Genomic DNA, 45,170 nt, shown 5'->3' on the forward strand with positions numbered 1-45,170 from the left:
CCCGAAAAGACCCGAACCCCAAGCGCCTCCCAGTGGGTACTTCTCCCCTCGTGACCGCGCCGGCGCAGCCGTCATGCTGTCCCCGACACCACCGGAATCGCGCGAGGAGACGCAGTGGCCGACACAGGCGCTTTCAACATCGACCTGCCGCTCTTCGGCACGGTCACGACGGATCTGGAGAGCCTGTTCGGCACGGGGAAAGACGCGCTGAGCGAGCTCGGGTCGCTGACGCTGGGCGGTGAGGCGTTCGGGGAGATCGGCTCGTTGGTGGGTTCGGTCAACGGGGAGTTGCACGACAACCTGCTCAGTTCCCTGACCTCGGGTATGGGGTTGTTCGGGACGCTGAACGGGGCGTTGCAGTGCTGCGCCAGCGACTACGCGTCGTTGGACACGATGGTCTCGGACAGCTTCGGCGCGCTGGGGATCGGCGGGTCGCTGCCCGCGACGCCGGCCGCCGGGACCAGTCCGGCGGACGTCAACAAGTGGTGGAACGGGCTCAGCGGGGATCAGCAGGCGAATCTGCTGAGCAGCGACGCCACCCAGATCGGTGCCATGGACGGTGTCCCGGCCGACGTGCGGGACGCCGCCAACCGGTCGGTGCTGTCGAACCTTCAGACCCAGACCCAGCAGCAGATCACGGATCTGAAGAACACGCCGACCTCGCCCTATGATCCCGAGGGCTACGCGGCGATGGACCAGCAGAAGCAGATCGATGCGCTGCAGGGCAAGCTCGACGGGATGAACGAGCTGCAGAAGGTGATCGGCAACGGCGGGACCGGCGCGACGCAGAAGTACCTGTTGGGCGTCGACACCAACGGCATCGGGCACGCGATCGTCGCCAGCGGGGACCCAGACACGGCCAGCAACGTGGTGACCGTGGTGCCGGGGGTGAGCACCGACCTGTCGGCCGGGCACGTGGACCAGTACACCACCGCCGCCGACACCATCGTGAACTCCGCGCACAACGCCGACCCGACGCAGTCCACCTCGGCGGTGGCCTGGATGAACTACAACGCCCCCTCGTCGGTCCCGGGCGCGCTGTTCTCCGGACCCGCGCAGGCCGGCGGGCCGGTCCTGGACAACTTCCAGCAGGGCCTGTACGCCACCCACGACCCGGGCGACCCGCTGCACACCACGGTGATCGGCCACAGCTACGGCACCACGGTGGTCGGCGAGGCCACCCAGGCGCCCGGCGGCCTGCACGCCGACGACGTGGTGCTGGCCGCGAGCCCGGGCACCAACGTGGACAACGCGGCGGCGATGAACGTGCCCGGCGGCGCCTCGCACGTGTGGGCCACCCGCGACGACAACGACCCGATCGTCTGGGCCGAGGGCTTCCACGACACCGACCCGGTGACCCCGGCCTTCGGCGCGCACGTCTTCAACGGCGGCGTGGGCCCCTCGGGACTGGTCGCCGCGCACGACTACTACTTCGACCCGTCCTCCCCAGCCATGGCGAACTTCGGGCAGATCGCCACCGGACACTACAACCAGGTGACCTCGCCGCCGCCGGTTCAGGCCGACCCGTCGTGGTCGTTCCCGATCGAGTGAGCACCTGGCGATAAGGCTTCGGGGAGAGAGGGCCTCCCCGACGAAGCGAGGTCCCGGTTCGGCTTAGGCCGTGCCGGGACCACGCTTTTGTACGCGGAGCCGCTGTTGTGCGCCAGGACACCGGCCACCGCGAACGCGATCGCGCTGGCGGCGAGGAGCCAGGCGGCGCGGTGGACGAAGCCCGACCCGCCCGCGTCGCCGGCCAGCGCGCTGAACACCGCGACACCGAGGGCGGCGCCGGTCTGGCGCACGGTGTTGCTGGCTCCGGAGGCGACGCCGGGGGCGGCCGGGAGCGTGCGGAGCGCGGCGGCGACGACCGCCGGTGTCAGGATACTGAGGCCGGTACCCCAGACCGCGAGCGACGGAAGCAGCAGGAGCAGGTCGGGCCCGTTCATGGCGGCGGCCATACCGGCGAAGCCGAGTGCGGCCGCGAACAGGCCGAGCGTGGCGACCCGCCAGGGCCCATAGCCGGTGGTGAGGCGGCCGGCGGTGGTGCCGAGCAGGGGCAGGGGGAGCATTCCGGGCAGGAGGGTGACGCCGGCTCGCAGGGGGCTGAGATGGTCGACGTCCTGGAGGACTTGGGTCATCAGGAACAGGGAGCCCAGGACGCAGAAGTTCATGAGGCCGGCGACGGAACACGCCGCGGCCAACGGTCGGCGGGCTGCGGGCTCGACGCGCAGGAGGGGGCGCGCTGCTCGGCGTTCCAGGGAGCGGAAGGCCACGGCGGCGGCGATGGTCACCGCGAGCATGATCGCGCTCAGGGCCGGCTCATCGCGCACCTGGACCACGGCGGTCACAGCGCACGCCAGCATCACCACGAGGGCAGCCGCTCCCAACCAGGGCACCTCGCGCGCCGCCGAAGGACTCACCGCGGAAGGCTCGCTCGCCCCGGGTCCGAAAGCAGATGCCCGCGCCGCGCCCAAGCCCAAGCCCGAAGGCGAAGGCGAAGGCGAAGGCGAAGGCGAAGGCGAAGGCGAAGGCGAAGGCGAAGGCGAAGGCGAAGGCGAATCAGCCATCGAGCTCTGCGCCGCACCGCCCCTCGCAGTTCGCGCCACTCCCACTGGCGCCCGCACCACCGCCACCAGCGCAGCCACGATCACCGGCACGTTGACCCAGAACACCGCGCGCCACTGGCCCGTCTCCACCAACAGCCCGCCCAGCAACGGCCCGGCCGGCAGCGCCGCTCCGCCGACCGCCGCCCACAACCCGACCGCCCGCGCCCGCGCCGTCTCGCTCGGCGCGCTGTCCGCCAGCAGCGCCAGCGTCCCCGGCAGCATCAGCGCCGCACAGACCCCCTGCGCCGCACGCCCCGCGACCAGGAACCCCAGCCCCGGGGCCACCGCGCACACCACCGACGCCGCGCCGAAGCCCGCGAAGCCTGCGAGCACCACCGGCCGGTGGCCGAGCAGGTCGCCGATGGCGCCGCAGGCCAGCAGCAGTGCGGCCAGGGGCACCGTGTAGGCATCGACCACCCATGCCAGGCCCGAGGCGCCGGCATGTAGACCGGCGCCGATCTGCGGGAGCGCCGTGTTCACGATGGTGACGTCCAGCAACACCAGGAAGTACCCGCCGCACAGGCCCAAGGTCAGCGCCCGGCTCACGCGTTCTGGTCCCATGCCCCGATCTCCCATGCCTCGATCCTCGGCCCGGGACACTTCAGCGGGCGTCGAAGCGATTCCTGCGTACGATCGAGATATGGCTCAGGCCGCCGGCGGAGATCCCCAGATCGCGCAGGTCGCGACGGCGTTCGCGGACCCGCGGCGGGTCCGGGTGCTCATGGCCCTCGCCGACGGACGTGCGCTCCCGGCGGGGCGGCTGGCCGAGGAGGCGGGGGTCGCGGCCTCGACGGTGAGCAACCATCTGGCGATCCTGCTCGGCCACGGGCTGGTGACCGCGCAGCAGCAGGGGCGGTACCGCTACTACCGGCTGGCGAACGGCGACGTCGAAGGCGTGCTGGAAGCGCTGGCCCGACTCGCGCCCCGGACGCCGGTGACCTCGCTGCGCGCCCACACCCGCGCCGCGGCCCTGCGCGCGGCCCGCACCTGCTACCGCCATCTGGCCGGTGAACTCGGCGTGAAGCTTTTCGGCGGGATGCTGGAGCGCGGGTGGGTCGTCGGCGGCGACGGCGCCCATCGTGGCGAGGACCCGGTCGATCGGCTGTCGGCGCCGGGCCGCAAGGACCTGTACCGGCTCACGGATGCCGGTGACGAAGCCCTCGCCGAGTGGGGCGTGGACCGCTCGCTGCTCCGCAACGACGTGTCACTACGTTACTGCGTCGACTGGACCGAGCAGGCGCATCACCTCGCCGGGCCGCTCGGCACCGCGGTCACCGACCGGCTCTTCGAACTCGGCTGCATCGCCCGCGGCACCGTCCCGCGCAGCGTCGTCCTCACCCCGCGCGGCAAGGACAGGCTGGCCTGGTTGCACCCGTGACGTCCTGATCCGGCGGGTTTGCGTCTCAGTCCACGGACACCGGCGGCACCGGAATGCCTCGGAATCGCAGAATGTTGTTTCCGTCACGAAACACCCTGATGCGAAGCTGGCGGCTGTTCCATCGACTCTGTCCCCATACACAGTCATCCGACCGATACCTCCGCGCCCCGCCGGCGGCTAGCGTCACCATCCGTGAACCTCGATAGGAAGGTTTATAAAGGCATGCCTGGGACTTATCCGGCTTTGGAGACCCGTCTGGCGCTCGTCTCGACCTACACGCCGCGCCGCTGCGGCATCGCGACGTTCTCCCAGGATCTGACCACCGCGCTGGCCGAGGCCGCACCCGACCTGGCCGTCGAGATCTGCGCCCTGGACCGGGACGGCCTGGACTACCCCGCCGAGGTGTCCACCGTCATCGGCCAGGACTCCTACCCCGACTACCGCCGGGCCGCGGCGCGGCTGGCCGACTCCGGCGTCGAGGTGGTCGTCATCGAGCACGAATACGGGATTTTCGGCGGCGCCGACGGGGCCTGGATAACCGGGTTCGCCACCGAACTGACCCGGCGCGGCGTGCCGTATCTGGTGACGTTGCACACAGTCTTGTCCGAGCCGAGCTGGACCCAGGCCGGAACGCTGCACCGGCTGTGCCGGGACGCCGCCGCGGTCACCGTCTTCACCGAGATGGCGCGCACGCTGGCCATCCGCACCGGCATCGCGCCCCCGGACCGGATCGTCCACCTGCCGCACGGCGCGCCGGCCCCGGTGGCCGACAACGACACCACCGGCGAGATCAGCCCGGAGGTCCGGCGAACCCTGGCCGCACTGGCCGGCCGGCGGCTGCTGTCCACCTTCGGACTGATCTCCCCCGGCAAGGGCCTGGAGACGGCGATCGAAGCCCTGGGCCGGATCGCCGAGGAGCACCCGGACGCCGCGTATCTGATCGCTGGATCGACGCACCCTGAGATCGTCCGGCAGAGCGGCGAGGACTACCGCGACAGCCTGATGCTGGCCGCCAAGCAGGCCGGTGTCGCCGACCGGGTGGCCTTCCTGGACAGCTTCCTGACCGAGACCGAGATCGCCGCGATCCTGACGCAGACCGAGATCTTCCTGACGCCGTACCGCTCCCGCGAGCAGATCTCCTCCGGGGCGCTGACTTTCGCCATCGCCGCCGGACGGCCCGTGGTGTCCACGGCGTATCACTATGCCGAGGACATGCTCGGCGACGGTGCCGGTATCACCGTCCCGCCGGAGGACGCCGAGGCCTTCGCCGGGGCGCTGAACGCGCTGCTCGGCGATGACGCCCGACTGGCCGGGGCCCGGCAGGCGGCGCGCAGGCGCGGGGCCGGGCTGCGCTGGGACGCCGTGGCGCAGCGGTTCGCCGAGATCGTCCGGGCCTGTGCCGCCCAGCGCCGGCGCTCCCCGGTCCCGGCTTCGGCTACCGCTACAGCTACAGACGCGGTGCAGCTTCCGCGCCTGCAACTCAAGCAGCTGAACCGGCTCACCGACTCCGGCGGGATCATGCAGTTCGGCCAGGGCGCGCGGCCGGACCCGGCATCCGGGCACTGCGTCGATGACGTGGCGCGGCTGGCGATCGTGGCGGCCGGGCTGTGCGCGGAGCAGCCGCAGGCGTTGCGCGGTGCGGCTCCGCACACCTGGCTGGAAACCAGCCTGGAATTCCTGCGGGAGGCTTACGATCCGACCGCTCGGGCGGCCCGGAACATGCGCGCCGTCGACGGCCGCTGGCTGGACGAGCCGCATTCCGGGGACCACGTCGGGCGGCTGATCTGGGCGCTCGGGGAGGTCGCCTCGGCACCGGCGGTACCGGACAAGTTCCGGGAGCTGGCCACCGACCAGCTCATGGACGTGCTGCCTGCCGTGCGGAACCTGACCGACCTGCGGAGCACGGCTTACGCGCTGCTCGGGCTGGTGCAGATTCCGGAACCGACGCCGGAGTTCCGCACTTGCCTGGAGCGACTCGACACGGCCTGGCAGAACGCGACCACCGAGGAATGGCCCTGGTTCGAGGACCAGCTCTCCTACGACAACGCGCGCCTGGCGCAGGCCCTGGTCGCCGGCGGTGCCCGGATCGGGGACGCGGCGCTGGTCGGCCGGGGGCTGAAAGCGCTGGACTGGTATCTGGGGCAGGTAGGACTCGGCCCGGTGGACTCCTCACAAGACCGTTTGCGGCTCGTCGGGAATCTGTGGCGGCGCAAGGGATCTCCGCGTCCCGACTACGAGGGCGATGAGCAGCCACTGGACGCCGCGGCGGTGGTCGAGGCGTGCGCCCAGGCGTGGCGCGTGACGGCGGACGACCGGTACGCCAGCGGCGCGCGACGTTCTTTCGCGTGGTTCCTGGGAAACAACCGGCTTGGACTGCCGTTGTACGACGCCGGTTCCGGCGGGTGCCGGGACGGGTCGCGGTTCGCGGACGTGAACCCGAACCAGGGGGCGGAGTCGACGCTGGCCTATTACCAGGCGCGCCTGGGACTGACTCGGGCGGGGTTGGTGCAATGATGGACAACGCCTCTCCAGAAAACAGGGGGAAACGGCTTTGCCGACCAAAGACGACGCCATGCGGGATTTGTTCCGCCGTGACCCGGCCAACCCGATCCTCACCGCGGAGGACTGGCCCTATCGTGTGAACACGGTGTTCAACCCCGGTGCGGCGATACACAATGCCGAGACCGTTCTGCTGTGCCGGGTCGAGGACCCGCGCGGGATCTCCCATCTGACGGTCGCGCGCTCGCCCGACGGCGTGCACGGCTGGCGGGTGGAGGCCAAACCGCTGCTCGCCGAGGACCCGGGCGACCACACCTCGATGTGGGGCGTGGAGGACTGCCGCGTCACGTGGGTCGAGGAGCTGGAGCGGTACGTGATCGCGTACACGGCTTACGGCCCGTCAGGACCCTGCGTCGCGCTGGCCACCACCGAGGACTTCGAGTCGGTGGAGAAGCTGGGCGCGGTCATGCCGCCCGACGACAAGGACGCGGCGCTGCTGCCGCGCCGCGTCAACGGCGAATTCGTCCTCTACCACCGCCCGGTCAGCTCCCGCTACGGCAACCGCGGCAACATCTGGCTGTCCCGCTCGGCCGACCTCACGCACTGGAGCGCGCCGGAGCCGGTGATGGCCAGCCGCGAGGGGCCGTGGTGGGACGCCGCGCGCATCGGCCTGGGGCCGGCCCCGATCCAGACCGAGCACGGCTGGCTGGGCATCTACCACGGGGTGAAACAGATGCCGGCCGGCCCGATCTACCGCGCCGGACTGGTGCTGTTCGACCTGGACAATCCCGCGCGGGTCCTGCGCCGCTCCCCGGCTTGGGTGATGGGGCCCGCAGCTGACTACGAGACGCGGGGCGACGTGCCGAACGTCGTGTTCCCGACCGGAATGGTGCACGACCCGCAGACCGACGAGCTGCGGCTCTATTACGGGGCCGGGGATTCGGTCGTCGCGCTGGCGACCGCGAATCTCAGTGAATTGATGGAATTCCTCTGGCAGAACAGCTGATGAGGTGAGACCGGCCGCTGCCTCACGAAGGATGTGGGGCGGCGGCTGAGTCTTTTTCCACTTGGGCTCAGTGGTCGTCCCAGTGCCCGCCGTGGGCGGCGTGCCGGTGGCCGTCGTGCAGGTAGTCCACGTGGTCCTCGTGCGGGACGCCGACGTGGCCGCAGTCCGGGCCGTGCTCGTGCGTGTGGTTCAGGTGCTGGATGTGGCTCGCGGTCTCGCACTCGTCGGTGTGGCCCTGGTGCACCCGGTGCAGGTGGCCGTCGTGGGCGTAGTCGACGTGGTCTTCATGCGGCACGGCGACGTGGCCGCAGCCCTCGCCGTGGACGTGGGTGTGGTCGGCGAGCGGATGGTGTTCCATCAAGGTGGCCATGCGGGGGTCCCTTCGCGGTGCCGGGGATGCCTTGGCATCATTATATAGCGAATTGTGCATATATCGAAGGTATGGTTTATTCAGCCCGCATCGGGCCGCGCTCAGTCCGTCTCGTCAATCTGGAACCCGACCTTCAGCCCGACCTGGTAGTGCGCGATCTCGCCGTCCTTCAGGTGGCCGCGGATCTGCGTGACCTCGAACCAGTCCAGCTTGTGCAGGGTCGCGCCGGCCCGCTTGATGCCGTTGCGGATCGCGGCGTCGACGCTGTCGTGCGAGGTGCCGACGATCTCGGTGACGCGGTACGTGTGCTCGCTCATGGCTGCTCTCCCGGTTTTCCCGCGGTCCGGTGTCCCCCGGTCCAGGCTCGGCCAGGTATCGGCGCCACGCATCCGGTGAGCGGTCCGAACGGGTGAGACGCGGCCGGGAACCGCGGCCGGGCGACGATCTCCTTATTCTTGAAGATCTCCTTATTCTTGACGATCTCTTTATGACAGTGCGGGTAATTCTGCCGGTGTGCCCGGCCCGCAGACCGGGTTAGTGTCCCGTGTCCAGTACCGCTCCAACCTGCCCGAACGATCGTTCCGGGCGGGCCGGGCCGGATACCCGATATCTGCAAGGAGAACGTCGGTGGGCATTTTGGGCAAGTTGAAGAGCATCGTGGACTTCGGCTTCAAAGTGCTGCCCGACGCCCCGCCGCTGACCGAGCGGCAGGAGCGCGGGCTGGCGCTCGGTGCCGTCTACGCCGCCGGCGACTACCTGCCGATCAATGCCCTGACCACGGCGGGCGACCCGCACACCGCGGCCAAGATCCTGGACCAGTCCTGGGACGTGAACGACGCGCAGTCGGCCCGCAACACCTACCGCTACCTGCTGGACGGCGGCCACCGCGACCTCTACACCTGTGTGCGCGGCTATCTGAACGCCGGCTGGGACCTGAGCCGCGCCGACGAGCGGGCCCGGATCGAGCAGGCGACGCGGGAGATCCCGGCGCTCGCGATGCAGCGCGGCCAGCGGCCGGACGTGGCGCTGAACTACTTCCAGTCGGGGTGGCAGTACCGGGCCTCGATGCAGTGGTACTACCCGCGCCGGATCATCGAGAGCATCGCCGCCTGGGACGCCGCCCGGGTGGTGCACGTGAGCCGGTTCATCGTGGACGCCGGGTTCCTGGACCCGGCCGAGGCGTGGGCGGCGATCGACGCGGCCGTGCAGATGGCGCGGCCGCAGTACCCGTCGTGGGCGGAGTTCCAGCTCGGGTTCCTGGCCGGCCGGGTGTTCTGGGCGGCCAACGCCGGGTTCGACGGACAGGAGATCGACGCCGACTACCGCCGCTACACCAGCGCCGGGAAGTCGTTGCTGAGCAAACCGGACAGCCCCTGGCTGCGCCTGGCCTGGTAGCGCGGGCCCCAAAATCGCTGGCCCGGGCGCTGTTCCCCCGGTGCGCTTCCCGGCGCCCGGGCCAGCTCACTACCTTGCACGTCCCGCTCAGGTACGGACCACCCGGACTCCGGCGTCCGTGAACTCCCCCGCGGTCTCCTCGTCCAGTCCGGTGTCGGTGATGAACAGATCGAGGTCAGCCAGAGCGCCGAAGCCCGCCATGCAGTCGTTGCCGACCTTGCTGTGGTCGGCGAGCAGCACGGTACGCCGGGCGGCGCCGATCATCGCGCGCTTGACCGCGGCCTCGGTGAGGTCGGGGGTGGTCAGGCCGCGCGCCACCGAGACCCCGTTGGTGGCGATGAACGCGACGTCCGCACACAGCTGGGACAACGGGTGCAGGGCCCAGTCGTCGACCGCGGCCATGGTGCGGCCCCGGATCCGGCCGCCGAGCATCAGGACCGTGAGATTGGACCGGGTGGCCAGCTGGGCCGCGAAGGCCGGCGCGTTGACCACGACGGTCAGTTCCCGGTCCACCGGCAGGATCTCGATCAGCCGCCCGGTCGTGGTCCCGGCGTCGATGATGACGGAGCCCTCGGCCGGGAGCTCCGCCAGCGCCGCCTTCGCGATCCGTTCCTTCTCCCCGGTCATCACCGCGTCCCGGGCGGCCACCCCGGGCTCGAATCCCAGTCGTTCGACCGGGATCGCGCCGCCGTGCACCCGCCGCACCACCCCGGCGCGTTCCAGCACGGTCAGGTCGCGCCGGATGGTCTCGGTGGTGACCGCCAGCTCCGCGGCCAGCCGCACCACGTCGACCCGGCCGGCGGCCCGTGCCTTCGCCAGGATCGCCTGCTGGCGCTCTTCCGCGTACATAGCCGCATTGTAAGAGGGTGCGGTGAACCGGAGATGTTCGTCAGCGCACGCAGGACATGGCGGCGGAGTCGCTCAGCGCCATCGCCCCGCCGCCCCGCGAGAGCCGCCGGAAGAAGCCGAGGATCCCGGTGACGCCGTAGGCCCAGGAGGCGCTGTACTCCCCCGGGTCGTCGCGCACGAACACCGGGTGCTCAGCCGGTCCCGCGCTGCGCACGAGCAGCTGGGCCACGACGGCGCGAGCCGCCTGCCAGTACCGCTCGTCGCCTTCCCGCCCGGCGACGTCGATCAGCATGTTGCCGATCCCGGCCAGCCCACAGCACTGTGTCGGCTTGTCCATGCGCGGGATGAGGGCGGCGCAGGCGTCGGCGGCGCGGCGGGCGGCGGCGCCGTATACGGGCTCGTTCAGCCGCTCCGCGGCGGTCAGCAGGCTGGTCGCGATCCCGGCCAGGCCCTGGCACCAGGACGCGGCCAGCGGCGCGGTGGTGGGCCGGGACGACCAGGCGACGAGCCGGTCGGTGCGGCGCACGAGTTCGCGGGCCCGCTCGTCGGCGCCGGTCAGCATGGTGTCCTCGCCGAGCCGGTCGCCGATGACGGCGAGCGCGTCGACGGTTCCGGCCAGGCCGTGGCCCCGGGCCGCCGACGGTTCGACGCCGGTCGACTCGCCGAGCAGGCCGGGCTGGGATTCGGGGTCGGGCATGGCGTTGGCCAGCACGTGTTCGGCGCACAGCCGGGCGATGTCCAGGTGTGCGGGGCGGCCGTCGAGGTCGTGCAGCATCAGGTGTCCCAGGCCGATGCCGGACGCGCCGCTGATCAGGTCGGAGTATTCGGGTTTCCAGTCCTGGCCGGGGGTCTGGACGCCGAGGGTTTCGACGGCGCCCAGGACGGCGTCCGGCACGGCCTCGGCCGCGAGCCGTTGCGCGGCGCTGAGCTGGAAGACGTCCAGGCCGGTGCGTCCGGTCCACAGTCCCGGGCCCAGCCGGACGACGTCGGCGCCCCGGCGGCTGAACGGGACCAGCTGCGCGACGAGTGCCGGGACGCCGGGCTCTTCCAGGTGTTCCAGCAGTTCCAGTCCGATGCCGGCGCCGCCCCGATAGACGCAGCCGTCCACGCCGGCCTGTTCGGTGCGCGGAACCTCTGTCAGGACCCTGCGAGTCTGCCGGGTGAGGTCGTCCAGCAGGTTCGCGGCGATCTGCTCGATCAGGTCGTCGGTGACCGGCGCGGATTTCGGCAGCGCGGTGCGGGTCCGGCGGACCGGGGAGAAGTCGCCGGCGGCCATCCGCCGGGCGGCCTTGTGCACCCGCACGTCGTCCGTGCCGAGCAGATCGCATATCAGCCCCATGACACCGCCGGGGGCGTTGCCGCAGCGCGCCCGGATCATCCGTAACGCGATGCGCCGCGGCTCGTCCAGGTCCTGGCTCAGCACCACCGCGGGCAACGCCGACCAGGCGTAGCAAAGCGTGGTGCCCAGGGCCATCAGGTCATCGCCGGTCGTCGGTTCCTGGTGTTGGAACTGCCGGGCCGAGGAGTAGCCGGAGGTGCCGCCCGGCAGATACAGGCCGTTGTGCCCGGCCAGCCCCAGATCGATCAGCTGCGCGGCGCCGTCCGGGGCGATGACGACGTTGCGCGGGTTGAGGTCGCGGATCAGGACCCCGCGCTCGTGGACGGCCAAGATCACCGTGGCCAACTGCTGGGCCAGGCGTTCCAGCGTGCGGCCGCAGACCGCGCCCGCGGAGTCGGCGGTGGCGTAGCGGCCGTGTCGGACCACGTCGTCGGCGAGGTTGTACCGGCCCACGTCCCGGGTCACCAGGAACTCATCGGTGCCGGCCCGGAAGTGGTCCACGTACCCCGCCACGCCCGGCACGCCGTCCAACACGGCCAGCACCCGGCGCTCGTTGCGCACCCGCAGCCGGGTGTCCACGCCGTCCTCGCCCTCGTCCACCAGGGCCCGCGACTGCTTGACGATGACCCGGGCGCCGTCGCGCACGTCCACCGCGCGCATCACGTCGCCGCGGCCGGCGTGCACGATGCCGCCGTCGATCTCGTAGTGGTCGCCGAGCCGGGTCGGGGCGTTCGGCGGGCGCTCCCAGTCACGCGCGCCCGGGGCGCCGGTGAACGGGTCCACGGCCCAGGTCGGCTGCCGGTAGCGCAGGGTCGCCAGCGCCGGGAACTCCTCGCCGTCCGGGCCGGTCAGCGTCATCACCAGCTTGCCCTGGGCGTCGGCGCCCCAGCGCTTGTCGATCGGTCCGTAGCGGTAGTAGACCGGGGCGTCGGCGGCCACGCGGCGATCGCTGAGCACGCGCGGCGCCGCCCGGCCGCGTAAGAGACGCGCGAGCATCAGCCCCACGTCCCGCACGCGTTCCTGCTCGGGGTAGACGGTGAACGCCTTGCCGATCGAGGCCGGAACGGTGGTGCCGTCGTTGAGCCGGGCCAGGTCCCCGGTGGACCGGGCGACCTTGAAGGCGCAGCCCTCGGCCAGCAGCGCCGGCACGATCACGTCCGCGGTCTCGGCCAGCGCGCCGGTGCGGCTGGAGACGTGGAGCTTCCAGCCCTGTTCCACGACGTGCGCGCCCGGCGGCCGCACACCCAGCCACGTGGTGCCCGTCTTGAGCCCGATCTCGACGCCGGCCCGGGCGGCGTGCGTCCGGATCAGCCGCTCCACATCTTCAGGCGACAGCCCGCCGTTCATTCGAACGTCCCTCTTTCGTGGTGCTGTAATGCCGTGTCGCCGTGTAACAAGCAGTCAGCCAACAAGCAGTCAGCCCTGACCCGGTCCGCCCCCAGCGCGCCGTCGGTCGGGGACTACCAGGGGAAGCTCGTGGCGAAGAACCAGTGGCTCACCTGGTCACCGCAGCAGTGCAGGCACTGGCTGTGGTCCAGCGCGGCGTCGGCGATCCCGCTGAAGGCGGTGTCCACGTCGAGTTCGTCGGCATCGGTCTCGCGTGGCTCCAACTCGAGCAGTTCGTTCATCTTCGCACTCCTAGGGAAGGCATCCGATGCTCGGACTCTGCCCTGTCTAACCGCCCTCGGGGCGGGCGTCAATGGGTGATCGACTCTCCGTGTGAAAGGGCTCGGCGGACCTGACGGCGCCGCGCGTTCTCCTCCGCCACCAGCATCAGGACCATGACAACCGTCAGGCCGAGAAGTTGGACCGCCGCCGAGGCGCGGGCCAGCGGAATCGTGGCGAGCACGGCCACCGCGCCGAGGGCCCGGAAGAACATGGGAGAAATCCGCAGGCTCAACCGGAAACAAAGATCACCGGCCAGGAACACCGCGACGCCGGCGGCCAGCACCACCGCCGCGGGCGTCGGCAGCGCGGCGCCGAGGTGCCCGATCGCCTTTTTCAGCCCGGCAGCAAGGAACGCGATGCCCAGCAGCATCGGGATGAAGCTGTAGTAGTAGGCGCGCATCCCCAGCCGGAAGCGCTGGATGCCGGTGACGTTCCCGAGCGCGTGTTCGGCGGCGGACTCGTCGTGCCCGAAGTAGGTCCACCACAGCGTCGCGGTCAGCGCCAGGGCCAGCGCGATCCCGGCGGCCAGCGGCCAGTCCAGGCGGGTGCCGTTGGCGCCGGCGCCGATCGCCACCACCGACTCGCCGAAGGCGATGATGAGCAGCAGGCCGTGCCGCTCGACGAAGTGTGCGGGGTCCAGTTCGCCGACGTGCTCGGTCACCAGCTCCCGGCCCTCGCCGTAGTCGCCGCTGACCCGCCCGGAGATGATCGGCGCGAACTGCTGGAGCAGTACGGCGGCCAACCAGAGCAGATCGGTGGCGGTCGCGCCCCGCACGGCGCCCGCGGCGGTGACGCAGCCGGCGGCGGCCAGGTTCGGCAGGGCGAAGCTGAGCACGTATTTACGGTGGATCAGCGCGTACAGGGCGCTGTGGACGGCGGTCACCAGGATGTAGGCCAGGCCGAAGGCGACGCCGTCCACGGTGAAGACCTTCGGGATCGCCAGCGCGCACAACAGGAACCCGAACATGCCGACCACCAGGACCACCCGGCGTGCCAGGTTCTCCGGCGGCACCTGGTTGGTCAGGTACGCGTACGCGCCGTACATCCAGTACAGCACCGCGAAGATCAGCAGCGTTCGACCCGCTTGCGCGAACGACAGGTCGCCGACCAGCAACACGGTCAGCTGCGTGATGGTGAACACGAAGACCAGATCGAAGAACAGCTCCAGGGTGGTCACCCGGCGCGGTGCGCTCTGCGAGTCCGCGGTGGCCTCGTGCTCGGCGGGGGCCGGCGTCGCGGTCATGCTCTCCCCTGGTTCGGTACTCGTCTGGTTCGGTACGCGTCTGGTTCGGTACTCGCCGATGCCGGCATCACCCTAGCCGCGGACCCCGGGACTGATCATCGCCCGTCTGGCCGATCGGGGGTGTAGGCGCGACGCAGGGAACGAATAGGCCGTATCGGAAGGCCATCATCAATCTTGGAGGAATCGAAGGATGACTTTGCGCAGAACGCTCGCGCTGCTCGCCGCCCCGGCGGTGCTGGTCCTGGGCGTGGCCGGAACCGCGTCGGCAGACGGGCACGGGTACCGGCACGGGGGCACGGTGCGAGCGGACGGCACCCGCGTCACCCCGTCGGCCGCCCGCCACACGCTGCCGGCGGCCGTGTCCCCGCGGGGGAACAACAGCGCGTGGGTGGTCGGCGTCGGGCAGTGCGACATCGCCTCGAACTCCGACTGCTGGTCGTACATCGACCCGAACAACGGCACGCCGTGCCCGTCGGGTCACTTCTGCGTCTACACCAGCCCGGACGCGGGCCCGGGCGTCAAGGTGTTCTCGTTCTACCACTGCACCAACGGCGGCTCCGAGTGGGCGCTGAAGGACTGGCAGGGCACGGGTCTGGCCGACAACAACAACTCCGGCGGCGGCCACGGCTACCTGAAGGGCGTCAACCACAACGTGCTGGTGGACTTGGCGCCGGGCGGGTCCGGGGACTACGACTTCACTCCGGTCTGGTACGTCCGAGCCTGCTGATCACCCGCTGATCACCCGGTGATCGGCGAACAACAGAGCGGTCCGTCACCCCCCGTGGATGACGGACCGCTGTTTCGCGCCCGCTGGCCGCCCGCTAACCGCGCGCCAGCCGCTCGGTCAGCCGCTCCTTGGCCGCCGGCCACTCATCCTTGAGCATCGAGAAGTAGACGCTGTCCCGGAACGTCCCGTCGGGCCGCTGCCGGTGCCGCCGGAGCACGCCTTCGCGCTGCGCGCCGAGCCGGGCGATGGCGTTCTGCGACCGCTGGTTCAGGTGGTCGGTCTTCCACTGCACGCGCCCCATTCCCAGGTCCTCGAAAGCGTGGGTGAGAAGCAGGAGCTTGGCTTCGGTGTTGACCGGGCTGCGCCAGTAGGCGCTGCCGTACCAGGTCCAGCCGATCTCCAGCCGCTCGTCGACCGGGCTGATGTCCAGGAAGGTGGTCCAGCCGACGGCACGGCCGGTGGACAGCACGATGACGGCGAAGGCGACGAAGGAGTCGTCGGCGAGCAGCACGTCCAGCTTCGCGCCGAGCTCTTCCTCGGTCCGCGGGGTCGGGCCGCCCTGCCACTGCCATACCGCGTCGTCGTTGCCGCCGGCCGCGAACAGATCGGAGAGGTGGCCGCGGGTCAGGGGCTCCAGCCGGATGTGGGAGCCGGTGAGGGTGATAGGCGCGGGCGTCTTCGCTGTCATGATCCGGAGCCTAGCCGACCATTGAACTAGTGACAACCATGTTTGTACTAGTTCGATTATCCGGTGCGCCAGACCTCGGCGTTCTCCGCGGCGTACTGCGCCAGAGTGCGCGGGGCCCGGCCGGTGAGTCGTTCCACGACGTCCGTCACTGGGGCGTTGCCGCCGTCCCGCATAACCTGGAACAGACCGATTGGGGTGCAGGATCGTCCACTCCTTGCCCGAGGCCCGGACCGAACGCTCCCAGTGCGCCATCATCGCCTCGTCCGGCAGCAGCTCGGCGCCGATCACCGACAGCAGCACCACCCGGCGGGTCTCGTGGGCCTCGGCCAGGAAGTCGCCGCTACTGGCGGAGCTGCCGGATCTGTTGCTGCTGCGCGCCGACGAGACGCCCGGGCTGGCGGCGACCGTCGCGCTGCTCGGCGCGGAACTGGAGGAGGCCCGCGCGGGCCAGGACGGCGTGGTCCCGGCGCTCGTCGACGCGATGCTGCTGCTGATCCTGCGGGCGTGGATCGAGCGCTGCGCCCGCGGCGCCGCCGACATCGGCTGGCCCGGCGCGCTGACGGACGACGCGATCAGCGTGGCGTTGGCGGCGCTGCACGACGAGCCCGGCCGCGCCTGGACCGTCGCCGAACTCGGCGACCGCGCCGGACTGAGCCGGTCGGCGTTCGCGCAGCGGTTCACGACGATGGTCGGCGAGCCGCCGCTGACGTACCTGACATGGTGGCGCATGACGATCGCGGGCCGGCTGCTGCGCGAGTCGGACGCGCCGCTGAGCGCGGTGGCGGAGCGAGTGGGATACGCCTCGGAGTTCGCGTTCGCGAAGGCGTTCAAGCGGGAGTTCGTGATCGCGTCGGGGCGGTGTCGGCGCGAGGCGGCGCCGGCTGCTTAGCGGCCGGCCGACCGAGCGCAACCTGCGCGCCGGGCAGGGCGGCGACAGCGACCTGCGGCAGGGCGAACCGGCGGCGGATCAGCCTCGGAGCGATCCGGGTTCCGTGGTCTTGCCGGACTGCTTGTTCGCCGCCGCGACCAGGGAGTCCAGCAGGCCGGGGAAGACCGCGTCCAGATCCTCCCGGCGCAGCTCATTGATCTTCGCGGTGCCCCGGTAGTGCTGGGTGATCACGCCGGCTTCGCGCAGCACACGGAAGTGATGAGTGGCGGTGGACTTGCTACAAGCCAGGCCGATCTCCCCGCAGGCGGTGGACGGGTCGGCGGCCAGCGCCTGGATGATGAGCAGCCGCATCGGGTCCGCACAGGCGTGCAGCACCGCCTCAAGCCGGATGTCGGCCCGCTCGGGATGGTCGAGCAGTCGATCCGGATTGGCCGCGCCGGTGCCGTGAGGAGCCATGCCCGCAGCTTACTACGACGATCCTCGTAGTTCGACATGTCTCGTAGTTCGATAGGTCTCGTAGTTCGATGGATCTCGTAGTACGGTAACCCTCATACTACGATGAATCTCGTACTTTGCTGTGTCCGGGCCGCTCCGGGCCCGAGGCCGTCGCCCTGAGGAGGCATCCAGGTGAGCACGTTGTTCGAGCCCTACCAGTTGCGATCGCTGACCATCCCCAATCGCATGTGGATGGCGCCGATGGACCAGTACAGCGCCGCACCGGAGGGGCCGACCACGGGCCTCCCCGCCGACTGGCACCTGGCGCACCAGGGCGCGCGGGCCGCCGGCGGCGCCGGCCTGATCCTGACCGAGGGCACGGGAGTGAGCCCGGCCGGCCGGACCACTCCTTTCGATCTGGGGATCTGGACCGATGAGCAGATTCCCGGGTTCCAGCGGATCACCGGTTTGCTGACCTCGCTGGGCACCGTGCCCGGCATCCAGCTGTCGCATTCCGGCCGCAAGGGGTCGACCGACCGCCAGTGGCTCGGCGGCGAGCCGCTGGGTCCGGAACGAGGTGGTTGGCAGGTGGTCGGTCCGAGCGCGATCGCGGCCGGCGAAGGTCACCCGGTACCCGCCGCGCTGACCCACACCGACATCGACCAGATCGTCGGCCAGTTCGCCGCAGCCGCACGGCGCGTGGCCGCGGCGGGGTACAAAGTGGTGGAGCTCCTCGCCGGGCACGGTTACCTGATCCACCAGTTCCTGTCCCCGCACAGCAACCACCGCACGGATGACTACGGCGGCTCGTTCGAGAACCGGACCCGGTTCGCCCTGCGCGTGGTCGACGCCGTGCGCGCCGTCTGGCCCGACGGCCTCCCGCTCTTCGTCCGCGTCTCCGCGACGGACTGGCTGACCGAGAACCCCGAGGACGTCCGCGAAGGCTGGACAGTGGACGACACCGTACGTCTGGCGAGAGTGTTGAAGGAGCACGGCGTGGACCTGCTGAACGTGTCCAGCGGCGGCCTGGTCCCGGACGCGAAGATCGCGGTAGGCCCCGGCTACCAGGTTCCCTTCGCCGCGCGTCTGAGAGCGGAGGCCGGCATACCGGTTGCCGCCGTCGGCATGATCACCGAACCGGAACAGGCCGCCAAGATCCTTGCCGACTCCGAGGCCGACGCGATCCTGATGGGCCGCGAACTCCTGCGTCGCCCGTCCTGGCCCCTGGACGCCGCCAAGGCGCTGGGCGGCGAAGTGCGAGTACCGCCGCAGTACCGCCGCGCCTACCCGCGTTGAGGGCTGCCCCCCGCACACCGCCCGGCGGCGAAAAACAAGCGCCGCCCCGGCTCAGGAATGCGGGGCGGCGCTGTGTTGGCCGCCGCCCCGGCTCAGGAATGCGGGACGGCACCAGTTGGTGTCGCCCCGGCTCAGGAATTCGGGGCGGCACCGTTGGCGTCGCCCCGGCTCAGGAATGCGGGACGGCACCGTCTAGGGCGGCGGGCTCATGGCCAACCGCGGTCGGTGGGGGGTTCCTGACTAGGCGGCGTTATCACCGACCTCGTCAGCCCCCGCGGGCATGGTGATCACCACGCCCAGCTCTTGCCGGATGGCATGCGCGGCGGCGCCGAACACCAGGCTGTGCGTCCCCAATGTCGTGGCGCGCAGCACCAGCTGCTCGAACCCCGACATCACGCGCACCGCGAGCAGTTCGTTGACCTCCCGCATCAGCGGCGGGCCGAGCGGGTCGCCGGCCATCGGGCCGCCGAGGATGAACTCGGCGACGTCCAGCGTGCCGGCCAGGGTGGACAGCAGCCGCGCCACCTCGCGGGCGGCGCGCGTCACGCGCTCGCCGAGGGCGCGGGCCTGCTGGCCGTCGCCGCCGGCCAGGTAGCTGGCCACCGTCTGTTCGGAGGCGTCGCCGAGGATGACGGGCTGCACCGCGACCGTCTCCAGACAGCCGACCAGGCCGCAGTGGCAGCGCAGCGAGGTGCCGATGTCGATGTGGCCGATCTCGCCGCTGCGGAAGTTGCCGCCGTGGTAGAGCCGGCCGTCCAGGACGATGCCGGCGCCGATGCCGGTGCCGATCCACAGCACCGCCACCGTCTTGTCCCGGTCGGTGCAGATCGCGACCTCGGACAGCGCGACGGCGTTGGCGTCGTTGACCACGTGGACCGGCAGGCCGTCGCAGAGTGCTGACAGCTCGTGGCCCAGCGAGACCATGTGCCAGCCGTAGTTCACGGCCTCGCGGATGACGCCGTCGTCGCCGACGATGCCCGGGACGGCCACGCCGACGCCGGTGATGCGGCCCGGGGTCGGCGCCCCCATCCGGTGCACCAGGTCCGACACGGCGGTCAGCGCCGGTGCGGCCAGGGGCCGGGAGACGGTCTCGGTCGCCTCCATGTGCCCGTTGAGCGTGAAGCGGCTGGCGGTGATGCGCTCGTTGGCCACCTGGACGCCGATGAAGCGGTGGTGCGCGTCGTCCAGGTCGAGCAGCACTCGCGGCTTGCCCACCGGCTGCGCCTCGCGGCCGGTCTCGCGGACCAGCCGGCGCTCGATGAGGTCGCCGACGATCTCGGACACGGTGGCGGTCGGCAGCCCGGTCTCCCGGATCACGTCGGTGCGTGAGAACCGGCCCTCACCCGCGGCGACGCACTGGAGGACCAGCACATCGTTACGCGCCCGAAGGGAACTCTTGGTCCCCTTCTGGGTGAACCGGAGCTGGGTCACGATCGCCGCCGTCCTTGCATCGTTCATCGATGTAACATCGCGGGAACTGTAGGGCGGACCAGCTGTAGCGGTCAAGGGGACGCGCTGAGCGACCCCCTCTGAGCTGGCCGGACAGTCGGCGATTCAGAATCCTGGAAGCGGCGGGCCGGGAAAAGCCGCGCCGAACCCCGAGAACTATCGGAGACCGAACAAGCAGATGGCGCGGCGATGGCCCCCTCGGAGGGGTCCGAGGGGGCCATCGCCGCGTGCATTGGCGTGCATTGCCGTGCGTTGCCGTGCATTGCCGTGCACTACCGGGCCAGCGCCGGCTTCGGCGCCGTCACGGTGTTCGCCTTGCGCAGGGCCAGCGTCCCGGTCCGGCCCAGCAGCATCGCGATCGCCATCAGCACCAGCGCGTCGGTGAGCGCGTCGGCGGTCACAGAGTGCTGATACATCCAGCGGCCCAGCGAGTCGGCGAACCAGTGCTGCGCGCCGTAGGAGAAGGCCAGGCGCGCGCCGACCACGGTGGTCCACAGGGCGGCGTATCCGGCACCGCCCTGGGTGAAGACCTTGCCGGTGCCCGGCTCGCGCCGGGTGGGCAGCAGCCCCGCGGCGGCGAGCCCGAGCAGCAGGCCGACCGCGGCCAGGGCCATCTCCAGGACCAGTCCGGACCCGGAGGTCGCGGGGTGCTTCAGGTACATCGGGACGATCACCGCGGCCACGATCGCCGGCCGCAGCAGCCGGCCCTTGTTGACTTCCCGGCGGCCCAGGTCGGTGCCCAGCACCGAAGCCAGGACGACGAGGTTGACGATCCAGACGCTGGCGCTCATGGCGAGGTCTCCTGACCTGATCGCGGTTCCGCCGGGGTTTTCCCGACACCTCGAGAATCGCCGATCAGGCCAGGTCAGAGCTTCAACCCAAGGGTGGAAGCGGGGCGGAAACCGGGTGGAGCGCGGGTGCGGCGGCACCGGCGGGAACGTCAGTACGGGCACTGACACCGGCACCGACGGCGACCACCCCGGAGGCCGCGTCCGCGCGGAACGACAGGCTTCGGGCCCAGGCCGTGACCACCTTGTCCAGCACGTCCACCGACGCGGCGCTGGAGGCGTGGCCGCGGATCACGAACCGCACCCCGGCGCAGCGGGCCACCCCGCACAGCGTCAGCCGCGGCAGGAACAGGAAGGAGGAGTCCTCCGGGTCGCGGTGCACGGTGGTCTGGAACAACCGCGCAGCGGGCCCGTCCGGGAGCTCGACTTCCTTTATCCGCTCGGACACGACCTCGTGCTTGGCCGGGTCCAGCACCTCGTCGGCCAGCGCCTCGGTCGGGGTCAGCGGCTCCTCGGTGTTGTCGTAGACCGAGAACCCGACCCACACGTGCTCCGAGGTCCGGCCCGGCTCGGGGTAGAGGACGGCGGCGTAGGCGCACTCCAGGTCCTCGGCCGCGAACAGCATGTCGCGTATGTCGTCGCGGATGTCCGCGAGCACGGCGGCCCGCGGCCGGGGACCGAGGTCCAGGAGCTTCATGGCGCCGGCTACCGCGGCGTCGTAGTGGACCGGTGGGAAGTCCAGGGCGGTCAGGTCGACCGCCCGTCCGGGATAGGCCGTCTGCCAACTGGTGTACGTGTAACGGACGTCTGCGGTGTTCCGCATCCCGATGCACTCTCCTCGCGCTGTCGCGCATTTCTAGCGGCTTTCGGGATCACCTTACCCAGGGGATGACATAGCGGGATCTTCGCAAACGAACCTCAAATGCCTCCGGGGCGAATGCACACGTCGCCCCCGCGGCGTGGTCACCGACCGTATTTGAGTGTGTACAGCGGTCACCGGTACTCGCCCAGCCTCGGCCGCACCCCGGTCATCGCCAGCCCCACCGCCACCAGGCACGCCACGATCGGCAGCCACTCCCACAGCCCCAGTTCGTCCGCCCCGGCGTTCACGTTCGAGGTGAAGGCGGCGGCGTTGATGTCGATGGTCTTCTGCACCGCCGCCGCATATGCGACGAACGCGCCGTCGGAGTCGGAGGCGGCGGGACTGGTGTCGAAGAGGATGGCGCCGGACAGGTCGGTCGCGAGCTTCTGCCGGAACACGCGGTCGTCGAGTTCGTAGGTCTGGTACGTGCGCAGCATCTGCTCCGCGGCGGCGCGCTCCCCGGAGAAGGTGATGTTCTTCATCTCGGTCCCGAGGTAGCCGCCGAAGTTCACCGGGTGCGACGGCTCGTTGAAGTACGCGTCCAGATCGGTGCGCACCGCGGCGTCGTAGGTGTCGAGCGTGACGTTCGGGCCCGGGTCCAGCAGTGCGCGGCTCTTGGCGAGGTACGAGGCCTGATACTGCGCGGCGCGCGAAGGGTCGACGACGATGCGGCTCTCGTCGGCGTTGGCGTCGGTGCCCTCGGCCTTCGCGGCGGACAGGGCGGCGACGGAGTCGTAGGCGTCCTTCTTCGCGGCGCGCAGGTGCTCCGAGGCCGAGCTCATCGACACCGCGCCCCACCCCATGACGACCGCCGTGAGCACCGTCGCCCCGACCAACGCCGGGTTCAGCGTGCGGCGGGTGCGGCGGGTCAGCCACAGTTCGAACCCGACGAACGCGCCGAGGGCCAGCACCCCGGTGACCACGATCCACCAGACCGCTTGCTGCGCCAGGCCGCGCCGGTTCTGGTAGGAGGACTCCAGCGCGGCGCCGTTGGTGTCGGCGACGGCGTGCGCGGCCGGCAGGACGGAGCCGCGCATCAGGTCGGTGGCCTTGGCGTACTGCGCCGACTCGGACTGCGGGAGCTCCCCGGCGGCGCGGTCCGCGGCGGTGGTGTCGACGTAGATGACTTGCCCGGCAGCCGCCTCGTAGCTGCCCAGTGCGTCCAGGGCCTGACCCACCTGCTGCGCACCGGCGCCCGCGGGGCCCGCGTGCAGGGCCGCCATCTGCAGATCGTGGTCGGCCTCGCTGCGATCGGCTTCGAAGAGCTTGGTGAACGCGGCGCGGTCCACACCCGGGCCGAGGTTCTTGTCCCCGACCATGAGGATGTTGGCGAGGTTCGCGTCCATGTCGTTGAGCGCGTAGATGAGGTCGTTGCCCGCGGAGACCTGCGGCTCTTCGGTGGCGCCGATGGTGGTGAAGCCGGAACGGACGTCGGCGGCCGACAGCGCGGCCACGATGGCGAACAGGACTGAGACGGCGATCGCGGTCGCGGTGAAGGCTTTCAGGAGCCAGGGAGTGGTGCGGCGCTTCCAAAAGGGGCGGCGCGGCTCGGGGGCGGACAACTGCCGAGACGCGTCCGGGGAGGTCGGCGGGGGCGCAACTACGGTCATGCCCCTCAGCAAACGGCCTCCCCGGCGGTCCGATGGTCGTGCTCACGCGATACGCGCGCCGTGCGGCACAACGCAAACGCGGCGCGCATAAGTCGCCTGATCAGGTGCGGTGACGCCGACGTTCAGGCGGCGAGGCCGACCAGGCGTGCGCTCAGCTTCCAGAGCCGGTCCACAGAGCTCTTGTCGTCCATCAAGGTGTTGGGAGCGGATTCGGCGACGCCCTCGTAGTACGCGCCGTCCTCGACCCTCCCGGTGGCCAGCGCCAGGATCGCCGCCGCCCCCTCCGCCGCCGGACGCCCCGTGTCCCGGGTGTAGTTGCGCACCATGTCGGTGGCCAGCACCCCGGGATGCACGCCGACGGCGATCAGGTCGGCACCACCGCGCACGGCCACGGCGCGGGTGAAGAGGTTCAGCGCGAGCTTCGACTGCGCGTACGCGGCGACGGCCGAGTAGCGCTTGGTGGACTCGACGTCACCCCAGTGCACGCGCCCGCCACGGTGCAGAGCCGAGGACACGTTGATGACCCGGCTCCCGGGCTTGGCGGTGAGCGCCGGCCACAGCAGCCGGGTGAGCAGGTAGGGCGCGAGGTAGTTCACCTGGAACGTGACCTCGTGGCTGTCGCCGGTCACCGCCCGCGAGGGCGAGCCGAACACCCCGGCGTTGTTGACCAGCAGATCAACCCGCGGGTACTCCCGCAGGACACGCTGCGCGAGCACCGCCACCTGCCCCAGATCGGTGAAGTCCGCCCCCACCGGCACGACCCGGTCCACGGCGCACCCCTCCCCGGCCAGCCGCTGTCGAGCCTGCTCCGCCGCCTCGGGCGTTCGCGCGTGCAGCAGGACCGTGCCGCGCTCGGCGGCCAGCAGCCGCACGATCTCACGACCGAGGCCGGCGTCGGCGCCGGTGACCAGGGCGGTTCGGGGGGAGGCGGACAGAGGCATGGTGTTGCTCAGCTGCTTTCTGGGACTTGGGTCGGTTGACTGTGGATTTCAGCCAGGGTGGATTTCAGCCAGGCGAGTCAAGCAGAGTTCGGACATACCGGGCAATGGTGCATATGGGGATCAAGCGGTGCGCTTACGAGTGGCTTACGGGTGGGTGCCGCACTAATGAGGTCCTACACCGACTCTGGACGGCGGGCGCAGCATCGCGTCTAAGGCCGCGGTCTACAGCAATGGCCGTGTTCATCGCGAAGTTCTCGATGTGGTGAGGACAGCGCAAAACGGTCGCTGATCCACATCAGAGCCCTCATGCCGTCGCCCGATCGCCTCGCGTTGCTTACCGGTGGAGTCGAGCCCGATCTCTTGACGTCCGCATTGGTCTAGTCCACGCTCCACCGTGCGGGGTCACTCAGTAGCCGCAGCAATGAGGAGACCTGATGAACAAGGAGCCCACCACAGCACCAGCAACAGGCAGAACCGACGCCCCGGCACCATCGCGCCGCCTGGCCGGCGTCATAGGTGCCGTGGCAGCCGGCGCCCTGGCCGCGGCCGGCGTCGCGGTGGCCGCCGGCGGGGCCAGTGCCGCCGACGCGAACCTGCTGACGAACGCCGGGTTCGAGGCGGGCACGCTCGCCGGGTGGTCGTGTAGTGCGAACAGCGGGTCGGTGGTGACCAGCCCCGTGCACTCGGGCTCGCACGCGCTCAGCGCCACGCCCGCCGGTTCCGACGACGCGCAGTGCACGCAGACGGTCAGCGTGCAGCCGAACTCGTCCTACACCCTGTCCGCGTGGGTGCAGGGCAGCTACGTGTACCTGAGCGCCACCGGCACCGGCGGGACGGATCCCAGTACCTGGGGCAGCAGCACGGCGTGGAATCAGCTCAGCACGTCCTTCACCACCGGCGCGTCGACCACCAGCGTCACCGTCTACCTGCACGGCTGGTACGGCCAGGGCACGTACTACGGCGACGACGTCAGCCTGCTGGGACCGGGCGGGACCGGCTCGACGAGCAGCCCGCCGACCACGCCGAGCTCGCCCACCACGCCGTCCACCTCCCCGACCTCGTCGGCGCCCCCGCCGCCGCCGGACACCGGCTTCAACCACCCGGCGTACTTCATGCCGCTGGACAACAGTCCGCAGGCGATCTCGGACGTCGTCAACGCCGGCGAGAAGGAGCTGAACCTGGCCTTCGTCCTGGACTCCGGCGGCTGCACCCCGGCCTGGGGCGGCAACGCCTCGACACCGGTCTCGTCGGACACCACGGTGGCGGCCGATATCAGTGCACTGCGAGCGGCCGGGGGCGACGCGGCGGTCTCGTTCGGCGGCTACAACGGCACCGAGCTCGGCTCCAGCTGCGGCAGCGCGAACGCGTTGGCCGCCGCCTACCAGCAGGTGATCGCCAAGTACCAGTTGAAGCACGTCGACTTCGACTACGAGAACACCGCTCTGGACAGCAACACCGCGGTCCGGTTCGGCGCCATCAAGATCCTGGAGCAGAACAACCCGGGCCTGGTGGTCTCCCTGACGATCCCGATGACCACCGTGGGCTTCCCCGGCTCCGGGGTCGACGAGATCAAGCAGGCGGTGGCGGCCGGGGCCCGGCTGGACGTCGTCAACATCATGGACTTCGACACCGGCCTGACCTCCGGCACCGAGGTCGGCCAGACCGAGGCGATCGCGAACGACGCGATCACGCAGTTGCAGTCCATTTACGGCTGGACCGCCGCGCAGGCCTGGTCTCACCTGGGCCTGCAAATCATGAACGGCCACACCGACCAGCCCTCGGAGCTGTTCCAGCTCAGCGACTTCTCGGCGCTGCTCGGCTTCGCGCAGGCGAACCACCCGGCGTGGTTCTCCTACTGGTCGGCGAACCGGGACCGGGCGTGTGACCCGAGCGTTCCGCACAACTGGGCCGACGGCGCGTGTTCCAGCGTGACGCAGAACCCGTGGGACTTCACCAAGATCCTGGTGCAGTACACAGGGTGATCGTAGGGAGCGACCCGGAAGCATAGAAACGGGGGTGCCACTGACAGAAGGTGTCAGTGGCACCCTCTTATGGTCGGGTCATGAGCTATCCGACCCCCATCGTCTGGCACGCCGGGACCGACGTCATCGGCGACCACCCGGTCAAGCGCTACCACATCGCCCGCGACGCGACCCCGATCCGCCCGGATTGGGAGCAGGCCGCGCTGGCACTGATCCCCGACATGCTCGCACCCCGGGACGAGACCCCGCCGGCGGCCTTCACCGTCTTGTTCCGCAGCGGCGCGGGGCTGCACCTGAACGTCTACAGCTGGTACTGGGACAACGTGATCCACGGCAAGTTCGCGACCGGCGGCGTGCCGTTCCTGGGCAGTCCGGACGAGGACCCCGGGCATCTGGCGCCGGTGATCCCGCCGGTGCTGGGCTGCGTGTATGAGCTCGGGGTGCTGGTGCACGAGCGGTCGGCGTGGATCCGGCACATGCTGATGAATGAGAAGCCTGATATGGATGCGTATCTGGCCGACGTGTTGCCGACCGGGCCGGCGGGGCTGCCGGATGTGCCGTCGGCGCTGCCGGATGTGCGGTCGGAGCTGCCGCAGCTAGCCTGACTCGGTGACTGACGCTAAAGCCGAGACCGGAACTGGAACCAGATCTGGAACTGGAACTGGAACTGGAACTGGAACTGCCGCGTGGGTATCGCCGATCGCGCTGGAGGAGACGACGCGGCCGGTGCTGCGTCCGCTGCCATCGCGAGCGGTAGCAGTCCTGTGGGAAGTCGAGGCGCCGCCGCGGCATCAGCGCACGAACCAGCGGGCCGCGATCTGTTGCTGAGCCACGGGATCCCGCCGGAACTGGCGAAGTCGGCGGCGCTCGGTGGACGCGAGGCGTGGGAGGAGTTCCTGGAGCTGGACACGCTGCTCACGGCCATCGGCGACGGTGCCGACGAGCGGTTGGCGTACCAGATGGGGTATCCGGTGGCGGCCCAGAAGACTCAGAACGCTCAGAAGTAGGTGCGCGCGCCGCCGATGACGTCGTAGTCCTCGTTCACCAGGAGGAACAGGCGCCAGCGATCGAGCGTCATGCAGGGATGCGAGACGCCGAGCGCGACCAGATCGCCGACGGCCAGCGGGCTTTCGGGGTCGATACGCAGGAACGCGTGCTGGTCGCTCAGGCTGCTGATACGCGTGTCCGCATCGAGCGGGATCGCCGTGTCAGTGCTGTCGCGCCAAGCAGCCAGCGGGACCGGAAGGCCCGCGTCATGCGAGACGTCGCGGCGTCCGGCGTTGAGGAGCACCAGGCCGGGCTCGGGACGGGACACGACGCGGGTCCAGACCTCCAACGCCGGCTGGAACGGCGGGAGCGTCCACTCGGGGCGGGCGCTGGGGGTGAGCGTGGCGTACTGGCCGTGGTCGTGGGTCAGGTAGCAGCCGCTGCGCAGGACGACGCGGATGCCGTCGGCGCTGAGCGGGCCGAGGAGGGCCGCGACGCGTTCGAAGAAGCTGCTGCCGCCGGCGGTCGCGATCGGTTCGCGGCCGGCGGCGAACAGGCCGCGTTCGGCGAGGGTGCGGGCGAGATCGCGGATGGCGGTGAGGAAGGCGTCGACGCGCGCGACCGTTTCCGGGGTGCGGTCGTGGCCGATGGTGCCTTCATAGCCGGCGACGCCCGCGACGGCCAGGTGTGCGGCGGCGGCCGCGGCTTCGGCGACCGCCAGGGCGGTGACGAGGTCGCGCGCGCCGGTGCGGCCGGATTCGTGGCCGAGCTCGATGAGGACCGGCAGACGGAGTTCTCGCGCGGGCTCGTCGGGGGCGGGTGCCGGCAGCGTGGCCGCGACCTCGGCGAAGGCCTGCTCGGCGAGGCGGACGCCGTCGAGGGAGTCCACGTAACACAGCAGCTCGCGCTCCGGATGCGCGGCGAGTTCGCGGGCCAGCCAACGCAGGGCGGCGGGGTCGGTCAGCTCGTTGGCCATCAGGACCCGGCGCGCGCCGAACGACCACAGCATCCGCACCTGGGCCGGCAGCGCGGCGGTCAGACCCCAGACGCCGGCCGCGAGTTGGCGCGCGATGAGCTGCGGCGACATGGTGGTCTTGGCGTGCGGGGCGATGCTGACCCCGGCCGATTCGCAGAAGCGGCGCATGACGTCGAGGTTGGCGTCCAGCGCCGCGTCGCGCAGGACCGCGACCGGGGTGGAGGTGTCGCCGCGGCGGATGTTCCAGCCCTGCGACGGCAGCTCGCCGAGGGTGACGGCGGCGTGCAGCGGCAGGCCTTTGAAGGCCGCGTCGAGGAGCTCGGGCTGGGTCATTACTGGCGGCCTCGCAGGTAGTCGACGATGTGCACGGCCTTGGTGCGGCTCTTGGCTTTGCGCAACCCGGTCTGGAGCTGGCGCAGGCAGCCGGGGTTGACGGCGATCACCAGGTCGAGGTCGGCGGCCTCGATCTCGGCGATCTTCTTGGCCAGGATGGCTTTGCTCTCCTTCTTGCGGACCAGCGCGTAGGTGCCGGCGGCGCCGCAGCAGGAGCCCGCGGAGGGGAGTTCGACGTAGGTGGCGGTGCGGCCGAGGAGCTCGCGGGGTTCTTTCCAGACGCCGAGGCCGTTGCGCAGGTGGCAGCTGTCTTGGAGGCCGACGCGCAGCGGGCGCTCGGTATCCGCGGTATCGGTGTTCTGCTTAAGCAGCCACTCGGAGGCCTCGACGACGCGGTCCCGGCCGATCACGTCGGCCAGGTGCGCCGCGCAGCCGCCGCTGGTGGTGACGATCGTGCCGGGGAGGCGTTCGCCGAGTTCGCGGGCCAGCTCGCGCCCCTTCTCCAGGTCGCCGTTGTGGGCGTGCAGGGCACCGCAGCAGCCTTGGTTCGGGTCGACCGAGATCGTCGGGTCCAAGGCGGTGAGGCTGCGGCTGACCGTGGGGAACAACGCACGCTCGAAGCAGCCGAGCATCAGGGTGGGCCGGTCGACCGCAGCCGGCTCGGATCCCGGGCGTTTGCGAGCACTGCGGCGGACCAGCCCGAGCAGGCGCAGCACCCACTTGCGGTTCGCGACCAGCAGCAGCGGCCGGACGATCCACGGCCGCTTCGAGCCGCTCCACTGCTCGTCGCGCCACTCTTCGAGGAGGTGGCCGTATTGGACGCCGGCCGGGCAGACGGTCTCGCAGGCGCGGCAGCCGAGGCAGAGCGAGGATTCCTCGGCGAGGGTGGCGTCATCGGCGGGCAGCTCGCCGGTTTCGAGCATGCGCATCAGGGTGATGCGGCCGCGCGGGGAGGATTGCTCTTGGCCGGTCAGTGCGTAGGTCGGGCAGGCCGGGAGGCAGAAACCGCAGGAGATGCAGGCGTCCAGCAGGTCTTTGCTGAAGACGTTCTTGGAGATGGCGGAAGTGGTGTCCTCGCTCACGATCCCAGCTTCCCGGGGTTGAGCAGACCGAGCGGGTCGAACGCGCCCTTGATCCGCCGCAGCAGCGCCATCTGCTCGGGCCCCAATCGGTGTTCCAGGTAGGGGAGCTTCGCCGCCCCCACGCCGTGCTCGCCGGTGATCGTACCGCCGAGATCCACCGCGTGCCGGAAGATGTCGTCGAAGGCGGCGACGGCCGCGGCGGTGGCCGCCGGGTCGTCGGCGTCGACGACCGCGGTGGGGTGCAGGTTGCCGTCGCCGGCGTGGCCGAAGGTGCCGATGCGGACGCCGTGCTTCTCGGCGGTGGCGGCGACGAAGGCGACCATCTCGGCCAGCTTGGGCCGGGGCACCGTGACGTCCTCCAGGATGGTCATGCTGCCGCTGCGCGCCAGCGCCGGGAGGTTGCAGCGGCGGGCGGCGAGCAGGTCCTCGGCGGCGGCCACGGACGCGGCGAGTTCGATGTGGGTGGCGCGCTCACCGCAGACCGAGGCCATACGGGCCAGCGAGCGGTCCACCGCGTCGGGTTCGCCGTCGTCGCCGAACAGCAGCAGGGCTCCGGCGTCCAGGCGCAGGCCGAGGTGGGCGAAGTCCTCGACGGCGGCGATGCAGACCGCGTCCATGAACTCCAGCGTGGCCGGCGCCGGTCCGGAGGCGACGATGTCGCGGACCGCGACGGATGCGTCCGTCATCGACTCGAAGTAGGCCACGCCGTAGCGGGCGGCGGCCGGTTTCGGGACCAGGGCCATGGTGATCTCGGTGATCACCGCGAGCGTGCCCTCGGAGCCGACCAGCAGCCGGGTGAGGTCGTAGCCGGCGACGTCCTTCACCAGCCGGCCGCCGGTGCGGATGACCTCACCGTCGGGCAGGACCGCCTCCAGGCCGAGTACGTACTGCCGGGTGACGCCGTATTTCAGGCCCCGCAGTCCCCCGGCGCAGGTGGCGACGTTGCCACCGACCGTGGAGGCCTCCTTGCTGCCCGGGTCCGGGACGTAGATCAGGCCCTCGGTACCGGCCGCGAGGTTGAGCGCCCCGGCGGTCACCCCGGGCTGGCACACCGTCAGCATCTCGTCCCGGCTGACCTCCAGCAGCGCGGTCATGCGCGTGGTGGACAGCACGATCCCGCCGGACAGCGGCACGGTGGCCGCGCACAGGTTCGTCCCGGCGCCGCGGGTGGTGACCGGCACCCGGTACCGCGTCGCGATCCGCATCACCCCGGCGACCTCCTCGGTCGTCAGCGGCTGCACCACCACGTCCGGCGCGTGCCGGAACAGCGGCGTGGCGTCGCGGCCGTAGGCGGCCAGCGCGCCGGGTTCGGTGAGCACGCGGTCGCCGAGCAGGGCCCGCAGATCGGAGACCGCCGCGGGCGGGATCTTGTCCATGGGCCTAGCCTGGCAGGATGATCGGCATGAGACCAGAGGCCGGAAAAGCGGTCGCGGCGGACGGGACGGCGATCGCGTTCCAGAGCGCCGGGAGCGGGATCCCGGTGGTCCTGCTGGCCGGGCAGTCCAACACGCACCGCTGGTGGGACTCGGCGCGCGCCGACTTCGAGGCCGCCGGTCACCGGACGATCACCCTGGACTGGCGTGGCACCGGAGCCAGTGACAAGCCCGACGAGCCTTACAGCACAAGGGGTTTCGCCGCGGACGTCGTCGCCGTGCTGGACGAGGCCGGTATCGCGCGGGCGCACGTCTACGGCACGTCGATGGGTGGCCGGGTCGCCCAGTGGCTGGCGGCCGACTTCGCCGAGCGGGTCCAGGCGTTGGTGCTGGGCTGCACGTCACCGGGCGGCGCGCACGCGATCGAGCGGGACCGCTCGGTACGGCAGGCGTTGGTCCAGGCTGATCGGGCGGCGGCGGACCGGTATCTGCTGGAGCTGATGTACACGCCGGAGTGGCTGGCCACGAATCAGGGCCCTTATTACGTGGTCGGCGATCCGGACATGCCCGCGTACGCGAAGGGCCGCCACCTGACGGCGAGCGGGAAACACGACGCCTGGGAGGTGCTGCCGACGATCGCGGCGCCGACGTTGGTGGTGCACGGCACCGACGACGTCTTCAACCCGACGGCGAACGCGCCGCTGATCGCCGAGCGGATTCCGGACGCGCGGATGGAACTGATCGAGGGGGCGCGGCATGCGTACTTCGACGAGTTCCGCGCCATCGCGAGCCCCTTGGTTCTGGCCTTCCTGAACGAACACCGCTTTTCCTGAACGAACACCGCCTCGCCACCGAGCACTGATCGGCGCGAAGGCCCGGCCGGTCATCCGGCCGGGCCTTCGGTACTCCGCGGTGTCCGGTCAGGAGGCCGGGACCACGCTGATCGCGTTGACCATGGCCTGGTTGGCACTGCCGCGGGTGAAGGCGATGGAGATGGCGCCGGTGGCGCCGGCGGTCGCCGTGAAGTCCTCTTCGATGCCCTGGTGGGTGCCGTCGGCACCGAGGTCGCCGGCGGCCTTCACGATGTCGAAGTCGCTCAGCACCGGGGTGCCGTTGACGGCGACGTTGAAGACGCGCTGGCCGACCTGGGTGAAGTACCAGTCCAGGAAGTACAGCCGGACTTGGTAGGCGGCTCCGGGCGTGAGTGCGGGGATCTGGTAGGTGTTGTCGAGGTACCGATAGGTGTTCCAGTCGCTCACCGGAATCGGGTGGGCCACCCCGCCGGGCCAGTTGGGGTTGCCGGCCTGGCCTTGGTTGTCCGCCGTGAGACCGCCGCTGTAGTACTCGTCCGGCTGGAACGTCGCGTCACCGGCACCGCCGGCGTCGATGTTCACTCCGCCGGCGTTGACGGCGCTCGCGGGCGCGGACGCGGTCGCGGCGTGGGCGGTGCCGCTGGCGCCGAACGGGACCACCCCGAGCAGACAGACGGCGAAGGCGATCAACCACACCGGCGCCAGGCTTCGCGATCTGGCGGTCCGGGACGTGCTGGCTTGCATGGAGTCTCCTCTTGCTGGAGGGAGGAAGGGTGCGCCAGAGCGCGCTCAATGCTCGAACCCTGCGATAGTCGTGCGGGCCGTCGCACACTGTCAACGTTCGATCTCGCAGAGTTCGGGCCCGGAGTCGAACACTCGGCCGGGACCTGTGCCGATGCCTCCGGCAGCCATCGGGGTGCGTTGAGGTCGGCAGACCCGGGCAGCGGACCGCCGCCCTTACCGCTGGGCGTCCAGCCCTTCCAGAACCGCCTGTATCCGCTCAGCCGGCACCGGCCGCGAGAAGTAGAACCCCTGCCCGTAGTCCACCCCGAGCGCCGTCAGCCGGCGTGCCTGGTCCGCGGTCTCGATGCCCTCGGCGGTGACCGTCATCCCGGCGGCGTGCGCCAGCACCACCAGGCTGGTGATCACCGATTCGGCGAACTGGTCGGCCTCGGGGTTGCCCAGGTCGGCGATGAAGGAGGCGTCGATCTTCAGCGAGGTGGCCGGCAGGTGACGGAGCCGGGCCAGGTTGGAGTAGCCGGTGCCGAAGTCGTCGACGGCGATGCCGATGCCCAGGTCGGCGATGGTGCGCAGGGTGCCGGGGCCGGGCAGTCCGTCGTCCTCGGTGTCCATCAGCGCGGTCTCGGTGATCTCCAGGACCAGCCGGTGCGCCGGCAGGCCGGAGGCCGCCAGCGCGGTGTCGACCTCGCGGACCAGGGCGTAGTCGCGGACCTGGCGCACCGCCACGTTCACCGACACCGCCGGGCCGTCCGGCCAGGACGCCGCGTCGTGGACGGCGCGGTCCAGGACCCAGCGGCCGAGTTCCACGATGGCGCCGGTCTCCTCGGCGACCGGGATGAACTCCTCGGGCTTGAGCAGGCCGCGCTCCGGGTGGCGCCAGCGGACCAGCGCCTCGACCATCGGCGGGCGGCCGCCGGCCAGGTCCACGATCGGCTGGTACTCCAGGAACATCTCGCCGGATTCCAACGCCGCCGGCAGCGCCTGGGCCAGGGCGTAGCGGTGCACCTCGCGGGCATTGCGCTCCTCGTCGAACAGGGCGAAGTCGGCCTTGCCAGCGGACTTGGCCCAGTAGAGCGTGATGTCGGCGGCGCGCAGCAGTTCGGTGGCCGAGGCGGCCGCGGCCGGGCGCTCGACCAGGCCGGCGCTGGCGGTGACGGTCACCGTGTGGCCGTCGAGCAGGACCGGCTGCCGGACGGCGTCCAGGACCTGCTCGATCACCGGGAACAGCGACTCCGGGCCCTGGGTGCGGCGGAACAGGATCACGAACTCGTCGCCCCCCATGCGGGCCACGACGTGCCGGCGCGGGTCGGTGGCCGCCGAGAGCCGGTGCGCGATCTGCGTCAGCAGTTCGTCGCCGGCCTGGTGGCCCAGGGTGTCGTTGACGCCCTTGAAGCCGTCCAGGTCCAGGAAGCACAGGCCGAGCCGGTCCTCCGGTCCGGCGCTGCGCAGCAGTTCCTCGACCGCGTCCAGCAGCCGGACCCGGTTCGGCAGGCCGGTCAGGGCGTCGTGGGTGGCCTGGTGCCGGAGCTGGTCGGTGGCCCGGCGGCGCTCGGTGACGTCCTCGTGCAGGGCGACCACCAGGGCGACGTCGCCGGCGTCGTCGCGCACGGCGGTGGTGCGCACGTGGGTCCAGACCATGCCGCCGTCGACCCGCTTGATCCGGGTGTCGGCCTCGGCCTCGGTCTGCTCCCCGGCCAGCAGGGCGTTGTAGCCGCGCCAGTACTCCCCCGGCTCGGTCGGGTCGATCAGGTTCCTGATCGTGCGGCCGCGGGCGGCGTAGGCGTCCACGCCCAGCATCTCGGCCAGCGCCGGGTTCACCTCCAACACCTGGCCGTTCTTGTCGGTGATGACGATGCCCAGGGCGGCGTTGCGGAAGACGGTGCGGAACCGCGCCTCGCCGACCCGGTAGGCGGTGAGCACGGCCTCGTGGATGGCGGACTGCTCGGCGCGGGTGCGCTCGCGCAGGCCCTCGGCGAAGGCCGAGGCCAGGCCGGCGCGCAACGCGGAGCGGGTCTCCGGGCGCAGGTAGGGCGGCAGGTGGCGGTCCAGCACCTCGACGGTGGCGGCGACGCAGGCGCCCTGGAAGCAGTGCGCGTCGATCAGGGCGCCGGCCGCCTGGACCCCGATCTTGCGGGCCAGGTCCGGGTCGTCAGGAGCGGCGACGACCTGCTCGGCCAGCGGGGCCACGACGCGCAGCGCGTGGTCGAAGCCGAGCGGGGTGGCCGCGGCGGCGGACAACGCGGCGGCCCAGGCCCGGGCGAAGGCCTCGGTGGGGTCGGGGTCGGGGGCGTCGGTCGCCGGGGCCGTCGGCGGGACGAGGCCCGGGCCGATGCCGGAGCCGGACAAGTCGGCGCTCTCGCGGGCGGCCGGGTCGGTGGTGGTGGCGAAGCTGACGTCGACCAGACCGGGGATCGGCGGCGGGCCGGGGAACGACTGGGACAGCCCCTTACCGGAGCTGCTGGAGGTGCTGGAGGTGCTGGAGGTGCTGGAGGTGCTGGAGGTGCCAGGAGCGCTGGATTTACTGGAGTTACTACTGGGGTTGCTGGACGCCCCGGAAGTGCTGGAGTTGTCGGGGGCGCCGGAGGCGGCCAGCCCGGAGCCGGGGTCGGAACCACCGACCCCGAACTCCGCATAGCGTGCCACGATCGTCCGCCGCCTCAACCGGTCGCGGAGCGGCCGCCGGTGGCCGGCGCCTGTTCCGGTCTGCTGTCGGTCATAGCCTGGCGAACCTTCCAGAGTGTCACGTCAAGACGCTGATCTACATGTTAATCATATGTCCGGCAAGCCCGTGGATCGCCTCCTTGACGGCCTCGCCGAGCGTCGGGTGGGCGTGGATGTTCCGGGCCACTTCGTGCACCGTCAGGTCCCACTTCTGGGCCAGCGTGAGCTCGGGCAGGAGCTCGGTGACCTCAGGGCCGATGAGGTGGGCGCCGAGCAGCTCGCCGTACTTCGCGTCGCTGATCACCTTGACGAAGCCGACCGCATCGCCCAGCCCGGCGGCCTTGCCGTTGGCGCTGAACGGGAACTTGGCCGTCTTGACCTCGAAGCCCTCCAGCCGGGCCTGCTCCTCGGTCCAGCCGAAGCTGGCGATCTGCGGCTGGCAGTAGGTGGCCCGCGGCACCATGACGAAGTCGATCTCCATCGTCTCGGCCCCGGCGATGGTCTCGGCGGCGATCACGCCCTGGGTCTCGGCCACGTGCGCGAGCATCACCTTGGCGGTGACGTCGCCGATGGCGAAGATGTGCGGGACGTTGGTCCGGCCCCGGCCGTCCACCGCGATCGCCCCGCGTTCGGTGAGCGCCACCCCGGTCTTGTCCAGGCCGTAGCCGTCGACGTTGGGCGCGAAGCCGATGGCCTGGAGCACCTTTTCCGTCTCCAGCACCTGCTGCGCGCCGTCCTTGCCGGTGACGGTGACCCGCACCTTGGGGCCGGAGTCGTCGATGCCGTCGACCCGGGTGCCGGTGAGCACGTCGATGCCGAGCTTGCGGTACTGCCGGGCCAGCTCCTTGGAGACCTCGACGTCCTCCAGCGGGACCATGCGGTCCAGGAACTCCACGATGGTGACCTTGACGCCGTAGCTGTTGAGCACGTAGCCGAACTCGACGCCGATCGCCCCGGCCCCGGCGATGACGATGCTCTCCGGCAGGGCGGCGGACAGGATCTGCTCTTCGAAGGTGACCACGCGCTGGGACAGCTGGGTGCCGGGCAGCAGCCGGGTGTGCGCGCCGGTGGCGATGACGCAGTGGTCGAAGGTCAGCGTCTCGGCGGTCCCGTCGGACTTCGCCACGCTGAGGGTGTGCTGGTCCAGGAACGTGCCCCGGCCGTCGTACTCGGGGATCTTGTTCTTGCGCATCAGGTAGTGGACGCCCTTGACCCGGCCGTCGGCGACCTGCCGGCTGCGCTCGAAGGCGGCGCCGTAGTCGAAGGTGATCGGCCCGTTCGAGGAGATCCCGAAGGTCTGGGCCTCGTGCTGGACGGTGTGCGCCAGCTCCGCGTTGCGCAGCAGCGCCTTGGAGGGGATGCACCCGACGTTGAGGCAGATACCGCCCCAGTAGCGCTCCTCCACGACGGCCACACTCTTGCCCAGCTGCGTCGCGCGGATCGCCGCTGTGTACCCGCCCGGCCCGGCGCCCAGGACGACGACATCGAAATGCGTGCTCATGGCTCCGACTCTAACCGCCGGGACGGATGGCACGCCTGGTGACAAGTGGACTCTTAGCCGATACGTGCGGGTCGTGAGGTGAGGGTGTGACTGGTGTCTCACGCTGAGGGTGCCGGACGCGCCGCGCGTCGCGCCGGCCGCGCCGCCGAGCGCGCACTACCCTCGACCCGTGCAGGAACTGATCACCACCCCGGTCGGCGACGCCCGCCTCACCCGCTTCCCGGCCCCGGCCGGCACCAGGCGCCGCGCGGTCCTCGCGCTCGGGCACGGCGCGGGCGGCGGCGTGGCGGCCGCGGATCTCCAGGCGCTGGCCGCGGCGCTGCCGGCGGACGGCGTCGAGGCGGTGCTGGTCGAGCAGCCGTGGCGGGTCGCGGGCAGGAAGATCGCGCCGGCGCCGAAGACGCTCGACGCGGGGTGGATCCCGGTCGCCGAGGCGCTGCGCAAGCGGGCCCGTAAGACGCCGTTCCTGGTCGGCGGACGAAGTGCCGGGGCCCGGGTGGCCTGCCGGACCGGGCTCGACACTGGCGCGGCCGGCGTGGTCGCGCTCGCCTTCCCGCTGCATCCGCCGGGCAAGCCCGAGAAGTCGCGCGCCGAGGAACTGCTCGACACGGGCCTGCCGACGCTGGTCGTCCAAGGCGCCGGCGACACCTTCGGAACCGCGTCCGAGTTCCCGCGGTTGCCGCCGACGCATCAGCTCGTCGGTCTGCCGGCCGGCAACCACGCCTTCACCGTCAAGAAGGCTGATCCCCCGGTCCTGGACGCGCTGGTGGCGGCGGTCGGCGAGTGGATCGACGCGCTGCTGCGGTAAGGAGTCCTCTACAGTCTTGGGTATGAGCCACCCCCAAGCGATGCTCTTCGACTTCTCCGGCACCCTGATGCGCTTCGAGTCGGCGGAGAGCTGGGTCCGCGCCATCACCGACGGGGCCGGGCTCGCCTTGGACGACGGCGAGGTGGCGCACTGGGCCGACCGCCTCACCGAGGCCGGAGCCTGGTACGGCGCCTATCCCCAGCACGTCCCGGACCATCTCGCGGAGCTGTATGAGGCCCGCGACCTGGACGAGCCGCACCACCGCGCCTGCTACACCGGCCTGATCCGCGAGTCCGGGTGGCCGTGGGAGGAACTGGTCGAGCCGCTCTACGAGCGCAGCAACGCCGCCGAGGCGTGGGAGCCGTATCCGGACGCGTTGGAGACGGTGCGCGAGGCCAAGGACCGGGGCCTGGCGACCGCGGTGATCAGCAACATCTCCTTCGACATCCGCCCGCATCTCAAGCACGCCGGGCTGCTGGACCTGCTGGACGCGGTCGTGCTGAGCTACGAGGTCGCCATGGTGAAGCCGGACCCGAGGATCTTCCAGCTGGCCTGCGACGCCCTCGGCGTGGACCCGGCGTCGGCCGTCATGGTCGGGGACCATGCGGCCGACGGCGGCGGGTCGGTCCTGGGCGTGCGGACCTACTTCGTGGAGCTGTCGCCGGTGCGGGAGCGGCCGGACGCGTTGATCAGCGTGCTGCGAGAGGTCACGGCTTCGTAGCCGCCTCGCCGCCGGGCTCGCGCGCCGTCGTCTCCCCGTCGGGCTCGCGCGCCGCCTCCGCGCCGGGTTTGCGCACCGATCGCAGCAGCACCTCCGAGACGTCCGCGACCCGCACCGCGTCGTCGGCCTTCCCCTGCTGTTTACGGGTGGCCACGCCGTCGGTGAGCATCACGATGCAGTACGGGCACGCCGCGGTCACCAGATCCGGCGAGGTCCCCAGCGCCTCGTCGGTCCGGGTCTCGTTGATCCGCGAGCCGATCGTCTCCTCCATCCACATCCGTGCGCCCCCGGCCCCGCAGCAGAACGACTTCTCGCGGTTGCGCGGCATCTCGTTCAGCTTCACGCCGGGCACCGCGCCGAGGATGTCCCGCGGGGCGTCGAAGACCCGGTTGTGTCGGCCGAGGTAGCAGGGGTCGTGGTAGGTGACGTTGACGTCCACCTCGCCGACCGGCTTGATCCGGCCGTCCTTGATCAGCTTGGCGAGCAGCTCGGTGTGGTGCACGACCTCGTAGTCGCCGCCGAGTTGCGGGTATTCGTTGGCCAGGGTGTTGAAGCAGTGCGCGCAGGTCACGACGATCTTCTTGGCCCCGGCGCTGTTGAGCGTCTCCACGTTCTGCGTCGCCAGTTCGTGGAACAGGAACTCCTGGCCCAGGCGGCGGGCGGCGTCGCCGGTGCAGGTCTCGCCCGAGCCCAGGATCATGAACTCGACGCCGGCCTCGTGCAGGAGCTCTGCCACGTTGCGGGAGGTCTTCTTCGCATTGTCGTCGAGCGAGCCCGCGCAGCCGACCCAGAAGAGGTATTCGACGTCGTCGGGGATGCGCTCCTCGCCTCCCGCGCCGAGGACGCGGACTTCGAAGGGCAGGCCCTGCGTCCATTCCAGGCGGGCCTTCGCGCCGCGGCCCCACGGGTCGCCGTTCTTCTCCAGGTTGCGGAGCATCGTGCCGGCCTCGCGCGGGAACTCGGCCTCGATGAGGACCTGGTAGCGGCGCATGTCGACGATGTGGTCCACGTGCTCGATGTCCACCGGGCACTGCTCGACGCAGGCGCCGCAGGTGACGCAGGACCACAGGATGTCGGGATCGATGACGCCGTTGACGTCCTCGCCGCCGACCAGCGGGCGCTGCGCCTCCTTGAAGACGTCGACGGCGCTGGTCTCCAGGGCGGCCTTGGCCTCGTCGCCCTCGGCCAGCAGATACGGTGCCTTGGCCAGCGCGTGGTCGCGCAGGGCCATGATGAGCAGCTTCGGGCTCAGCGGCTTCTCGGTGTTCCAGGCCGGGCACTGGGACTGGCAGCGTCCGCACTCGGTGCAGGTGGCGAGGTCCAGCAGGCCCTTCCAGGTGAAGTCCTCGATCGCGCCGCGGCCGATCTTGTCGTCCTCGCCCGGGTCCTCGAAGTCCACGGCCTTGCCGTCGGAGTAGACCGGGAGCAGCGGGCCGAGCGCGCGGGGGCGGCGGGACAGGGCGATGTTGAACGGGGCCAGGAAGATGTGCAGGTGCTTGGAATGCACGACCAGGACCAGGAAGCTCAGCACCACGCCGAGCGAGGCGAGCAGGCCGACGGTCTCCAAGACGTCGTTGCCGGTTTTGCCGGCGCCGTGCAGCAGGTGGCCGGCGGCCTGGCTGGCGAACGCGCCGTGCGGGAACGGGAAGTTGCCGGTGTTGATCTGCGCGCCCCGGTAGAGCAGCAGGGTCCACATGACGTTGAAGATCATGAAGAGCACGACCCACGCGGCGGTGGTGTGGGAGCCGAAGAAGCGGGACTTGCGGCCGCGCTTCTCAGGGTCCTGTCTCAGCCGGATGACCGTGAAGCCCAGCAGTCCGGCCAGGACCGCGACGATGAAGAAGTCCTCGCCGAAGCCCAGCCAGGCGTCGGTGCCGATCAGCGGGATGTGGAAGTCCCGGTCGAACAGCGCCCCGAAGCCCTCGACGATGGTGGCGCCGAGGATGACGAAGCCCCAGAAGACGGCGAAGTGCGCGGCGCCGGGGGCGGACCACTTCAGCAGCTTGCGCTGGCCGAAGACCTCGGTCACGACCGCCCACAGCCGGACGCCCGGCTCGTCAACGCGCCCCGGCTCGGCCGGCTGCATCGTGCGGCCCAGGCGATAGAGCATCAGCACCCGGCGTCCGGCCAACGCGAGCGCCGTGAGCGTGATCGCCAAGCCGATGATGAGTCGTACAGCCACAGGGGCCTCCGTTCAGTGCGAGGGGAAGGTGGTGCCACTAGCGAGGATCGGGATCGGGATCAGGATCGTGCGGTCGTCTTCGAGCTCTTATCTCGGCCAGCAGCGCCGGGAGAATCGTCTGGGCGTCGCCGACCACCCCGAGCTCGGCGAGCTTGAAGATCGGGGCGGCCGGATCGTCGCCGATCGCGATGACCGTCTTGGCCCCCTGCATCCCGGCCCGGTGCCGCACCGAGCCGGAGACCCCGCAGGCGAGGTAGAGGCGCGGGTGCACGGTCTTGCCGTTCAGGCCGACGCGCGCCTCCGACGGCACCCAACCGAGCTCGGCGGCGGTGTGGGACCCGGCGACGGCCGCACCGAGGGCTTCGGCGACATCGGCGAGGACGGCGAAGGCCGCCCGGGAGCCGACACCCCGCCCGCCGGCCACGACGATGTCGGCGTGATCGAGGGTGGGGCACGCGGCGCGGGGCTCGGGGATGGCGACTACGCGGGGCGCGCGATGCGGCGAGGGCTCCACGGCGATGGTGTGGAGCGCGGCTTCGGCCGGATGCGGTTCGGGCAGCGCGGCCTCGGGGCGGACGGTGATGACCGGGACGCCGCGGATGATGGTCGACTCGACGAGGTAGGAACCGGCGAGGCAGCGCTGGACGGCGACGGCTTCGCCGCCGGGGCCGGGATGGAGGTCGACGGCGTCGGTGATGATGCCGGAGTCCAGGCGGATCGCCAGGCGGGCGGCGGTTTCCTGGCCGCCGGAAGTGGACGCGATGAGGATCGCCGCAGGGTTGAGGCGCTGCGCGAGGGCGGCCAGCAGATCGGTATCGGTGGCACGCGGAGCTTGATCTGTATCGGCCAGGCACCAGATCTCTGTCGCGCCGTGGCGACTCAGCTCCTTGATCACCTCGCCGCTCGGCGGCGCGCCGCCCACCACCGCCACCGGCTCCCCGAGCCGGCGGGCCAGCGTCAGCAGCGCGCACGCCGACCTTCGCACCGTTCCCTCGCGCGCGTCGCGTTCGACGAGCGTCAACACTTTCGCCATCCGGCCTCCTTGCCGTGATGTCTGTTGTGCTCCGGGCCTTAGAGGAACTGTTGCTGGGTCAGGAAATCGGCGATCCGGACCGCCGCGGTCTGCGGATCCTCGGTCACGGTCGCGGTCGCGGGTGGCGTCTCGGCGCGGGTGACCTTGCCGACCTTCGTCGCGGCGGCGGCGAGGCCGACGTGCGTCGTCTCAATACCCAGATCCGCGAGGGACCACGTGCGGACCAGTTTCTGGCGCGCGTCCGCTATGGCTTCGAAACGGGGGTAGCGGGGTTCGCCGCTGCGGTCGGTGACCGAGACCACCGCGGGCATCGCGGCCGTCAGGTTCTCGGTGCCGACGCCGGCGCCGTCGTCGCGGGTGGCGTGGAGCAGGTCCTCGTCGGTGCGCAGGGTGTCGCAGCGGCACAGGGCCGGGACGCCGAGGCGCTCGGCGAGCATCGCGGGGATGACGGACATCGCGCTGTCCGTGGAGGCGGTGCCGCACAGGACCACGTCGAAACCGAGGCGGCGGCAGGCGGCGGCCAGCACCAGGGAGGTGGCCGGGGCGTCGCAGCCGTGCAGGGCGTCGTCGAGGATGTGCACGCCTTCGTCGGCGCCGCGGGCCAGGGCTGTGCGCAGCGCCGCGGACGCACCCGACGGGCCCATGGTCAGCGCGGTCACCTGCACGTCGAGACGACGGCAGGCGATGCGCGCGGCCTGCTCGACCGCGTATTCGTCGGCGTCTTGCAGCCGGCAGCGCACCGCCGACCGGTCCACCGTCAGATCCGGCCCGAAGGACACCTCCCCTATCGCCTGCGGGACGTGCTTGGTCAACACGACGATCTTCATCCCACACCTCGCAACTGCTGCGGGAGTGTAGAGGGCTGATGACCAATGGAGAAGACCCCTGACACGCACGGTGCGTTTCAGGGGTCTCCGGACGATCCCGGCGGGCGTGCCGCCGGGATCAGTGGACGAGCGTGTAACCGGCCTCGTCGACCGCGGCCTCGATGGCCCCGGCCGTCAGCGGTGCGACGCTGGTGACGGTGACCTTGCCGGTCTCGAGGACGACGTCCACGTTCTGTACCCCGTCGATCGCGCTGACTTCCTCCGTCACGGACTTGACGCAGTGGCCGCAGGTCATCCCGGTGACGGTGTAGACGGCGGTGGTCAGGTTCTCGGACAAGGGGGTCACGGAAGTCTCCTTCAGCTCGATCATGACTGACACTGTACCCCCCTAGGGTATTGACTCCGGGGGTCGCGGCTGTGATCTCCCTCACAGCCGCGACCGGGACGCATCGGCAGGCACCGGCAGGCACACTGTCAGCGGACGTCCAGGGTCACCGCCGCGGTGTGCAGCGTGCCGCCGGTCTGGAACTGGAGGTACATCCGCCACTGCCCGGCCTCCGGCAGCGTCGCCTCGAAGGTCAGGTCCGGACCCCCGGTCGCGGTGGTCGCGACCACGCCCTGCGGATGCAGGTGCGCCATCGCCAGGTCTCCGGCATGGAATCCGGACAGGTGCGCATAGGTCGCCAGATACGGCTCCAGGTCGGTCACCGGCTTGCCGTCCTTGCTGAACGACACCTTCAGCGGCATCCCCATCCCGGCCGTGAGCTGCGAGGAGTCGACGGTGACGGTGTAGCCGTCGACCGTGGTCGACAGGCCCGCGGCCGGCACCGGCCGGTCCGGCGCCGACCCCGCCGACGTCACCTGCTCGGACAGCACCAGCGGCACCGCGGCGCCGTCGGACCCCTTGGCGATGAACTGCGCGTAGACCCGGTACGTGCCGGGCCCGGCGGCCTTGGTCGGGGCGGTCCACGTGCCGTCGGCGGCCATCGTCGGGTGCACGTGCTGGAAGCCCGACAGGTCCGAGCGGATCAGGTAGAAATGCATGAGCTTGGTCTGCTCGGGCTCGAAGCCGGTGACCGGCTTGCCGTCGGGGCCGAGGATCCGGAAGACGAAGCCCGGGGTCGCGACCGAGTCTGCGGCCGGGGCGAAGGTGTAGCCCTGGCCCGTGCCGGCCAGGCCGTCGCCCATGTACATGGGCTCGTCGCTGTCGTCCGTGCTGTGGTCCGTGCTGTGGTCCGTGCTGTGTGTTGAGGAATTCATGTTCATACCCGCCATCGACGAGTGGGAGGACGAGGAGTGAGCGGAAGAGGAGCCACCGCAGGCGGCCAGCAGGAGGATTCCGGCGAGGGCCGGAACGAGCGCCAGCGTGCGGGCGCGCTTGATCGAACGCATGAGAATGAAGCCTTCCGGTGAGTACGTGAACTGACAGCGGACGAAGCCGCCGCATCACGTCCGGGAGATGTTCAGCGTGCGAAGGATCTGGGCGCCAGACCGGGGCGGGCCGTGCGGCCAGTGCGGGCGGATCTGGCGCGCCGAGCGCGGGAGCCGGGGCCGCCAGAGCGTTATGACGATGAGGAACAGCGCCAGGAACAGCCCGGACAGCCCCTCGGGGCGCAGCGGGATGCAGCTTTCGCCGACCTGCGGGTGATCGGAGATCGGCTGCGGGTCACGGACCTCGACACTCGCACTCGCACCCGCACTCGTGTGGCTGGTAGCCGCGGGCGACATCGCCGGGTCCGCCATGACCATCTCGCTCGCCAGGCCATGACAACCGCCGACCCCACCGACCCCGCCGGCGCTGAGCCCGTGCATGAGGAACAGCCCGGCGAGCACCGAGAACAGCAGCACGACGTGCCGTCTCCCGACCCTTCCGGCCATCATTCCTCCCGAACCCGATACCAGCTACCGGTATAGGGTAACCCCACCGACGAGAGGCGGAGACAGTGGGTGCGATCACGCACGCGTTGACCATCACAGGCTCGATGACCTGGGAGATCACCTGGGCGCTGATCCTGGGCTTCACCCTCTCGGCGATCATCCAGGCCGTGGTGCGCAAGTCGACGATCGTCCGCCTACTGGGTGACGACCGCCCGCGCACGCTCGCGGTGGCCTCGCTGCTGGGCGCGGCCTCGTCCTCGTGTTCCTACGCGGCGGTGGCGCTGGCCCGCTCCCTGTTCCGCAAAGGAGCGAACTTCACCGCGGCGATGGCGTTCGAGATCGGCTCCACGAACCTGGTGCTGGAACTCGGCGTGATCCTGTGGCTCCTACTGGGCTGGCAGTTCACACTCGCGGAGTTCATCGGCGGCCCGATCATGATCGTGGTGCTGGCGCTACTGTTCCGGCGGTTCCTGAAGCCGGCCCTGCTCCGCGAGGCCCGCGAACAGGCCGACCGCGGGATCGCGGGCTCGATGGAGGGCCACGCCGCGATGGACATGTCGGTGACCGGCGAGGGCTCATTCCTGAAGCGGCTGCTGTCGCGCGCCGGGTTCACATCGGTGTCGCACGTGTTCGTGATGGAGTGGGCGGCAATCCTGCGCGACCTGGTGATCGGACTGTTCATCGCCGGAGCGATCGCCGCATGGGTACCGGACTCGTTCTGGCGGCACTTCTTCCTGGCCGGGCATCCGCTGCTGGCCGGGGTCTGGGGACCGCTGATCGGACCACTGGTGGCAGTGATCAGCTTCGTCTGCTCGATCGGCAACGTACCGCTGGCCCTGGTGCTGTGGAAGGGCGGCATCAGCTTCGGCGGAGTGACGGCCTTCATCTTCGCGGACCTGATCATCTTGCCGATCCTGAACATCTACAAGAAGTACTACGGCCAACGCATGGCCTGGTTCCTGCTGTGGACGTTCTTCATCGCGATGGCCGGCGCCGGCTACGTCGTGGAGCTACTGTTCGACGCGTTCGGATGGGTCCCGGGCCGAGGCGCGATGACGGTGATGGACGACGGCGTGAAGTGGAACTACACCTCGTGGCTGAACATCGCGTTCCTGGCACTGGCAGCGGTGTTGGTGGTGCGGTTCGTGCGGACCGGCGGGATGGCCATGATGCGGATGATGGGCGGCGGGCCGGGTGACATGGCCGGAGCGGAGGATGGGGGCGTGGGGCACGGG

40 protein-coding genes and 1 pseudogene are annotated in these 45,170 nt (G+C 70.7%); 15 read left to right on the forward strand and 26 right to left on the reverse strand.

Going from position 1 to position 45,170, the window contains the following annotated elements; all coding sequences use genetic code 11:
* Positions 1–114: 114 nt before the first annotated feature.
* The gene (locus IZR01_RS53355; protein ID WP_194896766.1) at positions 115–1,551 is read left to right on the forward strand and encodes an alpha/beta hydrolase; all 1,437 of its coding nucleotides are present in this window, start codon (positions 115–117) and stop codon (positions 1,549–1,551) included.
* Here the strand turns inward: IZR01_RS53355 and IZR01_RS50740 are convergent.
* The gene (locus IZR01_RS50740) at positions 1,515–3,167 is read right to left on the reverse strand and encodes an MFS transporter (protein ID WP_228559836.1); all 1,653 of its coding nucleotides are present in this window, start codon (positions 3,165–3,167) and stop codon (positions 1,515–1,517) included. The two genes, IZR01_RS53355 and IZR01_RS50740, sit on opposite strands and share 37 nt — an antisense overlap.
* Before the next feature lie 79 nt (positions 3,168–3,246).
* Here IZR01_RS50740 and IZR01_RS19840 point away from each other — a divergent pair, with 79 nt between their 5' ends.
* The 3 genes from IZR01_RS19840 (at position 3,247) to IZR01_RS19850 (ending at position 7,489) form a co-directional block, all read left to right on the forward strand.
* Entirely contained in the window at positions 3,247–3,984 is a 738-nt protein-coding gene (locus tag IZR01_RS19840) for an ArsR/SmtB family transcription factor (RefSeq protein ID WP_194924687.1), read from the forward strand.
* A 222-nt stretch (positions 3,985–4,206) separates the two neighbouring features.
* On the forward strand, positions 4,207–6,498 hold the full coding sequence (locus IZR01_RS19845; RefSeq protein WP_194924688.1) for a glycosyltransferase: 2,292 nt from the start codon (positions 4,207–4,209) through the stop codon (positions 6,496–6,498).
* Between the two features lie 37 nt (positions 6,499–6,535).
* Complete coding sequence (locus tag IZR01_RS19850; protein WP_228555285.1) at positions 6,536–7,489, forward strand: glycoside hydrolase family 130 protein; 954 nt, start codon at positions 6,536–6,538, stop codon at positions 7,487–7,489.
* A 67-nt stretch (positions 7,490–7,556) separates the two neighbouring features.
* On the opposite strand, the gene IZR01_RS19855 is transcribed toward IZR01_RS19850, so the two are convergent.
* Together IZR01_RS19855 and IZR01_RS19860 are read right to left on the reverse strand one after the other, a co-directional pair.
* Positions 7,557–7,859: a hypothetical protein gene (locus tag IZR01_RS19855; RefSeq protein ID WP_194924689.1), complete on the reverse strand. Its 303-nt coding sequence runs from the start codon at positions 7,857–7,859 to the stop codon at positions 7,557–7,559.
* A gap of 101 nt (positions 7,860–7,960) precedes the next feature.
* Positions 7,961–8,176 carry a dodecin gene (locus tag IZR01_RS19860; protein WP_194924690.1) on the reverse strand — a complete coding sequence of 72 codons (216 nt, stop codon included), beginning with the start codon at positions 8,174–8,176 and terminating at the stop codon, positions 7,961–7,963.
* Between the two features lie 310 nt (positions 8,177–8,486).
* Here IZR01_RS19860 and IZR01_RS19865 point away from each other — a divergent pair, with 310 nt between their 5' ends.
* The gene (locus tag IZR01_RS19865) at positions 8,487–9,254 is read left to right on the forward strand and encodes a DUF1266 domain-containing protein (RefSeq protein ID WP_194924691.1); all 768 of its coding nucleotides are present in this window, start codon (positions 8,487–8,489) and stop codon (positions 9,252–9,254) included.
* Positions 9,255–9,341: 87 nt separating this feature from the next.
* On the opposite strand, the gene IZR01_RS19870 is transcribed toward IZR01_RS19865, so the two are convergent.
* From IZR01_RS19870 to IZR01_RS19885, 4 genes are all read right to left on the reverse strand, one after another.
* Positions 9,342–10,103: a DeoR/GlpR family DNA-binding transcription regulator gene (locus IZR01_RS19870; protein WP_194896759.1), complete on the reverse strand. Its 762-nt coding sequence runs from the start codon at positions 10,101–10,103 to the stop codon at positions 9,342–9,344.
* Positions 10,104–10,143: 40 nt separating this feature from the next.
* Positions 10,144–12,789: a class III lanthionine synthetase LanKC N-terminal domain-containing protein gene (locus tag IZR01_RS19875; protein ID WP_194924692.1), complete on the reverse strand. Its 2,646-nt coding sequence runs from the start codon at positions 12,787–12,789 to the stop codon at positions 10,144–10,146.
* A gap of 113 nt (positions 12,790–12,902) precedes the next feature.
* Positions 12,903–13,070, reverse strand: coding sequence for a hypothetical protein (locus IZR01_RS19880; protein WP_194896757.1), 168 nt, complete (start codon positions 13,068–13,070; stop codon positions 12,903–12,905).
* A 68-nt stretch (positions 13,071–13,138) separates the two neighbouring features.
* Complete coding sequence (locus IZR01_RS19885; RefSeq protein ID WP_194924693.1) at positions 13,139–14,353, reverse strand: low temperature requirement protein A; 1,215 nt, start codon at positions 14,351–14,353, stop codon at positions 13,139–13,141.
* A gap of 190 nt (positions 14,354–14,543) precedes the next feature.
* Here IZR01_RS19885 and IZR01_RS19890 point away from each other — a divergent pair, with 190 nt between their 5' ends.
* On the forward strand, positions 14,544–15,080 hold the full coding sequence (locus IZR01_RS19890; protein ID WP_194896755.1) for a hypothetical protein: 537 nt from the start codon (positions 14,544–14,546) through the stop codon (positions 15,078–15,080).
* Between the two features lie 94 nt (positions 15,081–15,174).
* Here the strand turns inward: IZR01_RS19890 and IZR01_RS19895 are convergent, their stop codons facing one another.
* The gene (locus IZR01_RS19895; RefSeq protein WP_194896754.1) at positions 15,175–15,768 is read right to left on the reverse strand and encodes a GNAT family N-acetyltransferase; all 594 of its coding nucleotides are present in this window, start codon (positions 15,766–15,768) and stop codon (positions 15,175–15,177) included.
* 325 nt (positions 15,769–16,093) lie between these two features.
* Here IZR01_RS19895 and IZR01_RS19900 point away from each other — a divergent pair.
* Positions 16,094–16,657 (forward strand): annotated as a pseudogene (locus tag IZR01_RS19900) (helix-turn-helix transcriptional regulator); the annotation flags it as partial.
* 78 nt (positions 16,658–16,735) lie between these two features.
* Here IZR01_RS19900 and IZR01_RS19905 read toward each other — a convergent pair.
* Positions 16,736–17,113, reverse strand: a complete 378-nt coding sequence (locus IZR01_RS19905; RefSeq protein ID WP_194924694.1) for an ArsR/SmtB family transcription factor — start codon at positions 17,111–17,113, stop codon at positions 16,736–16,738.
* A 171-nt stretch (positions 17,114–17,284) separates the two neighbouring features.
* On the opposite strand from IZR01_RS19905, the gene IZR01_RS19910 reads away from it, so the two are divergent.
* The gene (locus IZR01_RS19910) at positions 17,285–18,388 is read left to right on the forward strand and encodes an NADH:flavin oxidoreductase/NADH oxidase (RefSeq protein ID WP_194924695.1); all 1,104 of its coding nucleotides are present in this window, start codon (positions 17,285–17,287) and stop codon (positions 18,386–18,388) included.
* A 240-nt stretch (positions 18,389–18,628) separates the two neighbouring features.
* On the opposite strand, the gene IZR01_RS19915 is transcribed toward IZR01_RS19910, so the two are convergent.
* The 5 genes from IZR01_RS19915 to IZR01_RS19935 form a co-directional block, all read right to left on the reverse strand.
* Positions 18,629–19,846, reverse strand: a complete 1,218-nt coding sequence (locus IZR01_RS19915) for an ROK family transcriptional regulator (protein ID WP_194896751.1) — start codon at positions 19,844–19,846, stop codon at positions 18,629–18,631.
* Between the two features lie 263 nt (positions 19,847–20,109).
* A complete protein-coding gene (locus tag IZR01_RS19920) occupies positions 20,110–20,628 on the reverse strand; it encodes a hypothetical protein (RefSeq protein ID WP_194924696.1) in 519 nt (172 codons plus the stop codon).
* Positions 20,629–20,710: 82 nt separating this feature from the next.
* Positions 20,711–21,448: a hypothetical protein gene (locus IZR01_RS19925; protein ID WP_194924697.1), complete on the reverse strand. Its 738-nt coding sequence runs from the start codon at positions 21,446–21,448 to the stop codon at positions 20,711–20,713.
* A gap of 170 nt (positions 21,449–21,618) precedes the next feature.
* Complete coding sequence (locus IZR01_RS19930) at positions 21,619–23,097, reverse strand: GlnX family signal transduction membrane protein (RefSeq protein ID WP_194924698.1); 1,479 nt, start codon at positions 23,095–23,097, stop codon at positions 21,619–21,621.
* 122 nt (positions 23,098–23,219) lie between these two features.
* A complete protein-coding gene (locus IZR01_RS19935) occupies positions 23,220–24,038 on the reverse strand; it encodes an SDR family NAD(P)-dependent oxidoreductase (protein ID WP_194897908.1) in 819 nt (272 codons plus the stop codon).
* A gap of 434 nt (positions 24,039–24,472) precedes the next feature.
* On the opposite strand from IZR01_RS19935, the gene IZR01_RS19940 reads away from it, so the two are divergent.
* The 3 genes from IZR01_RS19940 (at position 24,473) to IZR01_RS19950 (ending at position 27,027) form a co-directional block, all read left to right on the forward strand.
* Entirely contained in the window at positions 24,473–26,020 is a 1,548-nt protein-coding gene (locus IZR01_RS19940) for a carbohydrate binding domain-containing protein (protein ID WP_194924699.1), read from the forward strand.
* An 80-nt stretch (positions 26,021–26,100) separates the two neighbouring features.
* Positions 26,101–26,625 (forward strand): hypothetical protein, encoded by a 525-nt coding sequence (locus IZR01_RS19945; protein ID WP_194924700.1) that lies wholly within the window; start codon positions 26,101–26,103, stop codon positions 26,623–26,625.
* 159 nt (positions 26,626–26,784) lie between these two features.
* A complete protein-coding gene (locus IZR01_RS19950; RefSeq protein ID WP_228559840.1) occupies positions 26,785–27,027 on the forward strand; it encodes a hypothetical protein in 243 nt (80 codons plus the stop codon).
* On the opposite strand, the gene IZR01_RS19955 is transcribed toward IZR01_RS19950, so the two are convergent.
* From IZR01_RS19955 to IZR01_RS19965, 3 genes are read right to left on the reverse strand one after another with little or no spacing between them, the layout of a single operon-like run.
* The gene (locus tag IZR01_RS19955) at positions 27,018–28,316 is read right to left on the reverse strand and encodes a type III PLP-dependent enzyme domain-containing protein (protein WP_194924701.1); all 1,299 of its coding nucleotides are present in this window, start codon (positions 28,314–28,316) and stop codon (positions 27,018–27,020) included. The genes IZR01_RS19950 and IZR01_RS19955 overlap by 10 nt on opposite strands.
* A complete protein-coding gene (locus tag IZR01_RS19960; RefSeq protein ID WP_323746606.1) occupies positions 28,316–29,398 on the reverse strand; it encodes a (Fe-S)-binding protein in 1,083 nt (360 codons plus the stop codon). Before IZR01_RS19960 ends, IZR01_RS19955 begins: the two co-directional genes overlap by 1 nt.
* Positions 29,395–30,774, reverse strand: a complete 1,380-nt coding sequence (locus tag IZR01_RS19965; RefSeq protein WP_194897904.1) for an FAD-binding oxidoreductase — start codon at positions 30,772–30,774, stop codon at positions 29,395–29,397. Before IZR01_RS19965 ends, IZR01_RS19960 begins: the two co-directional genes overlap by 4 nt.
* Positions 30,775–30,800: 26 nt before the next feature.
* Between IZR01_RS19965 and IZR01_RS19970 the strand changes: the two genes are divergently transcribed.
* Positions 30,801–31,604 (forward strand): alpha/beta fold hydrolase, encoded by an 804-nt coding sequence (locus IZR01_RS19970; protein ID WP_194924712.1) that lies wholly within the window; start codon positions 30,801–30,803, stop codon positions 31,602–31,604.
* A gap of 87 nt (positions 31,605–31,691) precedes the next feature.
* Here the strand turns inward: IZR01_RS19970 and IZR01_RS19975 are convergent, their stop codons facing one another.
* The 3 genes from IZR01_RS19975 to lpdA form a co-directional block, all read right to left on the reverse strand.
* Complete coding sequence (locus tag IZR01_RS19975; RefSeq protein WP_194924702.1) at positions 31,692–32,327, reverse strand: malectin domain-containing carbohydrate-binding protein; 636 nt, start codon at positions 32,325–32,327, stop codon at positions 31,692–31,694.
* Between the two features lie 213 nt (positions 32,328–32,540).
* Entirely contained in the window at positions 32,541–34,967 is a 2,427-nt protein-coding gene (locus IZR01_RS19980; RefSeq protein WP_194924703.1) for a putative bifunctional diguanylate cyclase/phosphodiesterase, read from the reverse strand.
* 115 nt (positions 34,968–35,082) lie between these two features.
* A complete protein-coding gene (gene lpdA, locus IZR01_RS19985; protein ID WP_194898627.1) occupies positions 35,083–36,486 on the reverse strand; it encodes a dihydrolipoyl dehydrogenase in 1,404 nt (467 codons plus the stop codon).
* Between the two features lie 169 nt (positions 36,487–36,655).
* Here lpdA and IZR01_RS19990 point away from each other — a divergent pair, with 169 nt between their 5' ends.
* Entirely contained in the window at positions 36,656–37,294 is a 639-nt protein-coding gene (locus IZR01_RS19990) for an alpha/beta hydrolase family protein (RefSeq protein ID WP_194924704.1), read from the forward strand.
* 22 nt (positions 37,295–37,316) lie between these two features.
* A complete protein-coding gene (locus tag IZR01_RS19995) occupies positions 37,317–38,015 on the forward strand; it encodes an HAD family hydrolase (RefSeq protein ID WP_194924705.1) in 699 nt (232 codons plus the stop codon).
* Here IZR01_RS19995 and IZR01_RS20000 read toward each other — a convergent pair.
* The 6 genes from IZR01_RS20000 to IZR01_RS20025 form a co-directional block, all read right to left on the reverse strand.
* Positions 38,002–40,197 (reverse strand): (Fe-S)-binding protein, encoded by a 2,196-nt coding sequence (locus IZR01_RS20000; protein ID WP_323747051.1) that lies wholly within the window; start codon positions 40,195–40,197, stop codon positions 38,002–38,004. The two genes, IZR01_RS19995 and IZR01_RS20000, sit on opposite strands and share 14 nt — an antisense overlap.
* Positions 40,198–40,234: 37 nt before the next feature.
* Positions 40,235–41,230 carry an electron transfer flavoprotein subunit alpha/FixB family protein gene (locus IZR01_RS52430; RefSeq protein WP_194924706.1) on the reverse strand — a complete coding sequence of 332 codons (996 nt, stop codon included), beginning with the start codon at positions 41,228–41,230 and terminating at the stop codon, positions 40,235–40,237.
* Between the two features lie 38 nt (positions 41,231–41,268).
* Entirely contained in the window at positions 41,269–42,057 is a 789-nt protein-coding gene (locus tag IZR01_RS20010) for an electron transfer flavoprotein subunit beta/FixA family protein (protein WP_194924707.1), read from the reverse strand.
* A gap of 118 nt (positions 42,058–42,175) precedes the next feature.
* Complete coding sequence (locus IZR01_RS20015; RefSeq protein WP_194898635.1) at positions 42,176–42,382, reverse strand: heavy-metal-associated domain-containing protein; 207 nt, start codon at positions 42,380–42,382, stop codon at positions 42,176–42,178.
* A 149-nt stretch (positions 42,383–42,531) separates the two neighbouring features.
* Entirely contained in the window at positions 42,532–43,449 is a 918-nt protein-coding gene (locus IZR01_RS20020) for a DUF8832 domain-containing protein (protein WP_194924708.1), read from the reverse strand.
* Positions 43,450–43,503: 54 nt separating this feature from the next.
* Positions 43,504–43,938: a hypothetical protein gene (locus IZR01_RS20025; RefSeq protein ID WP_194924709.1), complete on the reverse strand. Its 435-nt coding sequence runs from the start codon at positions 43,936–43,938 to the stop codon at positions 43,504–43,506.
* A gap of 62 nt (positions 43,939–44,000) precedes the next feature.
* Here IZR01_RS20025 and IZR01_RS20030 point away from each other — a divergent pair.
* Positions 44,001–45,170: permease (locus IZR01_RS20030; RefSeq protein WP_194924710.1), on the forward strand; the 1,170-nt coding region annotated here is incomplete at its 3' end.

The organism is Catenulispora pinisilvae, from assembly GCF_015356865.1.
GTDB lineage: Bacteria > Actinomycetota > Actinomycetes > Streptomycetales > Catenulisporaceae > Catenulispora > Catenulispora pinisilvae.

What these genes read in the sequence shown, in the direction of transcription:
- IZR01_RS50740 (WP_228559836.1), bottom strand. Translation starts at nt 3,167, where the DNA reads ATGGGACCAGAACGCGTGAGCCGGGCGCTGACCTTGGGCCTGTGCGGC.
- IZR01_RS19840 (WP_194924687.1), top strand. Translation starts at nt 3,247, where the DNA reads ATGGCTCAGGCCGCCGGCGGAGATCCCCAGATCGCGCAGGTCGCGACG.
- IZR01_RS19845 (WP_194924688.1), top strand. Translation starts at nt 4,207, where the DNA reads ATGCCTGGGACTTATCCGGCTTTGGAGACCCGTCTGGCGCTCGTCTCG.
- IZR01_RS19855 (WP_194924689.1), bottom strand. Translation starts at nt 7,859, where the DNA reads ATGGCCACCTTGATGGAACACCATCCGCTCGCCGACCACACCCACGTC.
- IZR01_RS19860 (WP_194924690.1), bottom strand. Translation starts at nt 8,176, where the DNA reads ATGAGCGAGCACACGTACCGCGTCACCGAGATCGTCGGCACCTCGCAC.
- IZR01_RS19870 (WP_194896759.1), bottom strand. Translation starts at nt 10,103, where the DNA reads ATGTACGCGGAAGAGCGCCAGCAGGCGATCCTGGCGAAGGCACGGGCC.
- IZR01_RS19875 (WP_194924692.1), bottom strand. Translation starts at nt 12,789, where the DNA reads ATGAACGGCGGGCTGTCGCCTGAAGATGTGGAGCGGCTGATCCGGACG.
- IZR01_RS19880 (WP_194896757.1), bottom strand. Translation starts at nt 13,070, where the DNA reads ATGAACGAACTGCTCGAGTTGGAGCCACGCGAGACCGATGCCGACGAA.
- IZR01_RS19885 (WP_194924693.1), bottom strand. Translation starts at nt 14,353, where the DNA reads ATGACCGCGACGCCGGCCCCCGCCGAGCACGAGGCCACCGCGGACTCG.
- IZR01_RS19890 (WP_194896755.1), top strand. Translation starts at nt 14,544, where the DNA reads ATGACTTTGCGCAGAACGCTCGCGCTGCTCGCCGCCCCGGCGGTGCTG.
- IZR01_RS19895 (WP_194896754.1), bottom strand. Translation starts at nt 15,768, where the DNA reads ATGACAGCGAAGACGCCCGCGCCTATCACCCTCACCGGCTCCCACATC.
- IZR01_RS19905 (WP_194924694.1), bottom strand. Translation starts at nt 17,113, where the DNA reads ATGGCTCCTCACGGCACCGGCGCGGCCAATCCGGATCGACTGCTCGAC.
- IZR01_RS19915 (WP_194896751.1), bottom strand. Translation starts at nt 19,846, where the DNA reads ATGAACGATGCAAGGACGGCGGCGATCGTGACCCAGCTCCGGTTCACC.
- IZR01_RS19920 (WP_194924696.1), bottom strand. Translation starts at nt 20,628, where the DNA reads ATGAGCGCCAGCGTCTGGATCGTCAACCTCGTCGTCCTGGCTTCGGTG.
- IZR01_RS19925 (WP_194924697.1), bottom strand. Translation starts at nt 21,448, where the DNA reads ATGCGGAACACCGCAGACGTCCGTTACACGTACACCAGTTGGCAGACG.
- IZR01_RS19930 (WP_194924698.1), bottom strand. Translation starts at nt 23,097, where the DNA reads ATGACCGTAGTTGCGCCCCCGCCGACCTCCCCGGACGCGTCTCGGCAG.
- IZR01_RS19935 (WP_194897908.1), bottom strand. Translation starts at nt 24,038, where the DNA reads ATGCCTCTGTCCGCCTCCCCCCGAACCGCCCTGGTCACCGGCGCCGAC.
- IZR01_RS19940 (WP_194924699.1), top strand. Translation starts at nt 24,473, where the DNA reads ATGAACAAGGAGCCCACCACAGCACCAGCAACAGGCAGAACCGACGCC.
- IZR01_RS19945 (WP_194924700.1), top strand. Translation starts at nt 26,101, where the DNA reads ATGAGCTATCCGACCCCCATCGTCTGGCACGCCGGGACCGACGTCATC.
- IZR01_RS19955 (WP_194924701.1), bottom strand. Translation starts at nt 28,316, where the DNA reads ATGACCCAGCCCGAGCTCCTCGACGCGGCCTTCAAAGGCCTGCCGCTG.
- IZR01_RS19965 (WP_194897904.1), bottom strand. Translation starts at nt 30,774, where the DNA reads ATGGACAAGATCCCGCCCGCGGCGGTCTCCGATCTGCGGGCCCTGCTC.
- IZR01_RS19970 (WP_194924712.1), top strand. Translation starts at nt 30,801, where the DNA reads ATGAGACCAGAGGCCGGAAAAGCGGTCGCGGCGGACGGGACGGCGATC.
- IZR01_RS19975 (WP_194924702.1), bottom strand. Translation starts at nt 32,327, where the DNA reads ATGCAAGCCAGCACGTCCCGGACCGCCAGATCGCGAAGCCTGGCGCCG.
- lpdA (WP_194898627.1), bottom strand. Translation starts at nt 36,486, where the DNA reads ATGAGCACGCATTTCGATGTCGTCGTCCTGGGCGCCGGGCCGGGCGGG.
- IZR01_RS19995 (WP_194924705.1), top strand. Translation starts at nt 37,317, where the DNA reads ATGAGCCACCCCCAAGCGATGCTCTTCGACTTCTCCGGCACCCTGATG.
- IZR01_RS52430 (WP_194924706.1), bottom strand. Translation starts at nt 41,230, where the DNA reads ATGGCGAAAGTGTTGACGCTCGTCGAACGCGACGCGCGCGAGGGAACG.
- IZR01_RS20010 (WP_194924707.1), bottom strand. Translation starts at nt 42,057, where the DNA reads ATGAAGATCGTCGTGTTGACCAAGCACGTCCCGCAGGCGATAGGGGAG.
- IZR01_RS20020 (WP_194924708.1), bottom strand. Translation starts at nt 43,449, where the DNA reads ATGCGTTCGATCAAGCGCGCCCGCACGCTGGCGCTCGTTCCGGCCCTC.
- IZR01_RS20025 (WP_194924709.1), bottom strand. Translation starts at nt 43,938, where the DNA reads ATGATGGCCGGAAGGGTCGGGAGACGGCACGTCGTGCTGCTGTTCTCG.